Raw genomic sequence first — 54,904 nt, forward strand, 5'->3', positions numbered from 1 at the left:
GCACTGACCGTAGCGATCTCCATGCGGGTCGTCGGCGTGCTCCTGGTCTCAGCGCTCATGATCGTCCCGGTCGCCGTCGCCCAACTGCTCGCGGCATCCTTCCGGCGCACCATGGGTGTCGCGATGGGGCTCGGCGGCACCGTCTGCGTAGTCGGACTCTCCATCACCTACTTCCACCCCTTGTCTCCGGGCGCGACCATCACCATGCTCTCCATCGGCCTCTACGCCGTCCTCGCCGTCACCCGGCCACTCATCCGGCCGTCCACGAGGCACCGCAAGCCTCACCGAGGCGCGACTATCAGCCCTCGACCCGCGGAAAGGACGGTCGATCATGCGTACCACCCGGCGCCGCACAGCACTCATGGACCTCCTGACGAGCAGTGACCGCTTCCAATCCGCCCAGGAGCTACACACAGCCCTCGCCAGGCACGGCGAACCATTGGCCCTGTCCACCGTCTACCGGGCGCTGCAGCACTTCGTCGACAGCGGGGACGTTCACGTCTTCCACGCAGCAAACGGCGAAACGCTCTACCGCCGCTGCACTAGACCGGACCACCACGGCCACCTGATCTGCCGTCTCTGCGGGAAGACCGAAGAACTAAAAGCGGCTACCGTCGACATCTGGTCAGCCGATCTCGGCCGCACCCTGGGATTCGACGAGATCTCCCCCGTGACCGAGATAGTCGGCACGTGCCAGGACTGCGCTGTCTGAAGCAACGAGCCACCCCTGGCTCGTTTCTTCAAGAGCCATGGCCAACGAGCGACGTCGAACCTGTCGATGACCGCACGGCTCCCGCGGGCCCGAGGCCAGTCGACGTCCGCGGGGCAGAGGGGTCCGTGCCATTTCGGCCGGCAGGTACTGCTCGCCTCAGGCGCGCGTGTAGGTGAGGCAGTCGGCGGCGTCCGCGCCGGGGCCCACCCTGATGGCCGGCGCTCCGCACAGCAGGTCGTGGTTGTACCGGCACTCGGAGCGCTGGCAGGCGCCCACGTGCGCGATGATCTTCGGCAGCCCCCCGCTGACGGCGGTATCGATGAACGTCGCGCACGAGGCATGATCCTCGCTGCCGGATACGGTGATGGCGACGGCGTTGCAGCCGTTGTGATTGAACGAGCAGGCGCGGACGCTGCACTCGGTGACGCTGGGGCTGTCCGTGACGCTGATCATGTCGGTCATGAGTCCTCCTGGCTGATCCGAGGAGGCGGCCCTCGGGCCGCCGTCGTGGTGGATCCCACGAGGGTAACCCCGCGCCGGACCGACAATTTAGTCATGATTTCGGTGCGCAACGAGCAAAGGTAAGCCTCACCCACCGCCCGACGGCCGCTTCACGCGCCGATCCCGAAAAGCCGCCGCGTCGCCAACGACTCCCGGCCCGACGATCAGCACCTGCGCGAATCGTCGGGCCGGGCCACTGCGGCGTCGGGCCCTCGCGATCATCGCGTGGCTCCTCGTGCTTCGATCGTTGCGCCGCCGGCGTCCAGAACCTCGGGCGTCGACCCACCGCCGAAGCTGCTCGGCGATGTGCTGACCACGGGCCGGCATCCGTTCCCAGCGCACGTGCGGGGTGGACTCACAGACATGACCAGGTCCATTCGTACACCTGGAAGCGTGCGAGTGACCATGGTCGGCGCGGCCCTGATCGACGATCGGACCCTCCTCATCGCGACGAGCATCACCTGCCCGGCAGGACTGCTGAGGCCGCTGCTCCGACATCGAGCCGGCGACCCCGGCCGATCAGAGTCACCCGAAGCAGGCGAGGCGTGATCGCTCGAGAGTCGGGAGCCTAGGACGAAAGGCTCGACACGATCGGATGTCGGTATGATTCGTTTCTTGATCCACGTTGTGATCAATCTCGCGACGGCAGCAATCGGGTTGCTCCTGGCAGGCTGGATCGTGCCGGGTGTGGTGCTGCAGCCGAGTGGTTTCCTCGTCGCTGTGGTCGTCTTCGCGCTCGCCCAGGGGGTGCTCGGACCGTTCGTGTTCAACATGGCCCGTCAGTATGCGGCGCCCATCCTCGGCGGCATCGGCCTGGTCACCACGCTGATCGCCTTGACCATTGCCTCATGGTTCGACGGCGGGCTCACCATCAGTGGCTTCATGGCGTGGGTGGGTGCGACTCTCCTCGTCTGGATCGTGACTGCACTTGGCGGCTGGATTCTGGCGTGGCTGTTCATCACCCGCCGTAGCGAGAAGAAGAGCAAGACCGCCCAGTAATCTCCGTACCCGTACCGGGCCGTCAGCGCTTCCTGAAGGCGTCCTTCACCTTCTCAGCGGCCTGCCTCAGGTTCGCCTTGACCTGGTCGCTCCGTCCCTCGGCCTCGAGCTTGTCGTTTCCCGTCGCCTTGCCGGTGACTTCCTTGGCCCTGCCGACGAGCTTCTTCGCCGCATTCTTGATCGTGTCGCGCAGACTCATGATGCCCTCCTTGTGCGTGCCGGCCCGGCGGCTCGACGAAGGACCACGATGTCATGTGGTCGGCCTCGGGTGCAGGGGCGAGAGCCCTGTTTCGGTACCGGTGGCACGCGGCTGATCGTCCGCGCTGGGCGCCTGCGTCCTTGCTCGGTCAGGACGGCGACCCGTCCTCGCCGCGAGCCTCACGGAGGGCGCCGGGAGCAGACGGGGTGCCGTCGACAGCGCAGTAGGTGGGGTGGTCGCTGTCCGACAGGGTGGGGTTCCGGATGGTGACAGCGGCGAGAATGCCGCTGAGGACCAGCACGACCGCCCCGATGACGCAGGCGGTGTCGAATCCTGCCTCGAAGACCTCGGGGTTGCTTTAGGCGTCGCCGGTCAGTCCGACGGCGGCCGGCAGGACGGCGATTGCCATCAGACCCGCGGCCCGGGCCACAGCGTTGTTCACGCCGGAGGCCAGTCCGGCCTGGCCCTCCGGCACGGCGGACAGCGCCGTCGATGTAAGGGGAGCAACGAGCAGTGACAGGCCGAGGCCGAGCACGATCACCGACGGCAGCACGTCGACGAGGTAGGACGCGTCCGGCCCGATTCGGAGCATGAGAACGAGTGCCGCAGCACACAGCAGTGGTCCGACCGTCATCGGGAGCCTCGGCCCGATCCGGGAACTGAGCGCACCCGCGCGGGGGGACAGGACGAGCATCAGTGCCGTGATGGGCAGCATCGCAATCCCGGACGCCAGCGGACTGAATCCCGCCACGACCTGGAGGTGGACGACGAGCAGGAAGAAGATGCCGCCGAAGACACCGTAGATGAGGAAGGTGACGGCGTTCGCCGCGCTGAACTGCCGATTGTCGAAGATCCGCAAGGGAAGCATCGGGTGCTCGGCCCGCCATTCGACCACGAGGAAGGCCACGGCGGCGGCGAGGCCCACCGCTCCTGAGGCGAGGACGGCCGGGGACCCGACCCCCTCGGTGGGCGCCGCGATCAGGGCGTAGGTCGTGCCGGCGAGTGCCAGCGCCCCGAGGACGGCTCCGGCAAGATCGAGCCGGCCGGTCGCGTCGACGTCACGCGTTTCGGGGACGTGCCGTGCCGCGATCCAGATGACGGCGGCGGCGATGGGGATATTGATGAGGAAGATCCAGCGCCAGGAAGCGCTCTCCACGAGCCAGCCGCCGAGGAAGGGTCCGACGGCGGTCGCCACACCGCCGAGTCCTGACCAGGCACCGATGGCGCGTGCGCGGTCCTCGCCGGCAAAACTTGCCTGGATGATGGCGAGACTGCCGGGCGTGAGCAGGGCCCCTCCGACCCCCTGCAGAGCGCGTGCCGCGATGAGCAGGTCGGCATTAGCGGCCAGGCCACACAGCAGGGATGCCACCGCGAACCAGACGACGCCGACGACGAAAATACGTCGCCGCCCGAACCTGTCGCCCAGGGAACCGCCGAGGAGGATGAAGGCGGCAAGCGTCAGGGTGTAGCCGGTGACCATCCACTGGAGAGCTGCGAAGTCGGTGCCCAGGTCCGCGCCGATGGTCGGCAACGCGATGTTGACGACCGTCGCGTCGATCCCCGCCATGCCCGACCCGAGCACTGTTGCCAGCAGGATCCACCGTCCGGAGGCCGTCTTCACACGGATCTCGCTCATCACCCACCCTCCGTCCAGGTCCTACCGCCGCACCGGCACACGGAAAGCGTGGCACCGTTCTCGCGCCGACGCCATGACCGGTCCGGATCCACCGGCCTGGTCATGGCGTCGAGGGAAGCGGGGACCACCGTGGTGATCTTTCCGACCCCGAACCCGAGCGGTGTTTCCCCGCCGGGCGCGTCGTCGGCCGCCATCCATCTGCCGTGAGTGCCGGGGGTCAGGCCTGAAGCGGCGTATGGTGCGGCTCGCTGTCGCGACCGGGTGCCATGGTTGTCGGCGATGGAGCGCGACGAGGCCAGGTCCAGGCGGAGCGCAGGATGTAGGCCAGGAGCAGCACCTCGATGCCGATGGAGATGCCGTAGAAGGCGGCCCACTCCCAGGTGGCCCCTGCCGCGTTGAACATCGAGTAGGGGATCAGGAGCGACGCGACGACGAGGTTCGTGGCGCGGTTGACCCGGGCGGGCAGCGTCATGGAGAGCACCACCATCAAGGCCGGGATCGACACGGACACGAGGAAGACGGTCAACAGCGTCGCACTGATGTCGAACTCCCAGACGAGGCCGTTCAGGATGCCGTCGACGACTCCGGGCTTGTAGAAGTTGAAGACGTCGACGTAGAGGTAGAGGAACATGAAAGTGGTCCACGCTGCGGCGATCCTGGCCTGCACGGGCATGCGCCGGTCCTCCAGCGGGGAGCGGGACTGCGGGTCCTGCAGCCCGGGGTGGGATCGAGGTGTTCTCATGAGAAGCTCCGTTCGCCTTGGTTGGATAGGTGCTTCCACCTTCACGCGTGCCGGCGTCGGGCACATCGGCCCGGGGGCCTGATCCGACCTGCCCGTTGGCACAACCGAACTCCTGTACTTCCGGCTGATCCCCCGAACACGCGGGCTGCCTAGACTGACCAGATGGCCACCAACCCACTGCACGCGCTGTGGGCCGGACCTCGACCGACGCACCCCCGGGACCGGGGGCCGCGGGACTGGGTCCTGGTCGCAGTACTGATCTGCTGGTCCCTGGTGGAAGCAGCGCTGCGCCAGGACATGGCGCCGGGCCCGCTGCTGCTCATCGCTGCGCTCGCGGTCCTCGGCCCCCTGCTGTGGCGACGCACGCACCCGCTCGTCGCAGTCGAGGTCGCCTTCGGCACCCTGACGATCATCGACGTCGTCAGGATCCTCACCGGGGTGCAGGGTGCTCTGCCCTCGAGTGTCTCGGCGACCCTGATCCTGACCTACGCCCTGATCCGGTGGGGCTCCGCGCGGGAAGCCACTGGCGGCCTCGGGGTGATCCTGCTCTGGCTGCCCATCACCTACATCGCCGAGGATGCCGGCCTGTGGGAGGCTGTCGCAGGGTACGCGATCTTCCTGTTCGCAGCGACGCTCGGCGCCGCGATCCGCTATCGCGAGAAGATCCGCAGCCGCGACATCGACCAGGCCAAGGCCCGCGAGCGCGAACAGCTCGCGCGCGAGCTCCACGACACGGTGGCCCACCACGTCTCGGGCATCGCCATCCAGGCCCAGGCAGGACGCGCCGTCGCAGCCTCCCACCCCGAGCGCGCCGTCGAGGCTCTTGCCATCATCGAGGACGCAGCGACCCGGACCCTCACCGAGCTGCGCGCCATCGTCGGCGTGCTCCGCGCCTCCCAGGACTCCGAGTTCGCGCCGCAACCCGGCGTCGCCGAGGTCGAGCAGCTCGCCACCGATGGCCGGACGCGTCCCCACGTCACGGTGACCCTGTCCGGGGAGTTCGACGACCTCAGCCCGGCGGTCGGGGCCGCGATCTACCGCCTCGCCCAGGAGTCCGTCACCAATGCTCGACGGCACGCCCGCCACGCGACTGAGGTCATCGTCGCCGTCTCCGGCGACGCCGACCGGATACGGCTGACCATCGATGACGACGGTTCCTCCGTTGCCGGCGGTCGCGCCGCGACAGGCTTCGGCCTGGTGGGGATGCGGGAACGCGTCTCCCTGCTCGGGGGGACCTTCGACGCCGGTCCCGCCGCCGAGCGGGGCTGGCGGGTGGAGGCGGTCCTGCCCCGAACCGGGACGCCCCGATGAGCATCAGGGTCCTCATCGCCGACGACCAGCCCATCGTGCGCTCCGGCCTGACGATGCTGCTCGACGCCCAACCCGACATCGACGTCGTCGGCGCGGCCGCCGACGGGCGCGAGGCCGTCCGTCTGGCGCTCCAGCTGCGCCCCGACGTCGGCCTGTTCGACATCCGCATGCCGCTGATGGACGGCATCGAAGCCACCCGTCGTCTCGCCGGCCCCGATGTCACTGACCCCCTGCCGATCGTGGTCATCACCACCTTCGACCTCGACGAGTACGTCCACGGTGCACTCAAGGCCGGCGCCCGCGGGTTCCTGCTCAAGGACGCCGGGCCCACCCTGCTGACCCAGGCCATCCACGCGGCCGCGGAGGGAGACGCGCTGATCGCACCGAGCGTGACCGTCAGACTGCTCGCGGCATTCGCCCACGCGCGGACCTCACCAGCGAGGCAGCCGATCGAACCACTCACCGCCCGCGAGGAGGAAGTCCTCGTGCCTGTCGCCCGCGGGCGGACGAACAACGAGATCGCCGGCGAGCTGTACATCACCCCGAGCACCGTGAAGGCCCACGTCGCCAGCCTCATGCGGAAGCTCGGCGCCCGGAACCGCGTGGAGGTCGCCATGTGGGCCCACGAGACCGGCCGGATCTGACGCTGCAAAGCGACTCACCGCCGTCGTCCCCGACTGCCTGGGATGTGACGGCTGCCAGGTACGTTCCATGGCCATGAGCAGGGGCTCGCGGCACAGCCCACAGGATTGCGCCTGATCTCGCTCAGCGGCCCCAGGATCGAACGGACGAGGCCGGCGATTCCGAGGTACTCGCCTGGATTCATTCGGTCCTGCCGCGCGTTCGGTGCGAAGTGTTGGTGGTCCTGCGTCGCTGTTGCCCTTCTTCATGGGTCTGCTTCTCCACGAAGCCCGAGGGATGTGCCCGCACCCCATCGTCTGCTGAACGTGCCGGAGGGACTCGAGTCTGGTTCAGGCTACGAAGATGCAGAACGGATGACCGGCTGGGTCCGCGTAGACGTAGAGCGGCTCATCGGGGTCGTCCGTGTGGTCGAAGAGGAGCTCAGCTCCCAGGATCAATGCTCTGGAGTGGTGAACGGCGAGTGTTTCCCGGTCAGAAACGGTGAGGTCGAGGTGCATCTGCATCGGCACATCGGGTGCGGGCCATGTTGTCCGCTTGAGGTGATCGACGTGCTGGAACGCGAGTTTCCGTTTGCCGTCGGCGTCGGTCAGCACGAGCCAATCGGCGTCATCGGCCTGCCCCTCGGCGGGAGGTTCGTCTCCTGGTCGGTACCCGAGTCCGAGAAGCCGGCGGTAGAACTCCGCCAGTCCTCGTACATCGGTCGTGTCGAGGACCGTGTGGAGCAGCTGCGGATATCCGGTCATGGGGTGAGGCTAACCGTCAAGCACGGTTTCTCACCACAATCGCGCGTGTCAGGGGTCGAGGCTGTCACACGTTAATTGTGGAAGCGTGCATCACCGTCAGGCGGACAGGACCGATTGGAGGCGGCCCGCCGAGGCGTCACCGTACGAACAGGGGTGGGTGGCCCCGTGTTCTTCGTCCGGGCCGATGCCCGAACGGACTTCTTCTTCTGTACAGCACTGCTCGGGCAGCTTCTTCAAGGCTTCGATGTTCGATGAGCCACCGAATACCCAGATCACGTACGTTATGCGCCTCGGCCCCGGCGCGGTCGTAGGATGGGCTACTCCCCCGCCTCCCTTGCCGTCACCGTTCGGAGGGACGAACCCATGACCGACCTGCAGTGCCCGGCGACCGCGATCCTCCTCGCCGCCGGCGCCGAACCGCCATCGTGGCTCGAGCGCCGCAGGGTCGCCGCCCGCTTCGACCTGACGGACCCCTGTGACGTGTCCGCCGTCGTCGAGGAAACCGCGGACCGGTTCCGTGGAGAGACGTTCGTCGTGGCGGCTCCATCCGGAGCCATCGCCCTCGCCCTCCGCCGGTGGGGGTTGCCCGGTGGGCCGCCGCTGCTCGTGGACGTCGACTCGGACGGCTGGCGGCCTGCGCCCTGACCGTCGGCGCCGGGCGCTACGCCCGCGCGGATGTCCACCCGCGGGCATGGAGGCCCTCGATGCCGTCCAGCAGCAGGTCGAGGGCGAACTCGAACTCGAACTGGTCGTCGCACCCGCGCCCGACTACACCGTCGTCGTCGTGCGCGGACGCCATCGCGATCCGGAGGACGTTCGGGAACCGCCGGGCCATCTCCTCGAGCTGCCCCGCATCGGGCGGGGGTGAGGCCGACGACGACGGGCCCGCCGGCCCGCCCGTATCCGGGGCGTCGAAGAGCTCCTGGGTGAAGCCCCACATGCGGCTGCCCAGCGCGTGCATGACGTGGTGCGTCAGGTCCACGGAGAATCCGCGCTCGAGGAACATACCGATGAACGAGTCCGTGTAGGCGAGCACGGCCGGGGTCCTGGTGGTGCGGGTCTCGAGGACCTGGCGTGCCCAGCGGTGCCGCAGGAGCACGGTCCGGGCGGAGAGGATCCTGCTGCGGACGGTGGTCCTCCAGTCCTGCCCCTCGAGCGCCGGGTCGATCTCGGCCACGATCACATCCACCATGCCGTCGAGCAGGTCCTCCTTGCCGGAGACGTGCTTGTAGAGGGCCATGGGCACCACCCCGAGGGCCTCGGCGAGGGTCCGCATGCTCAGCCTCCCCACGCCCTGCTCGTCCGCGAGTGCGACGGCCGCACCGAGGACCGCCTCCCTGTTGAGGGGCGCCCGCGACGTCCTGCGTCCTGCCATGTGTCGACCATCTCCTCGTTCCCGACCCCGCCAGCCCTTGACGGGTGTACAACGTACACCTAGGCTGAAGCCCACGAAGTGTACACCGTACACTTTACGCCTGTCGGGGATCGGGCCGAGATCACCGGCACAGCACCGTCGGACAGCGGGGAAGGGCAGGACGGCCATGACGAGCACCGGACGACCAGCGGGGACCTCCGCCCCACCGCCCGTCCCACGGGCTCACCCACCGAGCCGACCCGCGTGGCTGATACCGGCGGGCCTGATCCTGCTGGGCCTCATCCCCGTGCTCGCCGGCGCCGTCCGCGTCACGGAGCTGGCCGGCGGACCCGAGATCACCGAACAGAATGCGCGCTTCGTCGAGTTCCCGATCCCGGTGGTCCTCCACATTCTCGGCGCCACGCTGTACACCCTGCTCGGGGCCTTCCAGTTCGTCCCGTCGCTGCGGCAGGGCCGGCGGACCTGGCACAGGAAGGCCGGGAGGATCCTCTTCCCCGCCGGGCTGGTGGCGGCCCTGACCGGCCTGTGGATGGCGTGCTTCTCCGCACTCCCGCCCAGTGACGGCCCGCTCCTCCTCGCCTTCCGACTCCTCTTCGGGACCGGGATGGCCCTCAGCCTCCTCCTGGGCGTCCGGGCCGTCATCCGCGGCGACATCCGGGCCCACGGCGCATGGATGACCCGTGCCTACGCGATCGGTCTCGGCGCGGGGACCCAGGCCCTGATCCTCATCCTGCCGGAGCTCCTCGGCAATCCGCCCGGCGTGACGCTGCGTGCCCTGCTCATGGGGGCCGGATGGCTGGTCAACCTCCTCGTGGCGGAGATCGCCATCCGCCGGCGCTACCGCACCCACACCCGCCACCCGCGTGTCGCCGACGCCCGGACCCGGTACAGCTAGAGCACGTCGAGGGCGTCGAGCCGGATGTGGACCGGCTCCCCCGTCCGCCGGGCGGACAGCGCCGCCCGGCGGGCCCGGAGCAGCTTCGTGACGCCGGCGGCCGCCCGATAGGAGAAGAACAGCAGCACGCGGTGGCTGCCCTGTCCCGCCAGCGCGTCGGCGGGGGGCGGGCTCCCGCGGTCGGGGCCGCGCTTCGGACCGGCCGCGGCGCGGGCCGCCAGCACGGCCTCCCGGCGGATATCCGGCGGGACCGCCGCGGGGCCGACGACGCGCACCGCACCCTCGGTGTCGAGGCCGTCGAGGAAGTGGGTGAGGGCTTCCCGGGTCCCCGTGAGCACCGCATACCGGACGGCCGGCGGGAGCCCGAGTTCGTGGCGCTCGGCCAGCTCGCGGGAGGCGGCACCGGCCGGATCCCAGCGGACGAGGTGACCCACCGCGACGTCGTCGTCGCCCGTGATCACCACGGTCCCGCCGGCGGTGGACGGGCGGGCGAGGATCGCCGCGGAGAACCAGCGGCGCAGGGCGTCCTCCCCGGCACGCAGTGATTCGCGGCTGAGGAGGGCGTTGCCGTCGAGGAGGATGACGGCGGCGTACCCGCCCGCGGCCACGGGTTCCGCCCCCGGGGTGGCGACGACGACGGCCGGCGCGTCCCGGACGTCGTCGACGATGTGCTCACCCGCGGAGGAGATGACGGGGACCCCGGGGAACGCGCGTCCCAGTTCCTCGGCGGTCCGGGTGGCTCCGGCCACGGTGGCCCGGATCCGGGTGCCGCCGCACTCCGGGCAGGTCCAATGGCTGTCGGGACGCCCGCACCAGCGGCAGGCCGGCGGGGCGTTCCGCCCGGGTTGCGCCAGCGGCCCGGCGCAGACCCCGCAGCGCGCGGCGTGGCGGCACCGGTCGCAGGCGAGGGCCGGGGAGAAGCCCGTGCGCGCGACCTGCAGGAGGACGGGGCCGTCCTTCAGCCCGGCCTGCGCCGCCGCCCACGCGGCGTGCGGGATGCGGGCCTGGGCGGCCAGCGGGTCCCGCTCCATCTGATAGGCGTCGGCGGCGTGGAGGACGCGGGGGGTCGATCGGCGGACCTCCGTGCGGTCGGCCTGGATGGCGTGCGCCCAGCCGATGTCGACGAGGCGCTGCGCCTCCGTGGTCCGGCCGAAGGAGGAGAGCAGCATCGCCGCTCCGGCCTGTTCGGCGCGCAGCAGGAGGACGTCGCGGATGTGCTGGTACGGCGCGCGCTGCTCGACGTGCTGGTCGTCGCCGTCGTCCCACAGGCAGACGAGCCCGAGGTTCCGCACCGGCGCGTAGGCGGCGGACCGGGTGCCGACCGCCACGGTGGCGGCCCCGTGGAGGATGCGCATGAAGTTGCGGTACCGGGGCGTCGCGCCGTCCTCGCCGGTCAGCCGGGCCACCCCCGACGCTCCGAGACGGGCCATGAGGGCTGCCTCCACGCGCGCGAGGTCCCGCTGGTCGGGGACGACGACGACGGCCCCCCGGCCCGCGGACGCGGCAGCCGCGACCGCGTCGGCGATCTCCTCGTGCCAGGCGGTGGCACCGTATCCGCCGAGGCTCGTCAGGACGGCGCGCGGCGATTCCCCGGCGCGGAGGTGCTGCAGGAAGGCACGGCCATTGGGATAGCGCCGGAAACCACCGGAGGCCGGCTGTCCGGCGGCGACGGGCAGCATGTCCGCTGGGGCCTCGGGATCGAAGGCCTCGGGATCAGTGTCCTCGGAGGGCGGCGCGGTCGGCTCGCCGGTAGCGCGAGGGGCGTCGAACTCGTCCTCGACGCGTGCCATGCGCGGGGGGACGGCCGAGCGCAGGACGTCGCTCACCGTGCCGACCGATCGCGCGGCGACCGCCGTCGCGAGGGCGAGGATCTCGGGGGTGAGGACCTGCTGGGGGGAGACGACCTTCGCGAGGGGCAGGAGCGTCGCCGTCGTGCTGGCCTCCTGGACCCGCTCCGCGAGGAACCCGGCATGCTCGCGCCCGGCGAACCGCACCTTCACCCGGACGCCGGGCTGCGCCTCGGCGTCCATGGCCGCGGGCACCGCGTAGTCGAAGTACCGGTCGAGGTGGGGCAGCTGCGCATCGAGGATCACCCGGGCGATGGGCAGCGACGACGCCCGCTCCGGGTCGGTCTGCGGAAGCCGGGCGGCGCCGAAGCCGTGGAGCAGCGACAGCTGGCCGTCCGTCGTGTCGGGCACGCGGGTGTGCGTCATGATGTTCCGGCCGCCCCCTCCCCTGTCAGGCGTTGAAGTAGCTCCTGAGCTTGTCCACGCGGTCGGTGCGCTCCCAGGTGAAGCCGTCCTTCTCGCGGCCGAAGTGGCCGTGCGCGGCGGTGCGCTGGTAGATGGGGCGCTTGAGGTCGAGGGCGTTGATGATGCCGAGCGGGCGGAGGTCGAAGACCTCGCGGATCGCGGTGCCGATCCTCAGGGGGTCCACGGTCTCCGTGCCGAAGGTCTCCACGTAGATGCCGACGGGCTGCGCCATGCCGATGGCGTAGGCGATCTGGATCTCGGCCCGGCGGGCGAGGCCGGCCGCCACCACGTTCTTCGCGACCCACCGCATGGCGTAGGCCGCCGAGCGGTCCACCTTGGACGGGTCCTTGCCGCTGAACGCGCCGCCACCGTGGCGGGCCGTGCCACCGTAGGTGTCGACGATGATCTTGCGGCCGGTCAGCCCGGCGTCGCCCACCGGTCCGCCGATCACGAAGGCGCCACCGGGGTTCAGGATGTGCCGGACCGAGGACGCGTCGAGGTCGGAGTCGGCCAGGACCGGGGTGACGACGTGCTCGACGAGACCGGCGCGCAGCTCCTCGAGGGAGACGTCGGCGGAGTGCTGGGAGGAGACGACCACGGAGTCGATCGAGACGGGGCGGTCGCCGTCGTAGCCGACCGTGACCTGGGTCTTGCCGTCCGGGCGGAGGTACGGGAGGGTGCCGTCCTTCCGGACGGCGGTGAGGCGCTCCGACAGCCGGTGCGCGAGCCAGATGGGGGCGGGCATGAGCACGGAGGTCTCGTCGCTCGCGTAGCCGAACATGATGCCCTGGTCCCCCGCGCCCTGGGCGTCGTAGGGGTCCACGCCGGTCCCCTCGCGGGTCTCGAGCGAGGTGAAGACGCCGGAGGCGATCTCCGCGCTCTGCTGCCCGATCGACACGGACACACCGCACCGGGCGCCGTCGAAGCCGTTGGCCGAGGAGTCGTAGCCGATCCCCAGGATGGTCTTGCGGACGATGTCCGGGATCTCGACGTACGCCTCGGTGGTGACCTCGCCCGCGACGTGCACGAGTCCGGTGGTGACGAGGGTCTCCACCGCGACGCGTGAATCCGGATCCTGTTCGAGCATCCCGTCGAGGATGGCGTCACTGATCTGGTCGCAGATCTTGTCGGGGTGCCCCTCGGTCACCGATTCCGATGTGAAGAGGCGCAGGGGGGAACCGGTACTGGGAGAATTCACGTGCTCACTCTACTGGGTCGGAGGGACAGTCCTGTAGGTGACGGGCGGGATCAGCGGGACAGCAGGCGCGCCGCATGGGCGAGCACGGCGTCGGCGACGACCCGCTTGGACCCGCGCACCGGGTCCGACTCGCTGCCGTCCGCGTCGAGGAGCGTGACCTCCGTGGAGTCCTGGCCGAAGACCCGGTCGGAGCCGACGACGTTGAGCACCAGGACGTCGCAGCCCTTCCGTGCGAGTTTCGTGCGCGCGTGGGCCAGGGGGTCGGCTGCGGCGTCACCCGTCTCGGCGGCGAAGCCGACGATGACCTGCCGCCGCGCGTCGGCGTCCCGGGCGAGGACGGCCTCCCGGAGCACGTCGGGGTTCCGGACGAGGGTGATGACCGGGTCCGTCCCGTCGTCGGTCTTCTTCATCTTGGCGGCGGCGACCTCGGCGGGCCTGAAGTCCGCGACGGCGGCGGCCATGACGAGCACGTCCGTGGCGGGCAGGGCCTCGAGGACGGCGTCGCGCAGCTGGAGGGCGGACTCGACGCGCACGACCTCGCACCCGGCGGGCGGCGGCACCTCGGCGTGGGCGAGGACGAGGGTCACGAGGGCGCCCTGGGCGAGGGCCGCCTCGGCGAGGGCCATGCCCTGCTTGCCCGAGGACCGGTTCCCGAGGAACCGCACCGGGTCGAGGGCTTCGCGCGTGCCACCCGCCGAGATGGTGACGCGCCGGCCCTGGAGACTGCCACGTGCGGAGGGGGGTCCGACGACGGGGGGTTCGACGGCGGCGTGGACGACGGCGAGGGCAGCCGCGAAGATGTCCGCCGGTTCGGGGAGCCTGCCGGGCCCGGAGTCCGCCCCGGTGAGGCGGCCGGTGGCAGGGTCGAGGACGGTGACGCCCCGCGAGCGGAGGGTCGCCACATTGGCGCGGGTCGCGGCGTGCTGCCACATCTCGGTGTGCATCGCCGGCGCCATGACCACGGGGCCGCGGGCCATGAGGAGTGTGCCCGTCAGGAGGTCGTTCGCGAGCCCGGCGGCGGCCCGCGCCAGGACGTCGGCCGTCGCGGGCGCGACGACGATGAGGTCGGCCTCGTGTCCGAGGCGCACGTGGTTCACCTTGTCGACGTCGTCCCAGACGCTGTTGCTCACGGGGTGTCCCGAGAGGGCTTCCCAGGTGGCGGTACCGACGAAGCGGGTGGCGGCGTCGGTGGGGATGACGGTGACGTCATGGCCCGACTCCGTGAAAAGACGGAGGAGGGATGCGGCCTTGTAGGCAGCGATCCCTCCTCCGACACCGAGGACTACGCGCATCGGCGGTCCGTGTTCGGGGCTGCCGGGACTATTCGGACTGTTCCATGGGCGCGGACACGAGCATGCCCTCGTTGATCTCGCGGAGGGCGATGGAGAGGGGCTTCTCGTTGAGGCGGGTGTCGACGAGCGGGCCGACGTACTCGAAGAGACCTTCGTGGAGCTGGGAGTAGTACGCGTTGATCTGGCGTGCGCGCTTGGCGCCGTAGATCACGAGGGCGTACTTCGAGTCCGAGGCCTCCAGCAGAGAATCGATCGGCGGGTTGATGATGCCTTCGGGCTGAGTTGACACAGAGTTCTCCAAAAAATAAGGCGGGACCGACCGGATCAGCGCGTTCAGCGCTCCAGCGGACGCAGTCCCATCAGTGATACGAGCTCGTCTGCCGCATGCTCCACGGTGTCGTTGACGACGGTGTGGTGGAATTCCGGCTCGGCGGCAAGTTCCAGTTTAGCGGTTTCCAGCCGTTGCTGCTGCTCTTCGGCCGTTTCGGTGCCACGGCCCCGGAGCCGGCGGACCATCTCGTCCCAGCTGGGGGGTGCCAGGAACACGAAGTTGGCCTCCGGCATGGTCTCCTTCACCTGGCGTGCTCCCTGCAGGTCGATCTCCAGGAGTACGGTCCGGCCCTCGTCCATCGCGGCCTGGACGGTGCGTCGCAGCGTGCCGTAGCGGTTGCGGCCGTGGACCACGGCCCACTCCAGCAGCTGCTCCTCGGCGACGAGGCGGTCGAACTCCTCCGCGGAGACGAAGAAGTAGTGCACACCGTCGATCTCGCCCGGGCGTGGCGGGCGGGTGGTCGCCGACACCGAGAGCCACACGGCGGGATAGTTGTCCCGGATGTAGGTGGAGACCGTTCCCTTGCCGACGGCCGTCGGGCCGGCCAGGACTGTCAACCGGGGCTGTGACACTGGTGCTTCCTTACTTTCTGGCCGAGCCAGACTGGTGGTGTTCGAGGTACGTGACGAGAGCCTTGCGCTGGTGGATGCCGAGCCCGCGCACGCGGCGGGTCCCCGCGATGCCCACCTCCGCCATGATGGCGGCCGCCCGTACGTCGCCGACGCCGGGCAGGGCCTTGAGGAGGTCGAGGACCTTCAGGCGGCCGACGGCGTCGTCGCCGTCGGGGTTCTCGATCACGTCCGCCACGGAAAGCTTACCGGTCCTCAGCCGGGACTTGATGTCGGCCCGTACCGCCCGCGCCGCCGTCGCCTTCTCGCGCGCCTGCGTCCGTTCGGCATCCGTCAATGGCTTCAGGCTCACTGCTGCTCCCTACGCTGGACGGCACCATGGATGGCGGCGAACGCTCGTGGTGTGGCTGGATCGGGTGGATGGTCGGACAGCGCCGGGGTGTTCCCGGGGTACACCCGGAACGGTGTCCGGGATCGGCGGCTTCCCGGCAGGCCCGGTGGAACGAACCTACCGGGCGCCCGCCCCGGAAATCAATGCGGGTCGGCGCTCAGGCGAGGCCGTCGCGCGTCCGCTCCGCTTCCGCCCGGAGCGCCGCGGTGTCGGGCCCCGCGGCGAGGACGGCCCGGCTGGAGGTCGGCAGGACGAACGGCAGGGCCGCGCCGAAGGCGGCCTCCAGCTCGCGGCGCCCGGCACCCTGGGCGCCCACCCCCGGGGCCAGGACGGGGCCGTTGAGGGAGGGCAGGTCCAGCCCCAGCCGCTGTGCCGCATCACCGACGGTCGCTCCGATCACCAGCCCCACCTGCCCGGGCCCGGGGCCGGCGTTCTCGGCGGCGGCCGCCCGCGCGATGGACCGCGCCACGGACGCGTCCCCGCCCACATGCTGCACCGACCGTCCCTCGGGATTGGAGGTCAGGGCGAGGACGAACACCCCGCGGCCTGTCGCGGCGGCGAGGTCGAGTGCGGGGCGGAGGGACTCGAACCCGAGGTACGGGTTCAGGGTGACGGCGTCGGCGGCCAGCGGGCGGCCCTCCCCCAGCCACGCCTCCGCGTAGGCCTGCATGGTCGAGCCGATGTCTCCGCGCTTGGCGTCCGCGATGGTGAGCACCCCGGCGTCGGCCGCGCGGGCCAGCAGCGTCTCGAGGACCGCGAGCCCGCGGGCGCCGTGCCGTTCGTAGAGCGCGACCTGCGGTTTGAGGGCCGCGGCGACCGGCCCGACGGCCTCGAGCACCGTGAGCGAGAACCGCTCGAGACCCGCCGGGGAGTCCTCCAGCCCCCAGGCGTCCAGGAGCCCGGGGTGCGGGTCGATGCCGACGCAGAGGCTCCCCCGGGTCGACCGTGCCGCCGCGAGCCGCTCCCCGAACGGGGCACGGATCGCGGCGGTGGCCTCAGGAGGCATCGCGTGCCGCGGTGGACGCCTGGAGGTTCGCCGCGTGCTCCTGCAGGCTCGTGACCGACCACTCGTAGGAGCGCATGGCCTCGATCGCCTGCACGGCCGCCCCGACCTCGGGGATCGTCGTGATGACCGGGAGCCCGTAGGAGGTCGCGGCCGCGCGGATCTCGTAGCCGTCACCGCGCGCCTGGCCACCGGAGGGCGTGTTGATGATCATGTCGATGCCGCCCTCGGTGATGAGGTCGACGACGGTGCCCTCGCCGTGGGCTCCCGTCCCCTCGGCGACCTTGCGGACCGTCGTGGCCTGGATGCCGTTGCGTCGCAGGACGTCCGCCGTACCGCCCGTGGACACGATCTCGAAGCCGAGGTCCACGAGCCGCTTGACCGGCATGACGATGGCGCGCTTGTCCCGGTTCGCGACGGAGACGAACACCTTGCCCTGCACCGGCAGGGCCGCATTGGCCGCGGCCTGGCTCTTCGCGAAGGCGGTGTCGAAGTACTTGTCGATCCCCATCACCTCGCCGGTGGAACGCATCTCGGGGCCGAGCAGGGAGTCCACCACCCTGCCCTCGGGCGTGCGGAAGCGGCTGAAGGGCAGCACGGCCTCCTTGACGGAGACCGGCGCGTCGAGCGGCAGGGAGCCGCCGTCGCCCCGGGCCGGCAGCATGCCGCGCTCGCGCAGCTCGGTGACCGTGACTCCGGTGCCGATGAGGGCGGCGCCCTTGGCGAGCTGCACGCCCGTGGCCTTCGAGACGAACGGCACGGTCCGCGAGGCGCGAGGGTTCGCCTCGAGGACGTACAGGACGTCGGAGGCCAGCGCGAACTGGATGTTGATGAGCCCGCGCACGCCGACGCCCTCGGCGATGGCGTGCGTGGCCTCCCGGACGCGCTGCAGGACGTCGGCGCCGAGGGTGATCGGGGGCAGCACGCACGCGGAGTCGCCGGAGTGGATGCCGGCCTCCTCGATGTGCTCCATGATCCCGCCGAGGTACATCTCCGTGCCGTCGTACAGGGCGTCGACGTCGATCTCGATGGCGTCCTCGAGGAAGCGGTCGATCAGGACCGGGTGGGCCTCCGTGATCTCCGTGGCGTTGGCGATGTAGCGGGAGAGGTTCGGCTCGTCGTAGACGATCTCCATGCCGCGGCCGCCGAGCACGTAGGACGGCCGGACCAGTACCGGGTAGCCGATGTCGTCGGCGATCCTCTTGGCGTCCTCGAAGGACACCGCGGTGCCGTTCTTGGGCGAGATCAGACCGCCGGCGTCGAGCACGCGGCTGAACGCCCCGCGGTGCTCGGCGAGGTCGATCGCCTCGGGGGACGTGCCGAGGATCGGGATCCCGGCGTCGGCGAGTTCCTGGGCGAGCTTCAGCGGTGTCTGCCCACCGAGCTGGACGAAGACACCGAGGACCCCGCCGGTGCGCCGCTCGGCCGCGATGACCTCGAGGACGTCCTCGAGGGTCAGCGGTTCGAAGTACAGGCGCGTGGAGATGTCGTAGTCCGTGGACACCGTCTCGGGGTTGCAGTTGACCATGACCGTCTCGTAGCCGGCCTCCCGCAGTGCCATCGTGGCGTGGACGCACGAGTAGTCGAACTCGATGCCCTGCCCGATCCGGTTGGGCCCGGAGCCGAGGATGATCACCGAGGGCTTCTCGTGCTGCGCCACCTCGTCCTCCTCGTCGTAGGACGAGTAGTGGTAGGGCGTGTAGGCGGCGAACTCCGCCGCGCAGGTGTCCACGGTCTTGAAGACCGGGCGGATCCCGAGGGCGTGCCGCACCCCGCGCACCACGGCCTCGGGCATGGAGGTGAGGGAGCCGATCTGCTCGTCGGAGAACCCGTGGCGCTTGGCGCGCCGCAGCACGTCCTCGGTCAGGTCCGGCGCGGAGCGGACCTCCTCAGCGATCTCGTTGAGGAGCTCCAGCTGGTCGAGGAACCACGGGTCGATCCCCGTGGCCTTGTACAGCCGGTCCACGCCGGCCCCGCCGAGCAGGGCGCGCTGCACCTGCGAGAGCCGTTCGGTGGTGGGGCGCCGGGCCGCCTCGACGAGGGCGTCGACGTCCCCGGCGGGGACCGGCGCGAAGGAGAACTGCGACCCCTTCTGCTCGAGGGAGCGCAGCGCCTTCTGCAGCGCCTCCGTGAAGTTGCGGCCCATGGCCATGGCCTCGCCCACGGACTTCATGGTGGTGGTGAGCGTGGGGTCCGCGGCCGGGAACTTCTCGAACGCGAACCGCGGGACCTTGACCACCACGTAGTCGAGGGTCGGCTCGAAGGACGCCGGGGTCTTCAGGGTGATGTCGTTGGGGATCTCGTCGAGCGTGTAGCCGAGGGAGAGTTTCGTGGCGATCTTGGCGATCGCGAACCCGGTGGCCTTCGACGCGAGGGCGGAGGACCGCGACACGCGCGGGTTCATCTCGATGACGACGACGCGCCCCGTGTCCGGTTCGATGGCGAACTGGATGTTGCAGCCACCGGTGTCGACGCCGACCTCCCGGATCACGGCGATCGAGATGTCCCGCAGGCGCTGGTACTCGCGGTCGGTCAGCGTCAGGGCCGGCGCGACCGTGATGGAGTCGCCGGTGTGCACACCCACGGGGTCCACGTTCTCGATGGAGCACACGACCACGACGTTGTCGTTGCGGTCGCGCATCATCTCGAGCTCGTACTCCTTCCACCCGAGGATGCTCTCCTCGAGGAGGACCTCGCTCGTGGGACTGTACTGCAGCCCCTGGCCGACGATCCGGCGGAGGTCCTGCTCGGTGTACGCGAGGCCGGAACCGAGGCCGCCCATCGTGAAGGACGGCCGGACCACCATCGGGTAGCCGAGCTCCTCCGCGGCCGCCAGGGCCTCGTCGATGGTGTGGATGATCGAGGATCGCGCCGATTCGGCGCCGCACCGCGCGACGACGCCCTTGAACTTCTCGCGGTCCTCACCGAGCTCGATCGCGGCGATGTTCGCGCCGATCAGCTCCACGCCGTACTTCTCGAGGACGCCGTTCTTGTCGAGGGCGATCGCCGTGTTCAGCGCCGTCTGCCCGCCCAGGGTGGGCAGCAGGGCGTCAGGGCGTTCCTTGGCGATGATCTTCTCGACGACGTCCGGCGTGATCGGCTCCACGTACGTGGCGTCCGCGAACTCGGGGTCGGTCATGATGGTGGCCGGGTTGGAGTTCACGAGGATGACGCGCAGGCCCTCCTCGCGCAGCACGCGGAGCGCCTGCGTGCCCGAGTAGTCGAATTCGGCGGCCTGTCCGATGACGATCGGCCCGGAGCCGATCACGAGGACGCTCTTGAGGTCGGTTCTGCGGGGCATCAGTTCTCTCCCTGGGTGGTGCTGTCGGAGCCGGGCCGGGAGCCCGGGCGGTCCTTCTCGGCCTGCATCAGGTCGATGAAGCGGTCGAAGAGGTAGGCGGAGTCGTGCGGGCCGGCTGCCGCCTCGGGGTGGTACTGGACGGAGAAGGCCGGGAGGTCCAGGCACGCCAGGCCCTCGACGACGTCGTCGTTCAGGCACACGTGGCTCACCTCGACGCGGCCGTACTTGCCGGCGGGCGCCTCCACGGGGCCGTCCAGCGGTGCGTCGACGGCGAAGCCGTGGTTCTGCGAGGTGATCTCCACCTTGCCGGTGCGGCGGTCCATGACCGGCTGGTTGATCCCCCGGTGGCCGTAACGGAGCTTGTAGGTGCCGAAGCCGAGCGCGCGGCCGAGGATCTGGTTGCCGAAGCAGATACCGAAGAACGGTACGCGCGCGTCGAGCACCTGCCGGAGGAGCTCAACTTGGGCGTCGGCCGTCGCGGGGTCGCCGGGCCCGTTGGACATGAAGACGCCGTCCGGGCGGGCGGCCAGGACGTCGTCGAACGACGCCCCGGCGGGCAGGACGACGGTGCGCACGCCGCGTTGGGCGAAGTGCCGGGGCGTCATCGCCTTGATGCCGAGATCGAGCGCGGCGACGGTGGCCACCGTCTCGCCGGTCCAGCCGTGGTCGGCGGGCTCGACGACGTACGCCTCATCGATGCTGACCTCCTCGGCGAGCCGCGCGCCGGCCATGGACGGCTGGGCGAGGACCCGCTCGAGGAGCCGGTCCGCGGGCAGCGCGGCGTCCGGGCCGGAGAAGATGCCGGCGCGCATGGCGCCGCGCTCCCGCAGGTGGCGGGTCACGGCGCGGGTGTCGACGCCCTCGATCCCCACGATCCCCTGCTCGCGCAGCTGGTCGTCGAGGCTCTGCTCGGAGCGCCAGTTGGACGGCCGGCGTGCCGCGTCGCGGATGACGTACCCGGCCACCCAGATGCGGCGCGATTCGGCGTCGTCGGCGTTCACCCCGGTGTTGCCGATGTGCGGCGCCGTCTGAACGACGAGCTGCCGGGCGTAGGACGGATCGGTGATGGTCTCCTGGTAGCCGGTCATGCCGGTGGCGAAGACCGCCTCGCCGAGCGTGGTGCCCTCGGCCCCGTAGGCGCGGCCGCGGAACGTACGGCCGTCCTCGAGGACGAGCACCGCGGGTGCCTGTCGGTGGACCGGTGCCGTTGTTGGAGCGTGGCTCACAGCTGTTCCCTGCCTTCGGGGGTCGGTGGAGTGCGGTCGGTGATGGGGTCGGTGGATCCGGTGGGGCCGGCGCCGTGGTGGGCGCGGCCGGTGCCCGGGTGTGCGGGACGGTCCGGGACGAGGGCTGCAATGGCGGCGACGAGCTGCGCCTTGTGCGCGGCGTGGCGCGTGCGGAACCCCGTGTCGACGCCGAGGTCGCCGAGGCGCCAGGTGAGGATCACGAGCCCCTCCTTCTCGACGAACTTGCCCGTCATGCCTCCGGCGAGCTGCACCGAGGTGAGATCGCCGCGGGGGACGAAGACGTCGGGGGCGCCCGTCCGGGAGAGCAGGACACCCTCCGGGTGGACGGAGGCGACGGCGTTGCCGCGCAGTCCCAGCCCGTGGACCGCGATGCGGTCGAGCCAGTCCCCCGCCGTCGTCGTCGCCACGTACTGCCCCTCGGCCTCGTACAGGACGGGCCCGAGGCCGGCGGGCGGTGCGGGCGGCGCGGGGACGTCCGCCTGCCGGCGCAGCCGGTTGCGCCACCCGAGGCCCATGAGCGCCACGATCACGGCGATGATGGCGACGGTCGCGACGACCCAGCCTACATATTCCATGCGGGTGCCTCGTCGGTGGTGGGGGCGGATGCGGGGCGGGGCGAGGCGAGGCGGCCGTCGAGGACGGTGGGGTGTCCGCCGTAGAAGGTGGCCCGGACCCTGCCGGGCAGCTCCAGGCCGCGGAAGGGGCTGTTGCGGCCCTTCGTGGCCATGGTGGACGGATCGACGGTCCAGCGCGCGGCGGGGTCGACGAGGATCAGGTGCGCGGGCTCGCCCGCGGCGATCGGCCGGCCCTGGTGACCGAGCCGGCCGATCGCGGCCGGGGCGACCGCGGTGACCCGGGCGAAGCCCTCCCAGTCCAGCAGGCCGGTCTCCACCATGGTGTACTGCACGACGGACAGGGCGGTCTCCAGGCCGGTCATGCCCATCGCGGCCTGCGCCCACTCGCACTCCTTGTGCTCGCTCGGATGCGGGGCGTGGTCCGTGCCGACGACGTCGATCGTGCCGTCGGCGAGGGCCGCCCGGAGCGCGTGGACGTCGTCGGCGGTGCGCAGCGGCGGGTTGACCTTGTACACCGGGTCGTAGCTGCGGACGAGCTCGTCGGTGAGGAGCAGGTGGTGCGGGGTGACCTCCGCGGTGACGTCGATGCCGCGGGCCTTCGCCCACCGGATGATCTCCACGGACCCGGCGGTGGAGACGTGGCAGACGTGCAGGCGCGATCCCACGTGCTGGGCGAGCAGGACGTCGCGGGCGATGATGCTCTCCTCGGCGACGGCCGGCCAGCCGGTCAGGCCGAGCACGGCCGAGACCTCGCCCTCGTTCATCTGGGCGCCCTCGGTGAGGCGCGGTTCCTGTGCGTGCTGGGCGATGACGCCGTCGAACGCCTTGACGTACTCGAGGGCGCGGCGCATGAGGACGGGGTCGGAGACGCAGATGCCGTCGTCGGAGAAGACCCGGACGGCGGCCCGGGATTCGGCCATGGCGCCCAGTTCCGCGAGGCGTTCGCCGCCCAGGCCGACGGTGACCGCCCCGACCGGGCGGACCTCGACCCATCCGGAGGCCAGTCCCAGGCTGTACACCTGCTCGACGACGCCGGCCGTGTCGGCGACGGGCGAGCTGTTGGCCATGGCGTGCACGGCGGTGAACCCGCCGAGCGCGGCGGCACGCGACCCGGTCTCGACGGTCTCGGCGTCCTCCCGGCCCGGCTCGCGGAGGTGGGTGTGGAGGTCCACCATGCCGGGCAGGGCGATCAGCCCGGCAGCGTCGATGATCGCGGCGTCCGCCGGTGCCTCGGCCGTCGCCGCGTGACCGACGGCCGCGATGACACCGTCACGGAGGAGGAGGTCCTGGACATCGAATCCGAGGATCGAGGCGCCCCGGATGAGGTACGCGGGCGGGGTCGTGCTGGTGGTTCCTGCGGTGCTGGGGGTCGTCACGAGGCACGGCCTTCCGGGATCAGGATGGGCGGGGAGTCGGTCCGGTCGTGGGCGTCGGGTTCGTCATCGTCCCGCGGGTCCCCCGAGAGCAGCAGGTACAGCGCGGCCATGCGTACGGAGACGCCGTTGCGGACCTGGGCGAGGACGGTGGAGCGGGGCGAGTCCGCGGCGGCGGCGGAGATCTCGAGGCCCCGGTTCATGGGCCCGGGGTGCATGATCACGGTGTCGTCCAGGCCCATGGTGTCCAGCAGCGCGAGCCGCCCGTCATCGAACCCCCAGCGCCGCGAGTACTCGCGCGTCGAGGGGAAGAACGCGGCGTTCATGCGCTCGGCCTGCAGGCGGAGCATCATGACGGCGTCGGGCCGCTGCGCGAGGGCGTCGTCGAGGTTGTAGAACACGGTGCAGGGCCAGGACCCGATACCTACCGGGAGCAGCGTGGGCGGGCCGGCGAGGAGGACTTCCGCGCCGAGCGTCGTCAGCAGCCACACGTTGGAGCGGGCCACCCGCGAATGGAGGACGTCCCCGACGATCAGGACCTTCAGGCCGGCGAGGGTGCTCCCCGCGCTGGGCAGGCCACCGAGCCGCGCCCGGTGCCGGCGCAGCGTGAAGGCGTCGAGCAGGGCCTGGGTGGGATGCTCGTGCGTGCCGTCCCCGGCGTTGACGACGGCGGCGTCGATCCATCCCGACGCCGCGAGCCGCGCCGGGGCACCGGAGGCTGGGTGGCGGATGACGACGGCGTCCGCGCTCATGGCCTCGAGGGTCTGCGCCGTGTCCTTCAGCGACTCCCCCTTGGACACCGAGGAGCCCTTGACCGCGAAGTTGATGACGTCGGCGGAGAGGCGCTTCGCCGCCGCCTCGAAGGAGATGCGCGTGCGGGTGGAATCCTCGTAGAAGAGATTCACCACCGTGCGGCCGCGCAGCGCCGGGAGCTTCTTGATCTCCCGCTCCCCCACCGCCGCCATCTCCTCGGCGACGTCCAGCAGCCGCAGCGCGTTCCTCGCAGAGAGGTCCTGCGTGCTGAGCAGGTGCTTCACGCGCGGTCCTCGATGACGACCTCGTTCACGGCGGACCCACCGATCAGGTCGATCTCCGCGAGATGCACGCGCACGCGCTCGCGGGACGACGTCGGGAGGTTCTTACCCACGTGGTCGGCGCGGATCGGGAGTTCGCGGTGCCCGCGGTCCACCAGGACAGCCAGGCGAACGGCGCGCGGGCGGCCGAGATCGGCGAGGGCGTCGAGGGCCGCCCGGATGGTGCGCCCCGAGTAGAGGACGTCGTCGACGAGGACCACGACCTTGTCGTCGATGCCCGACGGCGGAAGCTGGGTGGCGAGCGGGGAGCGCGTGGGGTGGCGGCGGAGGTCGTCACGGTACATGGTGACGTCGAGCTGGCCCGTGATGAGATCCGGGTCCACCGAGGTGTCGACGGAGGCGATCTTCTGGGCGAGGCGCTGGGCCAGCGGGAAACCCCTGCGGGGGATGCCGAGGAGGACGAGGTTACGCGAGCCCTTGTTCGCCTCGAGGATCTCGTGGGCGATGCGCGTGAGTGCGCGGTCGATGTCTGCTGCTGCGAGAACAACGCGCTTGGTGATGCCGGAATCCGAGGCAGGCATGGTCATGACACGCTTCCTCCTTCCCCGCCTCACAGGACGGAACTTAAAGGGTGGTTGCGCCTTCAAAACTACCACAGCGCCGCTTGCCCCTAGGGTTGGACCATGGCTTTGAACAACCACGGAACGAACGCCGGAGGCCCGCAGGGCTACGGACGACCGGCGGCACCCCGGCCCGGACGACAGGACCCGCAGGGGGGCCTGCACGGCGGGCAGGGGTGGTGGAGTGACACCACTGTGAGGCAGCCCCGGTCGGCCCCGACGCGTGGCCCGGCCGATCCCCTGCAGCCGGTGTGGGACCGTGCGCCCCGACGCGGCCGTGTGCTCGACGTCCTCCTCGTGCTCGTCGCCGCCTTGGTGGTGGGCGCCGTCCTCCTGGTCCTCTCCCTGTCCCTCGGGCCGTCCGCGTTCGTCCTCTGCGGCGTCCTGGCCCTGGTCCCGCTGGGCATCTGCCTGCTCGGGCTCCGCTGGATCGACCGGTGGGATCCCGAGCCGCGCGGGGCCCTGCTCTTCGCGTTCCTCTGGGGTGCGGGGGCGTCCGTCGCGGTGACCCTGCTGCTCGGCACGTACGTGGTGGAGGTGCTGGGGGATGCGCTCACCACGACGTCCCCCGACGTCATCGGCCCGGTGCTGCAGGCCCCGCTCGTGGAGGAGTTCGCCAAGGGCCTCGGCGTCCTGATCCTCGTGTACACGCGCCGCAGCCACTTCGACGGGCCCGTGGACGGCATCGTCTACGCCGGGACGGTCGCGGCGGGCTTCGCGTTCACCGAGAACATCCTCTACTTCGGCTCCGCCGTCATGGATCCCGGCACCACCGGCGGTCTCGTGGGCGTGTTCGTGCTCCGTGGCCTGTTCTCCCCGTTCGCGCACGTCATGTTCACCGCGCTGCTCGGGTTCTTCCTCGGCTACGCGCTCGCCCGGGGCGGCGGGAACGCGCGCATCCTGGGGGCGTTCGTCCTCGGGCTCCTGCCGGCGATCGCCGGGCACATGCTGTGGAACGGCGGGACGATCCTCCTGTTCGACAACTTCTTCCGCTTCTACTTCGTCGTCCAGGTGCCGCTGTTCGTCGCCGCCGTGATCGCCGTCGTCCTCCTCCGGCGTGCCGAGCGGCGCCTCATCGAGGCCCGACTGGGCGACTACGCGCGGGCCGGGTGGTTCACGTCCGAGGAGGTGCAGATGCTCGCGACCCGGCCCGGCAGGTCACGGGCCCTCGCCTGGGCCAGGTCCGTCGGGGCCGGGGAGGACATGCGCGCGTTCATCCGGACGGGGTCGCGCATCGCGTACACGCGCCAGCGCATTCTGGGCGGCCGGCGCGACGGCGACTACGTGACCGAGGAACGCGCCCTGCTGGCGGAGGCGTCGCACCGGCGGGCCCGGATCTTCCAGCTGGCTTCGGCCGTCCGGTGAACGCGGAAGCCCCCGGAGACCGTCACGGTCTCCGGGGGCTTCCGGGGTGGCTGCGGGCCCCGCTCAGGCGAGGAGGGTCGGCTTCAGCTGCTGCAGCCGGCCGAGGAGGCCGTTGACGAACTTCGGCGACTCGTCGGTGGAGAGCATCTTCGCGAGCTCGACGGCCTCGCTGACCGCGACGCCGTCGGGGACGTCGTCGTTGTAGAGCAGTTCCCAGCTGCCGATCCGCAGGATCATGAGGTCGACGGCGGGCATGCGGTCGAGGGTCCAGCCCTGCGAGTAGGTGCTCAGGAACTCGTCGATCTGCTCCTGGCGCTCCAGCACGCCCTCGACGACGTCGACCGTGTAGTCGGCGATGATCATGTCCGTCTTCTCGCGGCGTGCGCGCATGACCTCGAGGGCCGGCATGTCGCGCTGCTCCGACTCGAAGAGGATGTCCAGGGCCCGGCGTCGGGCCTTACTGCGTGCACTCACTCGTTGACGCGTCCCAGGTAGTCGCCCGTGCGGGTGTCGACCTTGACCTTGGTGCCCGTGCCGAGGAACAGCGGGACCTGGATCTCGTGGCCGGTCTCCACGGTCGCGGGCTTGGTGCCGCCCGTGGAGCGGTCGCCCTGGAGGCCCGGCTCCGTGTAGGTGATCTCCAGCGTCACGGACGCGGGGAGCTCGACGTACAGCGGGGAGCCCTCGTGCATGGCGATCGTGGCCATCTGGCTCTCGAGCATGAAGTTCGCGGCGTTGCCGACGGTCTTGCCCGGCACCGTGATCTGGTCGTAGTCCGTGGTGTCCATGAAGACGTAGTCCTCGCCGTCCTTGTACAGGTACTGGTAATCGCGGCGGTCCACGGTGGCCGTCTCGATCTTCAGGCCCGCATTGAAGGTCTTGTCGACCACCTTGCCGGAGAGGATGTTGCGGAGCTTGGTGCGGACGAAGGCGCCACCCTTGCCGGGCTTGACGTGCTGGAACTCGAGGACGTTCCAGAGGTTGCCTTCGAGCTTCAGAACAGTACCGTTCTTGATGTCGTTCGTGGTCGCCACAGAATCACTTTCGTCGGTTTCGTACGTGTACGGGAGCGGAGGGGCCGGCCGGGGCGCAGCGGGCGCGCTGAGGCACGCCGAAAGTCCACAGCCTAGTCTACCCCGGACGGCACGGGGGGCCGGCGGCAACGGTCGGGGACGGTCAGAAACAGTCAGGGACGGTCAGGACGCGATCTCCTGGTACGCCGCGAACAGGAGCGACGTGTCGGGGACCTCGAGCATCCCCGGCCGGCCGATGCCGTCCAGCACCACGAAGCGGAGCAGGTCGCCGCGGGACTTCTTGTCCCGGCGCATGCCGTCCAGCAGCGAGGCCCAGCGGTCCCGCCGGTAGGTGACCGGCAGGCCGAGGGACTCGAGGATGCTCCGGTGCCGGTCGGCGTCGGCGTCGCTGAGCCGACCGACCATCCGCGAGAGTTCCGCGGCGAATACGAGCCCCACCGACACGGCCGCGCCGTGGCGCCACGAGTACCGCTCGGCGAGTTCGATGGCGTGGGCCAGGGTGTGGCCGTAGTTCAGGTACTCGCGGCGTCCCGACTCCCGGAGGTCCTCGGAGACGATGTCCGCCTTCACCCGGATGGCCCGCTCCACGAGGTCCCGCAGCACGGGCGACGCCGCGTCCGTCGCCGCGGCCTGGTCCTGCTCGATGAGATCGAGGATCACCGGGTCCGCGATGAAGCCGCACTTGACCACTTCGGCGAGCCCCGTCACGAGCTCGTTCTTCGGCAGGGTCCCCAGTGCGTCGAGGTCCACCAGGACGGCGGCCGGCGGGTGGAAGGAGCCCACGAGGTTCTTGCCCTCCGCGGTGTTGATGCCGGTCTTCCCGCCGACGGCGGCGTCCACCATGCCGAGCAGGCTCGTGGGCAGGTGCACCACGCGGACGCCGCGCAGCCAGGTCGCGGCGACGAACCCGCCCAGGTCGGTGACCGCTCCCCCGCCGACGGTGACCACGGCGTCCGAGCGCGTGAAGTCGTTCTGGCCGAGGACCTGCCAGCAGAAGGCGGCCACCTGGATGTGCTTGCCCTCCTCGGCGTCGGGGATCTCCGCGGTCACGGCGGTGAAGCCGGCGTCGGCGAGCTCGTCGCGCACGGTGTCGCCGGTTGCGCGGAGGGCGCGCGGGTGGATCACCAGCACGCGCCGCACGCGCTCCCCGAGGACGGCGGGCAGCCGCCCGAGGAGCCCTCGCCCGACGACGACGTCGTACGAGTCTCCGGGGCCGCTCCCGGTGACGGGGATGATCGTGGGGGTCTCAGTGTCCATGGGGTCGTGTCCCGCTCTCGTGGTTCAGGTCAGGTGTCGAGTCGTAGGTCGAATCGTGTGTCGTGTCGTGCGTCGCCGTCGGGGCTTCGTCGCCGCCGCGCGGGCCGTCGCTGCGGTGCAGGGCCGGGAGGGCCCGGAGCACCGCCGCGGTGACCCCGCGGACGGACAGGCCGCGCGTGTCGACCACGGTCGTGGCCAGGGCGGCGTAGACGGGCCGCCGCGCGTCGTACAGTGCCTGCCAGCGTTCCGCGGGGCGCCCGGCCAGCAGCGGCCGGCCGGACTCCCCGCCGATGCGCGGCAGGACGGTCGCGAGGTCGGTGTCGAGGAAGATCACCGTGGCGTCCTGCAGCAGGTCGCGGGTCCGCGGGTGGAGGACGGCCCCGCCGCCCAGGGAGACGACGGCGTCCTCGGCGAGGGCGGCCCGGACGACGTCGGCCTCGATGGTGCGGAAGGCCTCCTCGCCCTGGCGGGCGAAGATCCCGGCGATACTGCCGTGCTGCTCCACGATCAGCCGGTCCGTGTCAATGAACCGCGCATCGATCCGCTCTGCCAGCATCCGGCCGACCGCCGACTTCCCGACCGCCATGGGACCCACGAGGACCACCGCACGGTTCCGCGCCATCAGGCTCCGGCGGAGTCCAGGAACTCCGGGATGTTCTCGAGGTAGCTGCGCAGGTTGCGGGCGGTCTCGGTCAGGGAGTCGCCGCCGAACTTCTCCGTGACGGCCTCCGCGAGCACGAGGGCCGTCATGGCCTCGGCGACGACGCCGGCGGCGGGGACGGCGCACACGTCCGAGCGCTGGTGGTGCGCACGGGCGGCGGCGCCGGTGCTGACATCGACGGTGCGGAGGGCGCGGGGCACGGTGGCGATGGGCTTCATCGCGGCGCGGATGCGGAGGGTGTCCCCGATGCTCATGCCGCCCTCGATCCCGCCGGCGCGGTTGCTGGCGCGGACGATCTTGCCCTCCTCGTTGCGCACGATCTCGTCGTGGGCCGCGGTGCCGCGCCGTGCGGCGGTGTCGAAGCCGTCGCCGACCTCCACGCCCTTGATGGCCTGGATACCCATGAGGGCCGCGGCGAGGCGGGCGTCGAGACGGCGGTCCCAGTGGACGTAGCTGCCGAGGCCCGGCGGGAGTCCGTACGCGACCACCTCGACGACACCGCCGAGGGTCTCGCCCTCCTTGTGGGCGGCGTCGACCTCCGCCACCATCGCGTCCGAGGTGTCCCGGTGGAAGCAGCGCAGCGGGTCGGCGTCGAGGGCGATCACGTCGCGCGGCGTCGGCAGGACGGCGTCCTCCGGCACGGAGACGTAGCCCACGGCGACGGTGTGGCTGACGAGGCGGATCCCGAGCCCTTCGAGGAACTTCGCGGCGACGGCGCCGAGCGCCACCCGGGTGGCCGTCTCGCGGGCGCTCGCACGTTCCAGGACGGGACGGGCCTCGTCGAAGCCGTACTTCTGCATGCCGGTGAAATCGGCGTGGCCGGGGCGCGGGCGGGTCAGGGGGGCGTTGCGCGCCGAGTCGGCGAGCTCCGCGGCGTCCTGCTCCCCTAGGGGGTCGGCGGACATGATCTTCTCCCACTTGGGCCACTCGGTGTTCGCCACCTCGATGACCACGGGGCCGCCCTGCGTCACCCCGTGGCGGACGCCGCCCATGATGCGCACCTGGTCCCGCTCGAACTTCATGCGGGCGCCGCGCCCGTAACCGAGCCGGCGGCGGGCCAGTGCGTCCTGGATATCGACGCTCGTGATCCCCACCCCCGCGGGCATGCCCTCGATGATTCCGACCACGGCGGGGCCGTGCGATTCTCCTGCCGTCAGCCAACGCAACATGGCTTCCATACTGCCATGCGACGCGTCCCACCTCAGTGCCGGACGGCCCCCGCTGCGTCACACATCACGCGCAGGACGGCGGCGCGGTCATGGCCGGCCTCGGGGAAGAACAGCGCCACCTGTTCGACGGCCTGGTGGATCAGCATGTCGAGGCCGGGCACGATGGTCCCACCGGCCTGCTCCCAGGCGGCGGCGAGCCGGCTCGGCCAGGGATCGTAAGCGACGTCGAGCAGTGTCCCCTCCGTGCGGAACCCCGTGTCTGCCGCCAGTTCCCGGGCGAGGGGGTCCGCGGCACGCGGCGGCAGGGTCGAGACGACGACGTCGGCCGTGCGCACCGCCTCGGCGGCCTCCGACCAGGGCGCGAGGACCACCTCCGCCCCGAGGGCCGTGCCGATGCGCCGGAGATCCGCCGCGGCGGCGGGACGGCGGACGAGGACGGACACCGCACCGGCTCCGAGCTGCGCCAGGCCGGCGACGGCGGCCGCGGCGGTGCCGCCACCGCCCAGGACGACGGCGCGTCGTGGTGTCTCCACCCCTGCCGCCGCGAGGGCGTGGGCCACCCCGGCCACGTCGGTGTTGTGGCCGGTGAGACCCGGGTGCGGGCCCTCGCCGACGACGACCGTGTTGACGACGCCGAGCACGGCTGCCGGCGCCGTCGTGCTGTCGACCAGACGCGCGACGGCGCCCTTGAGGGGCATCGTCACGGACAGCCCGCGCCACGCACCGTCGGCGCGCACGGCGTCGAGGAACGCGGCGATGCGCGTCTCATCGACGTCGATCGCGGAATAGGTGCAGTCGATGCCCAGCGCCCGGTACGCCGCCGCGTGGAGCAGGGGCGACTTCGAGTGCGCGATCGGCGAACCGATCACGCCGGCCCGGGGCCCGCGGGCCGCCGGGCTACCTGCCGGCAGCACCTACTCGCACCGTCCGGGGTTGTCGCCGCACCAGGCCTCGTACTCGGCGACGTACTTCAGGTGCTCCGCGTAGGTCTCCGAGAACTTGGTCTCCCCCGTGTCGAGGTCGACCGTCACCCAGAAGTAGAACGGCACGTCGGCCGGGTTGACGGTCGCGTCGATCGCCTCGTCGCTCGGCGAGCCGATCGGCCCCTTCGGGAGGCCCGGGTTGGCGTAGGTGTTGTAGGGGTTGGAGGTGTCCTTCTTCTCCTCGTCCGTCAACTGGTACGTCCGTGTCCCGAGTCCGTAGGTGACCGTCGCATCCGACTGGATCAGTCCGTTGGTCTCGGTGTTGCCCGGCTTGAGCCTGTTGTAGACGGAACCGGCAACCGTCGCGTAGTCGCCCTCCTGGGCCTCCGCCTGCACGATGCTCGCCACGGTCAGGATCTCGTACTGCTCGTCCGGGTCGGTCACGCCGTCCTGGGCGAGGCGGTCGGTCGTCGCCGTGATCATCTCGGTGAGGATGTCCGTGGCGGTGGCCTCCACGTCGAAGCGGTACTCGCCCGGGTGCAGGTACCCCTCGAGGGAGAGGGCCTGGTCGGGGAGCCCGAACTGCGCGGGGTCCTCGGCGAGGGCGTCGAACTCGGCGCGCGGGATGCCCGTGGAATCGGCCAGGATGTCGAAGACCTCGCCCTGCCGCAGGTCGCGGGCGACGGCGGCGTAGGACACCAGGGTCGGGTCCTCGCCGAGGAGCGCCTCGGCGGCGGCGGAGGAGGACATCTGCAGGCGCATCTCGTACTCGCCGGGCTGGACCTCACGACCGTCGGCGATGGCGCCGAGTGCCTCCACGAACGTCACGGAGTCCGCGACGATGTCCGCGGTCTCGAGTCCGGTGCCGATCGCCAGCGCACCGGCACCCTCGGAGACGGTGAACACCGTCTCCTCGCCGCCCGGTCCGGCGTAGTCCTTCACATCGTTGAGGCCGAGGACATCGCGCAGCATGAGGGCGGCCCCGTACACCGTGCCGGCGAACAGGGCGAGGACCACGAGCAGGACGACGGTGCGGCGGATGCGGCGGCGGCGCTTCGCCTCCGAGGGCGTACGCCTGCTGCCGCTGCCGGCCCGCTGCGGGACGTCCTGGGCCACGAAGAACTCCTCGACGGGCTCGGGATGGGTGTAGCCGCCTGCGTCGGGGTGGGTGTGGTCGTCGGTTCCGGGGTGCCCGTAGTCGTCGTCTGCAGCCTCGTCGTGCCGGCGTGGTCCGGTCTCGTCGACGACCTGGCCGTCGGGGCGATCCAGCGCGTCGTCGGCGGCACCGTGGTGTGCGGAATGGCGGTCGCTCACGACTCGGATTCCCTCCTGCTCGGCGTACTGTGTCCGATGTCTGGCTCCTCTGTAGGGGTCGGCAGCGTGCTCTGTGTACCCGCTGCGGCTCGCACAGGAACCGGATCCCCCACATCCCGTCTGCGTGAACGCTGCATGTCGATGGCGTGCTGGAGTATTTCGACGGCAGCCACCTGATCTACCACCTTACGATGATCACGGCTGCCGAGACCAGCGGCGTGCAGGGAACGGTGGGCTGAGACCGTGCTCAGCCGCTCGTCCACCAGGCGCACCGGGAGCGGCGCGGACTGCCGCTGCAGTTCCTCCACGACCAGTCCGGCGTAGTCCCGCGCCATCTCCGCCGAGGGGCCCTCGCGGCCGCTGAGGTTCTTCGGGAGTCCCACGATGATCTGCACGGCGCCGCGCTCCACGGCTTCCCGCACCAGGATCCGCACATCGTTGTTCTTCCGCGGGTCCCGCTTGAGCGTGCGGATGGGCGTGGCGATCAGGCCGTCGCGGTCGCACCCGGCAACGCCCACACGGACCAGCCCGACGTCGACCCCGAGTTTCGGCCCGAGGGGATAGGGGGTGTCCGGCAGGCCGGACACCGCGCCCCCGCCGTCGTCCGCCACGGAGCCGTCAGCGCTCCGCGACCGCTGTGCGGATCGCGGCCAGCGCGTCGGGGATGCGCGTGGCGTCGGCGCCGCCGCCCTGCGCGACGTCGTCCTTGCCGCCGCCGCCGCCGCCGAGGATCTTCGCGGCGGTCCGCACCAGCGCACCGGCCTTGACCCCGGCGGTGCGTGCCGCCTCGTTCGTCGCGACGAGCACGAGCGGACGGTTCTGCGCGACGCCCGTGGCGGCGACCACGGCGGCCTCGGAGCCGAGGCGGCCACGAAGGTCCAGCACGAGGGTCCGCAGCTCGTCCGCGCTGCCGATCTCACCGGCGTCGTGCGCGACCAGGCGCACGCCGTCGACGTCGACGGCGGTGTCTACGAGCGAGCCAGCGGCCAGGGCGAGCTGCTCCCTGCGGAGCCGCTCCAGTTCCTTCTCGGCGGCCTTGAGCTTGGTGAGGGTGGCGGACAGGCGTTCGGGCAGCTGCGCCGAGGGCACCTTCAGCATGTCGGACAGCTCGGTGACGAGCGCCCGCTCGGCGGCGAGGTGACGGAAGGCGTCCAGCCCCACGAGCGCCTCGATGCGCCGGTTGCCCGAGCCGACGGACTGCTCGCCGAGCAGCGTCAGGCTACCGATGAGCGACGTCGACGGCACGTGCGTGCCGCCGCACAGTTCGCGGGAGAACTCTGCGTTCATCTCGACGACGCGCACCGTGTCGCCGTACGCCTCGCCGAACAGCGCGGTGGCGCCGAGCGCCTTCGCGTCCGCGAGGGACATGATCTTCGTCTCGACCTCGTAGTTGTCGCGGATCGCGATGTTGGAGACCTCCTCGATCTCCGACCGGGCGCCGGCGCTGATGCCCTCGCCCCAGGAGAAGTCGAAGCGCAGGTAGCCGGCCTTGTTGAACGAGCCGCGCTGCAGCGCCTCGGGGCCGAGGATCTCGTGGAGGGCGGCATGGACGATGTGCGTGCCCGAGTGCGCCTGCTCCCCGGCGCGGCGGCGCGGGCGGTCGACGGCGGCCGTGACGACGGCACCGGGGAACACCTCGCCCTCGCGCACGACGCCGCGGTGGACGCTCAGGCCCTTGACGGGACGCTGGACGTCGAGGACCTCGACCACGAAACCGTTGCCGGTGATGAACCCGACGTCGGCGGCCTGGCCGCCGGCCTCGGCGTAGAACGGCGTCTGGTCGAGGACGAGTTCGATCTCGCTGCCCTGCAGGGCGCTCGGGACGGACTGGCCCTGATCCAGGACGGCGACGATCGTCGCCTCCGAGGTGAGCTCGTCGTAGCCCGTGAAGACGGTCTGACCGCGGCCGAGCAGGTCGGTGAACACGGAGAGGTCGGCGTGGCCGGCCTTCTTCCCGCGGGCGTCGGCCTGCGCGCGCTGGCGCTGCTCGAGCATGAGCGATCGGAAGCCCTCGGCGTCGACGGCGAGGCCGGCCTCCTCGGCCATCTCGAGCGTCAGGTCGATGGGGAAGCCGAACGTGTCGTGGAGCGTGAAGGCGTCCTGCCCCGACAGCGGGCGCTGCTCGGAGATGGATTCCCGGACGGCCTCCTCGAGGCGCGCGGTCCCCGAGGCGATGGTGCGCAGGAACGCCTTCTCCTCGGCGTAGGCGATCCGGCTGATGCGCTCGAAATCGGCCTCGACCTCCGGGTAGACGCCCTTCATGGCGTCCCGTGAGGCGGGCAGCAGCTCGGGCAGGCAGGCCTTCTCGACGCCGAGGAGGCGCATGGCGCGGACGGCGCGGCGGATGAGGCGGCGCAGCACGTAGCCCCGGCCCTCGTTCGAGGGGGTCACGCCGTCCGTGATGAGCATCAGCGAGGAGCGGATGTGGTCGGCGACCACGCGCAGGCGGACGTCGTCGGTGTGGTGCGGGTCCTGCGGGGACTCGGAGCTCGTGTACGTCTTCCCGCTGATCGCCGCGGCGCGGTCCAGCACGGGACGCACCTGGTCCGTCTCGTACATGTTCTCGACGCCCTGCAGGATCATCGCGAGTCGCTCGAGGCCGAGACCCGTGTCGATGTTCTTCTTGGGCAGCTCGCCCAGGATCTCGAAGTCATCCTTGCCGGTGCCCTCGCCCCGCTGGTACTGCATGAACACGAGGTTCCAGATCTCGACGTAGCGGTCGTCGTCCGCCTCGGGGCCGCCGTCGGCACCGTAGGCGGGCCCTCGGTCGTAGAAGATCTCCGAGCAGGGACCGGCGGGACCGGGCTGGCCGGTGGACCAGTAGTTGTCCTTCTTGCCCATCTTCTGGATGCGCCCGGCGGGGACCCCGACGACGTCGCGCCAGATCTCCAGCGCCTCGTCGTCCTCGTGGTACACCGTGATCCACAGCTTGTCCGCGGGCAGGCCGAACCCGCCGTCGGCGACGTCGCTGGTCAGCAGTTCCCACGCCATGCGGATGGCGTCGGCCTTGAAGTAGTCCCCGAAGGAGAAGTTGCCGCACATCTGGAAGAACGTCCCGTGCCGGGCCGTCTTGCCGACCTCCTCGATGTCCCCGGTGCGGATGCACTTCTGGACGCTCGTCGCGCGGCTGTAGGGGGCCGTCTCGCGGGCGGTCAGGTACGGGATGAACGGCACCATCCCGGCGACGGTGAACAGGAGGGACGGGTCGGAGGAGACCAGCGAGGCGGAGGGCACGACCGTGTGCCCGTTCTTCTCGAAGTAGCTCAGCCAGCGGCTGGCGATCTCGTGGGACTTCATGGGGGCAGATCCTTCGATGGCTTGTTCGGGCGCCGGGCGTCGGAATAGGAGGTGGGCCCGGCGGTGTCGCGCGGGTCGCGGTCGGGACCCGCGGCGGTGCTGCGTCCTAGCGGAGGGAGCGGCGCGTCGCGGGGGCCGCGTCCAGGGCAGGGTCCTTGGGTGCAGTGGTGGGTACCGGCACGCCGAGGGCGGAGCGGAGGTCGTCCTCCCGCTCGCTCATGGCGGAGCGAAGCGCGTCGGCGAAGTCACCGATGCTGTCACTGATCTGCCCGACGGCGCGGTTCAGGCCCTCGGGGCCGAGGTTCGCCTTGGCCTGGGTCACCTTGCGGACGGCGACCACGCCGATGGTGATGCCTGCTGCCAGCCAGAATGCTCGTCTGATCATCGTTGTCTCCGGTTCGTCGGTGGGTTAGCGGCTGCGGCGGCGGCGCGCGGGCGAGGTCCGGCCGGCGAAGGCCGAGCGGACGCCGTACGAGAACGCCGAGACCTTGATGAGCGGGGAGCCGACGGTCGCGGCGATGAGCGAGGACAGCGCCGAGATGTTCGCCGACGCGTCGGAGACGTTGGACGTGATGCCGTCCACGGTCTTCAGCTGCCGGTGGGTGGTGCTCACGGTGCTGGTGACCTCTTCGAGCAGCGGCGTCGTCTCGTCGGTGACGGTACGGATGGCCTTGCGGAGCTCGTCGAACACGCGACCGAGCTTCCAGATCGGAACGGCCAGCAGCAGGACGAGGACGGCGAACACGCCAGCAGCTATCAGGCCGGCAATATCTCCACCTGACATGGGCGGTCTCCTTTACGCAGGGGGGCACCGCCAGGAAGGGCGGGCAGGGAATTCGTGCTCTTAGTACCTTACAGAACGAAGAGCCCGCGGCGGGTGCCGCGGGCTCTTCGACGACGCTTGCCGTTCAGGGCCGCAGGGGGAACCCGCGGCCGTGGACGTCTAGCGTGCGTAGTACTCGACGACGAGCTGCTCTTCGCAGGTCACGGGGACCTCCGAGCGCTTCGGGCGGCGCACGAGGCGCGCCTGGAGCTTGTCGAGCTGGACGTCCAGGTAGCCGGGAACGGCGGGGAGGACGTCGCGGTGCGCACCGGCGGCGGCAACCTGCAGCGGGACCATGGTCTCGCTGCGGCTGTGCACGTGGATGAGCTGACCCTCGGACACCCGGTACGACGGACGATCGACGCGCGCGCCGTCGACCATGATGTGGCGGTGCACGATGAGCTGGCGGGCCTGGGCGCTGGTGCGGGCGAACCCGGCACGGAGCACGAGGGCGTCGAGACGCATCTCGAGCAGCTCGATCAGGTTCTCACCGGTCAGGCCCGAGGTGCGGCGTGCTTCTTCGAAGACACGGGCCATCTGCGCTTCGCGGATGTTGTACTGGGCGCGCAGGCGCTGCTTTTCGCGCAGGCGGACGGCGTAGTCGCTGTCCTGCTTGCGGCGCGCACGGCCGTGCTGGCCCGGCGCGTACGGCCGACGCTCGAGGTACTTCTCGGCCTTGGGAGTCAGGGCGATGCCGAGGGCACGCGAAATGCGGACCTTCCGGCGGGCACGTGTGTTGTTAGCCACGTCTACCTTTCGATGTTTTTGCGGCGAAGAAGCGGACCTGCGCCACGAGGGCGTCCGCACTTCCGGTGTCGCTGGCCTCCACTTGCGGAGAGCCGGGATTGGCCGCTTCCCGGTACTACAGTCCGCCGCGACCCTGGCCGCCCCTCCGCGCAGCACCAGGAATCTGCTGCAGGGCACGGGGGGAGGCTGGTACACGACGACTTGCCAGTCAGCGTTCAATGCTAGCAGCGCCGGGCCCGGTGGGCCGAATCCCCGCCGGGGTAGCTGCTACTTCCCGCGGAGGATGCGCCGGAGTCGCGCCAGGCGGGACCCGATGTCCCGTTCGACGCCCCGGTCCGTCGGCTCGTAGTAGTCCCGGCCCACGAGGTCGTCCGGCGCATACTGCTGCGCCGCGATACCGTGCGGCTCGTCGTGGGAGTAGATGTAGCCCTTGCCGTGGCCGAGCTGCGAGGCGCCCGGATAGTGCGCGTCGCGCAGGTGCGCCGGGATGCCCTGGCCGTGGCCCGCCCGGACATCCGCGATGGCGGCGTTGATGCCGTTGTAGGCAGCGTTGGATTTCGGCGCGGTCGCGATGTGCACCACGGCCTCGGCGAGGATGATCCTCGCTTCGGGCATGCCGACGAGCTGCACGGCCTGGGCCGCGGCGACCGCCGTCTGCAGCGCCGTCGGGTCCGCCATGCCCACGTCCTCCGACGCCGAGATCATCAGCCGCCGGGCGATGAACCGCGGGTCCTCACCGGCCTCGAGCATCTTCGCCACGTAGTGCAGGGCGGCGTCGACGTCCGACCCGCGCAGGGACTTGATGAACGCACTCGCGACGTCGTAGTGCTGGTCGCCGGCGCGGTCGTAGCGCAGCGCCGCGACGTCCACCGCCTTCTCGGCGTGCTGCAGCGTGACCAGCACGGGCAGGACCTCCTGCGCCTCCTCGTCGGCATCGGCCGTCGCACCGTCGGACGGACCGGCCGCCCCGTGATCGGCGGCCCCTTCGCGCCGCTCGGACTGCGCGACGCCGGCGGCCGCCTCCAGCGCGGTCAGGCCGCGCCGTGCGTCCCCCGCCGCCAGGCGGACCAGGTGCTCGAGGGCGTCCTCGGACAGTTCGACCGTCCCGGCGAGCCCGCGGTCGTCGTCGACGGCCCGCTGGAGCAGGCCGCGGATGTCCGCCTCGTCGAGCGGACGGAGCGTCTGCAGGAGCGAGCGGGAGAGCAGGGGCGACACGACCGAGAAGGACGGGTTCTCGGTGGTGGCGGCGATGAGCACCACCCAGCCGTTCTCCACCCCGGGCAGCAGGGCATCCTGCTGGGCCTTGTTGAAGCGGTGGATCTCGTCGAGGAACAGGACCGTGGTCTGCCGGTACAGGTCCCGTGAGGTCAGGGCGTCGTCCATGACGCGGCGCACGTCCTTGACACCGGCGGTGATGGCGGACAGTTCCACGAACTTCCGGCCCTGGCCGCGCGCGATCACGTGGGCGAGCGTCGTCTTGCCGGTGCCGGGCGGGCCCCACAGGATCACGGACGACGGCGCCGCGTGGGCGCCCGGATCGTGCTCCCCCGCGAGCGTGCGCAGGGGCGATCCCCGACCCAGCAGGTGCTGCTGGCCCACGACCTCGTCCACGCTGCGGGGCCGCATCCTCACGGCGAGCGGGCTGCGGGGCCGCAGGCCCGCCGAGCCGCGTGCGCCGCCCGGGGTGCCGCCGGGGGCGTCGTCCGACCCGTCGTCGTCGGCCGCGGCACTGAATAGATCATCCACGGCACCAACGTTACTGTGGGCCACGGACGCTGCGGCATCCGTCGGGGTTCCCCCGGCGACCCGACCGCGCATGCCGCCGAAAGGAACCCCATGTCCCCCAGCAGGTCCGTCCTCGTCGAGGCCGGGCGCCTCGAGGGGTGGCTCGCACGCTTCGAGGTCCGCAACGGCCCGTTCAGCGCGCAGCCGGTGGCGGGGCGCGCGGACGGCTCGATCGCCGTGGCCGCCGCGAACGGCTGCACCGCGGTCCTTACCCCGGCCCTGCCGCCGGGCGTCCTCCCGCCCCCGGCGGCGGGGCCCGGGACGGACGCCGGAACACCCTACGTGACGGACGAGGGGTCGGCGCAGGGCGTCCGGCTGGCCGGGGAGCTGCTCTCCGCCGTCGACCCTGCCGGCACCGTGGGGATCCTGCTCATCCGGCGGGGCGGCTACTCCGTCGGCGTCGCCCAGGACGGCCGGATCCTGGCCTCGAAGACCGGCACCCGGTACGTCCAGGGCCGGACGGCCGCGGGTGGCTGGTCGCAGCAGCGGTTCGCCCGGCGACGCGCCAACCAGGCGGACGCCCTCGTGGAGGAGACCGCGGTCCGCGCCGCCGCCCTCTTCGGGGCCCACCCGCCGGCGTGCCTGCAGCTCGGCGGCGACAGGTCGCTGGCGACGGGCACCCTCGGCGAACCCGCCCTCGCACCGTTCGCGCGCCTCCCTCAGGTCCCGTTCCTCACGGTGCCGGATCCCCGTTTCACCGTCCTCGAGGACGCGGCCCGCACGGCCCTCGCCGTCCGGATCACGGTGACGGACCCGCCCGGCGGGACCCGCTGACCCGATCACGAACGACGGCGCGGACGGCCTCTCGCGACGCCCGGCGCCTCAGGCCGTCCGGGCCGCTGCCGCCCGGAGTGCCGTGATCGCGGCGGCGGCGTCGTCCGCTCCGTACACCGAGGACCCGGCGACGAAGACCGTCGCTCCGGCGTCGGCGGCGCGCAGGATCGTCTCCTCCGTGATGCCGCCGTCCACCTGGATCACCAGGGGCAGGTCCGCGCCCCGGACGGCCTCGGCGGCGCGGCGGATCTTCGGCAGCGTCAGGTCCAGGAAGGACTGCCCGCCGAACCCCGGCTCCACCGTCATGACGAGCAGCAGGTCGAGCTCGCCCAGCATGTCCAGGTAGGGCTCCACGGGCGTGGCCGGCCGCAGCGCCATGCCCGCCTTCGCGCCGGCGTCCCGCAGCTCCCGGGCCAGCCGGACCGGTGCGGCCGCCGCTTCCGCGTGGAACGTCACCGACGCCGCGCCGGACTCCGCGTAGGCGGGGGCCCAACGGTCGGCGTCCTCGATCATGAGGTGCACGTCGAGCGGCAGCGGACTGACCTGCTGGATCCTGCGGACGATCGGCAGCCCGAGCGTGAGGTTCGGCACGAAGTGGTTGTCCATGACGTCCACGTGCACGGCGTCGGCCGACGCGATGCGCTGGAGTTCGGCCTCCAGGTTAACGAAGTCCGCCGAGAGGATGCTCGGGTTGAGGCGAAGGTGCGTCACTGCCGTTCCTTTCGTTGCCGCTTTCCTGAGATCCTCAGGGGGTCTTCCGGATCAGTGCGAGGTACATCGCGTCCGTGCCGTGCACGTGGGGCCAGAGCTGCGCGCTCGTCCCGTGCCCGGCGTCGAGCGCTCCCCCGATGCTCACGGCGTCGAGCGCCGCCCCGGCATCAAGCCGCTCGAAGCCGGGACGCTTGCGGAGGCAGTCGTCGACGACGGCGTCCGTCTCCGCGTGGTGCGGCGAGCAGGTCACGTACGCCACGACGCCGCCGGGGGCGACGGCGTCCAGCGCGGAGGCGAGGAGTTCGCGCTGCAGGGGTGCGAGGCCCACGAGGTCGGAGGGCTTCCGGCGCCAGCGTGACTCCGGGCGTCGGCGCAGGGCTCCGAGTCCCGTGCACGGTGCGTCGACGAGCACGCGGTCGTAGCTCTCCGGCTGCTCCCGCCCGACGTCGCGTCCGTCGCCGACGCGGACGGTCCAGGACTCCTCGGGCACCGGGCGCAGCGCCTGCCGCACCAGCTGGGCCCGGTGCGGGACCGGCTCGTTCGCCGTCAGGTGCACGCCGTCGTCCAGTCCGATCGCCGCCAGGAGGGCGGTCTTGCCGCCGGGCCCTGCGCACAGGTCCAGCCACTGCTCGGGCCCGTCCGTCCGGCGACCGGCGAGGTCCACGCCGGCCAGGGCCCGCGCCACGAGCTGCGAGCCGGTGTCCTGCACGCGGAGGGTGCCCGCGGCGATGCCGGGGAGCCGGCTGATGTCGCCGCCCGAGTAGGAGGCCGATCCCGGGGCCAGCCGGCCCGGCTCGGCCCCCTCCGCGAGGGCGTCGTCGAGCGTGCCGAGGCCCGGCAGGGCGACGAGGTGGACGACGGGCGCCGCGTTGTCGGCCGCCAGCAGGGCGTCGATCTCCGTGACGTCCCGGCCGTGGGCGACGAGCGCCTGGCGCATCGCGCGCACGATCCACTCGGGGTGGCTGTGCCGCAGGGCCGCGATCGCGGTCGGGTCCGTCAGGCCCTCGACGAGGACGGCGATCCAGCCGTCCAGGTCCCGTGCTGTGACCTTGCGGAGCACGGCGTTCACGAGCGAGGAGGGGCCCGCGCCGATGACGGCGCGCACGAGGCCCACGGTCTGGTCCAGCGCCGCGTGGGCGGGGACCCGCATCGCGAGGAGCTGGTGCACGCCGAGTCTCAGGGCGTCCAGGACGGCGGGGTCGAGCTGGTCCAGCGGACGGTCGACGCAGCGCGCCAGGACGGCGTCGTAGGTGCCCTGCCCACGCAGCGCCCCGTAGGTGAGTTCGGTGGCGAAGCCGGCGTCGCGGCGGTCGAGGCGGTGCCTCCGGATGCTGGTCGGCAGGACGAGGTTCGCATAGGCGTCCTCGGCGGCGACGGCGCGCAGTACCTCGAACGCGACGAGGCGCGCGGGATCGGCGCGGCGGGTACGCTGCGACGGCGCGGCCTGGGAGAACTGGCGGTCGCCGCCCCGGTTCCGTTCCCGGCCCTGCTCGTCGCGACGGCGGGTGCCGCCTCCCTGGCCGGCGCCCTTACCACCGCCTCCGGTCCTGCCGGCACCGCTGCCCGTGACGGCCGGCCGGCGCTCCCCGCGCCCGCCGGATCCCCTGTTCGTTCCTCCGGTCGTGCTCATTCGAACACCAGCTCTCCGCGCGTCGCCGCGCCCCGCGCCCAGTCGAGGGCCTTCATCATCTTCTTCCCGGCCGGCTGCAGGTCCCCGAGGGCCAGCGCCTCCGTGCCCGTCCCCACCAGGACCTGCCGTCCGACGACGTCGATCCGGCCGGGCGGGATGACCGGCCGTCCACCGTCGGTGCGTCCGTCCTCGCCGCCCTCCTCGCCGCCATCCTCAGCGGCCGGGGTGACCGGTCCGAGCTTCACCCGCTGCCCGTCGAGCATGCTCCAGGCCCCGGGTTCGGGGGTCACCGCGTTGATGCGCCGGCGCACGGCGACGGCCGGCTGCGACCAGTCGATCCGCGCGTCGTCGATGCCGAGCTTCGGGGCGAAGCTCACCTCGCCCGTCTGGGGCGTCGCGGCCACCCGGCCGGCGTCGAGTCCGGAGAGGGTCTGCACGAGCAGCACCGCGCCGCTGGAGGACAGGCGGTCGAGGACCTCGCCGCTCGTCGCGCCGGGCTCGAGCGTCTCCGTCATGACGCCGAAGACGGGCCCGGTGTCGAGCCCCTCCTCGAGGAGGAACGTGGTCGCGCCCGTGATGTCGTCCCCGGCGAGGACCGCGTGCTGTACGGGGGCTGCGCCCCGCCAGGCCGGGAGGACGGAGAAGTGCAGGTTGATCCAGCCGTGCCGGGGGACGGCGAGGCCAGCCGGCGGGACGATGCCGCCGTAGGCGACGATCGCCGCGGCGTCGAGGCCGAGGGTGCCCAGCTGGGCGAGCAGGTCGGGGGTGAAGCGGTTCGCCTTGAGGACGGGCAGCCCGAGCTCCTCGGCGGCGGCGGCGACCGGGCTCGGCGTCAGGACCTTCCGGCGGCCCACGGGCGCGTCGACCCGGGTGAGGACGGCGGCGACGTCGAAGCCTGCGTCCACCAGCGCCCGCAGCGAGGGGACGGCGACCGCGGGGGTCCCCGCGAAGAGGATCCTCATCGGCCGGTCCGGCCTGCCGCGCCGGCGCCGCCGGCCGGCGTCGCGGGGCGGGCGAAGCTCGATCCGAGCGACCGGGAGCGCTCCTCCGCGGTCCGGGAGGTCACGCGGTTGTAGTCGGCGCTCCGGATCGCCCGGAGCGCGTTCTTGCGGTCCTCGCCGGCGAGCCGGTCGATGTACAGCGTCCCCCGCAGATGGTCCGTCTCGTGCTGGAAGGCGCGCGCCAGCATGCCCGTGCCCTCCACGGCGATGTCCCGGCCGGCGATGTCCTGGCCGGTGACGCGGGCCCACTCGGACCGGCCCACGAAGCTCCCGAGGCCGGGGACAGACAGGCAGCCCTCGACGTCGGACTCCCCCTGGGAGGCGCCGCCCACCTCGAGCACCGGGTTCACGACGTGCCCCTGGACGCCGCCCACCCGATAGGTGAAGACCTGGAGCCCGATGCCGACCTGCGGTGCGGCGAGGCCCGCCCCCTGCACGTCGATCATCGTCTCGGTCATGTCCTCGACCAGCCGGGCGAGCTCGGGCCCGAACTCGGTGACCTCCGCGGCGGGGGTGCGGAGGATCGGGTCGCCGATCATGCGGATACTCAGGACGGCCATCGGTGCTCGGTTCCTCGCTTCGGTTACGTCGGCTGCGTCGGAGGACGGCGTGCAGCGCTGCGCCGGTCCGACGATGTCGTGGCACCTGCGCCCTGGTCCGGGCGCGAGGTTCCCGTCAATCCTAGTGCGCCGGCGCCGCGGGCAGTGCGGGCTCGGCGGGAACCTGGCGGCCGGGCGGCGGGCCGAGCGGCAGGAGCGCCCGGCCGGCGTCCTCGGCGTCGAGTCCCGCCTCCCAGGCACGCCGGAGCGCGCAGAACCGCAGCCAGTGGTTCTTCAGCACGGCGGGATTGGCCCTCATCGCCCGCACCTCGGTCTGGCCGACGGCCACCCCGAGCAGCAGCGGCTGGTCCCCGTGCGCCCACGCCTCCCACCCACCCGCCTGCGGGTCGACGAGGGACTCCTCCGCCTTCATCCCCGCGACGAGCTGCATGACCACCTTGTCGTCCAGCGCCTTCACGAACCCGTCGCGGTCGGTGTTCTTGGTCTTGTAGTCGATCAGGCACGTCCGTCCACCGATCGTGGCGACGAGGTCCAGGGTGCCGGCGTACCCGAGGGTGGTGTTCCAGACCGTCAGCTCGGGTTCCACGGGACGGACGTCGTAGAGGTCCCACCACTCGTCGAACCGCTGGGCGAAGCCGCCCTCCCCCTGCTCCTCGAGGGCGAGGCGTGCCGCGTCGAGCTCCTCGGGACGGCCCAGGGCGCGCAACGCCACCTGCTCGCAGTAGTGGTGCACCCTGGTCCCGCGCAGGGCTGCCTCGTCGCGGTAGCGTTCGGCGGCCGACGCGGCGTCCCGGACGGCGGTGCGCAGCTCCGCGGGGCTCCCGAGCGCCCCGGGCAGGCGCGGGTCGCGCGCGAGGGCGCTGGCCGCCATGTGGCCGTACCAGCCGCCGAGGGAGGTGGGCAGCTGCGAGATGACGGTGGTGATGGACGGGACGGCGGGCTGCTCCGACGTGGAGCGGGCGTACATCCGGCCGTGGGGTGTTGCGTGGGCGAGGAGTGGGGCGGTCATGATCCCAGTCTCTCAGGTGGCTCCGACAGCTCCGCGGGACGGCACTCCCCTGCCGATTGGACGAACCCCCGAACGTCCTATAGAGTTTTCTCTCGTTGGAAAACGAAGAAACACCGCGAAATGTACGGCATCGAGCGGAGGTTTCGGGTTTGTTCTTCTGTTGCGGACGTAGCTCAGCTGGCTAGAGCACCACCTTGCCAAGGTGGATGTCGCGGGTTCGAATCCCGTCGTCCGCTCGCAAGTCACTGTATGGCCGGATCCGTCCGGTGATCGGAGTGATCCGATCATGGTGGGGTGGCCGAGAGGCGAGGCAGCGGCCTGCAAAGCCGTATACGCGGGTTCGAATCCCGTCCCCACCTCGTTACAGAACGAGCACCCATGGAAATGGGCGATTGGCGCAGCGGTAGCGCGCTTCCCTGACACGGAAGAGGTCACTGGTTCGATCCCAGTATCGCCCACGACGGCGCCCCCTCGGGGGCGCTTTTTTGCGGACGTAGCTCAGCTGGCTAGAGCACCACCTTGCCAAGGTGGATGTCGCGGGTTCGAATCCCGTCGTCCGCTCTCAGGCCGGTTGCCGGCCATTGCCCGGTCCTCGCGAGGACCGGGCTTTTTCGTGCTCCGCCGTCGGCGAACCCCGCCCCGCCGCGAGAGCGCTCCTCCGGGTCCTCGATTATGCTGGAGGCAGCGGAGACGGACTGCCGTCTCCACGACCGAAAGGAGGTGTCCGTGGGTTTATTTGACGGGCTCAAGGGCAAGGCCGGCACCCTGGCGGGTAAGGCGACCGAACTCATTGGCGACAATTCCGACAAGGTGAAGAACGGCATCGGGAAGGCTGGCGACTTCGTCGACAGCAAGACCCAGGGCAAGTACTCGCACCACATCGACGGAGTGCAGACGAAGGCTTCGGAGATGGTCGACAAGGTCGACAAGAAGGACGGCAAGGGCGACGTCGGCCCTACCTCCCCGCCGGCCGTGTAGCACCCAGCCTGGCAATGAAGAAGCGCCGGTCCCGCCGTGAGGCGGCACCGGCGCTTCCTGCATGACAGGGCTCCCGACGTGTCAGGAGGCGACGTCGCTGCCCTGCCGGGCCAGGGCCGTCAAGCGGGAGACCGCCCGGTAGTACTTCTTCATGTAGCCGCCGTGCATCATCTCCTCGGTGAAGAGGTGATCGAAGGTGGTCCCGCTGGCCATGATGGGGACGTCGCGGTCGTACAGCCGGTCCGCGAGGACCACGAAGCGCAGCGCGACGGCCTGTTCGGTGATCGTCGCCACGTTGTGCCAGGCCACGGCATCGATGCCGTCCAGCATCTGGCGGTAGCGGCTCGGGTGGACGTCGGAGAGGTGCCGGAGGAGGTCCCCGAACTCGTCCTCGGCGAGGACGCCTCCTGCGTAGGACGCCACCCTCTCGCGCAGGCCGGCGTCGTCCATGGCGTCTGGGGCCTGCGGCAGGCCGCGGTGGCGGAAGTCCTCGCCGTCGATCCGCGCCACCTCGAACTGGTCGGCGAGCACCTGGATCTCCCGCTGGAAGTCCTGGGCGGCGAACCGCCCGTCCCCGAGGGATCCCGGCAGGGTGTTGGAGGTCGCGGCGAGCTTGACCCCTGCGTCCGCGAGCTCACGCATCAGGCGCGACATCAGCACGGTGTCGCCCGGATCGTCGAGCTCGAACTCGTCGATGCAGACCAGGCTGTAGCCGCTCAGCGCGTCGACGGTCTTGCGGAAGCTGAGCGCCCCCACCAGGTTCGTGTACTCGACGAACGTCCCGAAGGCCTTCGGCCCGGTGGACGCATGCCAGAGGGATGCCAGGAGGTGGGTCTTGCCCACCCCGAAGCCGCCGTCTAGGTAGATACCGGCCCGTGTCTCCGGTTTCCTCGCCCCGCCGAAGAACTTGCGGAGGCCCGAGGGCTTCGGCTCGTCCACGGAGGCGGCGAAGTCCCGGAGTTTCGAGACCGCGGCCGACTGCGAGGGCTGCTGCGGATCCGGGCGGTAGGTGTCGAAGGACACCTCACCGAAGCGGGGTGACGGGTAGAAGCCGCCCAGCAGTTCGTCGACGGAGAGCCTGGGGCTGCGCTCGGTCAGGTGTTCGATGACTGGCACGGATGTGAACCGCTTTCTCTTCTCCGGCGGGTGGTCGCGGCGGGCTGCCGGTCCGCACGCAAGACTACGGCACCCCCGCCCGCAGGCCCCGTCAAGGGCAGTCCCCCGCGCCGCCCTTGACGCACGGCGGGCCGGCCGGAAGCAATCGTCGGGTGGCCTCGCTAGGCTAGAAGGAACCACAGGCTCGAACGAACCGCGACCGCCCGTCCGCCGGACGAGCGCCGTCGTGTCCGGACAGCCGACAGCTACGCGAAAGGCCGCAATGACCCTGGCTCCAGATCCGCAGGACAAGTTCGCCGAATACGCCCATCCCGAGCGGCTCGTCTCGACCGAGTGGCTGGCGGCGAACCTCGGCGCCGAGGGCCTCGTCGTCGTCGAGTCCGACGAGGACGTCCTGCTCTACGAGACGGGCCACATCCCGGGGGCCGTGAAGATCGACTGGCACACCGAACTCAATGACGAGGTGACGCGGGACTACATCGACGGCGAGGGCTTCGCGCGCCTGATGGCGTCCAAGGGCATCACACGCGATTCCACCGTGGTCATCTACGGCGACAAGAGCAACTGGTGGGCCGCCTATGCGCTGTGGGTCTTCACCCTCTTCGGCCACGAGGACGTCCGCCTGCTCGACGGCGGACGGGACAAGTGGGTGGCCGAGGACCGGCCGCTGACCACGGACAAGCCCGGGATCGCCGCCGTCGACTACCCGGTGGTCGAGCGCGACGATGCCCCCATCCGCGCCTACCTCGGCGACGTCCTCGAGCACCTGGGCAATCCCCTGATCGACGTCCGCTCCGGCGACGAGTACACGGGAGCCCGCACCACCATGCCGGCCTACCCCGAGGAGGGCGCGCTCCGCGGAGGCCATATCCCCACCGCGCGCTCCGTGCCATGGGCGCGGGCCGCCGCCCCGGACGGGACCTTCCGGAGCCGCGCCGAACTGGACGCCATCTACCGGGACGAGGCGGGGCTGCAGGACGGCGACGACGTCGTCGCGTACTGCCGCATCGGGGAGCGCTCGAGCCACACCTGGTTCGTCCTCACGCACCTGCTCGGCTTCGAGAGGGTCCGCAACTACGACGGCTCGTGGACCGAGTGGGGCAATGCCGTCCGCGTGCCCATCGTCCGCGGCACCGAGCCCGGCGATCTGCCGGCGGCCGTGCAGAGGTCCGCACGATGACCACGGGAACCGTCCCGGCGAAGCTCGCCGAGATCATCGACGACTTCCAGTCCCTGACCGAGGCGGACCGCCTGCAGCTCCTCCTCGAGTTCTCCACCGGGCTCCCTGGGCTGCCCGAGCGGTACAGCGACCACCCCGAACTGCTCGAGCAGGTCGTGGAGTGCCAGAGCCCGCTCTTCCTCACCATGGAGATCGGGGACGCCCCCGACCGTCAGGTGCACCTCTTCTTCTCGGCGCCGCGCGAGGCCCCGACCACGCGGGGGTTCGCGGGCGTGCTCCTCGAGGGGCTCGACGGCCTGCCGGCTGCGGAGGTCCTCGCAGTGCCGGACGACGTCCCCGACCGCCTGGGCCTCACCCGCGCCATCACTCCCCTGCGGATGCGCGGCATGTCCGCGATGCTGGGGCGGATCAAACGGAAGATCAGGGAAGCTCCCTAGCCTCCGCGCCGGGCATCTTCCCCCCGGGGAGGGCCCGGCCGAAGAGGAGCCCGGCGAGCCACTTCTCGACGACGGACTCCCACCGGTCGGGATCGACGTTCCACTCCTTGGTGTGCCGGGCGTGGTGGAACCGCTCGAGCGTGACGAACGTCGGGTTCTTCGCGGCCAGTTCGGCCGACGCCCCGACGGGCACGAACTCGTCGTCCTCGCTGTGGATGATCAGGGTGGGCAGGGTCAGCTGTTCGGCGCGCGTGATCCAGTCCATGCTCTTGAGATCCAGCGGGGCTGCGAGGCCGGTGATCCTCCGCGCACGCTGGCTCGCCAGGAGATACTGGCCGAGCCGCCCCACGCGGGCGGGGATCCGGTTCAGCGCGGCATGGTGGGCGAGCACCTCCATCCAGTTGATCACCGGCCCGTCCAGGACGAGCGCGGTGATCCGGCTGCGGTGGCGTGAGAGGTCCGCGGTCTGCAGGACGATCGCCCCACCCATCGACCACCCGAACAGCACCACGTCGCGGGCGCCGTGCGTCATCGCGAAGTCGATGGCGGCCTCGACGTCGTGCCACTCCGTCATGCCGAGGCCGTAGCGTCCGTCCGGGGCCGCAGGCGCGTCGCCGTCGTTCCGGTACGAGATGACCAGGCTCGTCAGCCCCAGGCGCCGGGCCGGGGCGAGCGCGCGCAGTGCCTCGGCCCGCGTGGCGCCACGGCCGTGCACCATGATCGCCCACGTGGTGGACGGCCCCTCGGCACGGATCAGCCAGGCCGGGGCCGCTCCGCCCTCGACGGGGATGAGCACCTCCTCGTCGGCGAAGCCCACCGCGGACGGCGAGGTGTAGACGGCGCCGCTCCACCAGCCGCGCGTCGCCGCCGTCAGGTCGCCCGCGTCGACGGCGTCGACCCGGCGTTCCACGGTGCCCTCACGGGGGACGTAGGAGCGGATGGCGCCGATGCGGGCATGGCCGGCGCCCCGGTCGAAGTACAGGCCGTAGGTCCCCTCGACGGTCGTGTCCTCGGTGGCGGGCAGGATGACCGTCTGGTCGCCGCGGGATCCGACGACGGCGAGGATGTCGAGGTTCTCGTCGCGGGTGCGCGCCGGCGTCACGACCTGCCGCGCGAAATACACCGCGAGTCCCGACACGGCGCCGGCCGCGGAGGATGCCAGCGCGGCCCCCGCGCCGACGCCGAACGCCGTCCACTTGAGCCAGGGCGCGGTCCCTTGCTGCCCTGCGGCCGGGGGCGTGATCGAAGTCATGGTTCCATTTCTACCCTGCTCCGCCGAGAGCCGTCGATTCACGGACCACCGCGGTTCCGACCGGGGTGGCGTGCAGGACCGCGCAGTACAGTGGCGCCATGACGCAGACAATCCTCGTGCTGAGTGAAGAAGCCCTGACCGACCCGGATCTCCGGAACCTCCGGACACTGCAGGGAGAGGACGAGCCGACGGAGATCGTCGTCCTGATCCCCGAGGACTCCAACGAGCCCGTGCTGGGCGAGTTCTTCCGCCACCTGGGCCTGTTCGAGATCCGTGAGGCGTTCCGTTCGTTCTCCGCCGACGACCGCCGCCACGACGAGAACACGGCCCGCGAGGCCCTGGCGACCTCCCTGCGCCTGCTCGAGGACGAGGGCTTCACGGCGCGCGGGCGGACGACCAGCGGCGACCCCGTCGACGCCATGCTGCAGGAGGCGGAGGCCGGCGGAGCCACGCAGGCGGTGGTCATCACCCGCCCCCACGCGATGGCCGACACCCTGCACGCTGACTGGGCCAGCAAGGCCCAGTCCAAGCTCGGCATCGCCGTCCTGCACCTGTACTCGGGGTCGGGATTTATTGGGGACTCGTAGGCGTTGCAGACACCATGACCACTGAACGCGAGAGCTACCGGCCCGAGATCGAGAAGTCCGACGACGAATGGCGGCAGGAGCTGACGCCGGAGGAGTTCCAGGTCCTGCGGAAGGCCGGCACGGAACGCCCCTACACGGGCGAGTACTACGACGCCAAGACGGCGGGCACTTACGCGTGCCGGGCGTGCGGCGCCGACCTGTTCACGAGCAACGAGAAGTTCGACTCCCACTGCGGCTGGCCGTCCTTCTGGGCCCCGCTCGCGGAGGGCACGGTCCGGTATCTGCACGACCGCTCGCTCGGCATGGAGCGCATCGAGGTACGGTGCAGCCGCTGCGATTCCCACCTGGGCCACCTGTTCAAGGGCGAAGGCTTCGATACACCGACGGACCAGCGCTTCTGCATCAACTCCATCTCCATGACGCTCGTTCCCGCCGAGTAGTCGCGGACGACCCAGGAAGGCCGGCCCCTCGGCGCCGGCCTTCCGTGCGTCCGGGCCGCTGTGAAGGCAGGCTGGCCCTCCCGGCGCCAAAACAAAAGCGAAGAATAAGAATCCCTGATTCTTAGGGCGCCCGACTGCAAGGGTTCCTGTTCTCGTTGCTACGCTCACCGCAGAGCACCAGCATCCGTCCCGGCCAGAGAGAGCAGCAGCCATGACCGTCACCCCCCTCGCCCGAGCCGACAGCGCGCCGCAGCACACCGATGCCTGGGCATCGCTGAAGGCTGCCGCCCAGGAGCTGCGGCTCCTGCAGGTCAAGGACGGCTCCATCCCGGATGCCGAGCACCATGCCGCGGCCACGGACCATACCCTCCGGATCATCACGGCCATCGAGGACCTCGCACCGCTGTTCCCGCACGACGCCGACTACCTCGCCCGCACCGTGGCGGCCTTCGGGCAGTGGCGGGACAGCGGCTTCGCCGTCCCCGACTTCCTCGAGCCGCTGCTGGCCTTCCAGCCGCAGCTGAACCGCACGGACGGCCTGCAGCACCTCGTGGTCTTCCCCATGTACACCCAGAACGGCAGCACCAGCCGACTCGTCGAGGCCGTGCTCGTCGAGGTGCTGTGGCCGGAGTTCGTCGCCGAGCTGGAGGCCGGCAGCTACTCCAACGCCCTCTTCGTCCCGATCAGGTTCCTCGACTTCACCGACGGCTACAGCACGAACTCCGCGGTGCTCTTCCCCGAGACCGTCGCCGTGAGCCGGACGCCCACCTTCACCTGGGGCGCCATCTTCGCCGACCGGGAGGCCGCACGGTTCCGGCGGGTGGTCCGCGCCGCCGCCGACATCACCCGCCTCGACCTGCCCGGCGAGGCGCTCGAACTGCTGGAGGACCAGACGCTCGCCGAGGAGACCTTCGTGATGTGGGACCTCATCCACGACCGCACCCACATGCGCGGCGACCTGCCGTTCGATCCGTTCATGATCAAGCAGCGCATGCCCTTCTTCCTCTACTCGCTCGAGGAACTGCGCTGCGACCTGACGGCCTTCCGCGAGTCGGTGAAGATCGCCTCGGACGACGACGCGTCCCCCGAGGCGCGCCGGCACGCCCGGCTCGTGCAGTACGCCGTGATCTTCGACCGCATCTTCCGCTTCAGCATCACGGGCAGCCGGGTGCGCAACTACGACGGCCTCGGCGGGCAGCTGCTGTTCGCGTGGATGCACCAGCACCGCGTGCTCCACTGGACGGACACCAAGCTGACCATCGACTGGGACGAGGCCGCCGACGTCGTCGTGGCCCTCGGCGAGCAGATCGAGCAGCTGTACTGGCGCTCCATCGACCGCCCGAAGATCGCGCACTGGCTCGCCGCCTACGAGCTGGTCTCCGCCACGGTCACGCCGCACCCCGCGTCCGTGTGGGCGAAGGGGCCGGACGCGCTCGAACTCCTGAGCCCGCCGCGTGCCCTGACCGACGCCGTCCTGGACGACGAGTTCCCCCTGTCCATGTTCTTCGAGGCACTGGAGAAGAAGATGAAGCCCGTCATCGAGTCCACGGCCGGCATCACGGCGGACGCCGCGTGAGAGCGGGCCCCCGCGCCCGGCTCGCCGTCGTCGCCGGCGCCACCAGCGCGTCCGGCGTCGCACTGACCCGGCGGCTGGTGGCGGACGGACTGGACGTCGTCGCCGTCGGTTCCGACGCCGGCCGCCTCGATGCGGCCTTCGCGGACCTCGACGGCGTGGACCGGCAGGTGTGCGACCTCGCGGACGAGGCCGCGGTCCTCGCCCTCGCCGACCGTGTGCGCGCCGACCACGGCGGCGCCGACGCGCTCTTCCACCTCGTGGGCGGCTGGCGCGGCGGCAAGGGCATCACCACGCAGACCGCCGAGGACTACGGCTTCCTGCACCGCTCCGTCTTCGTGACCCTCTTCAACACGAGCCGGGCGTTCTACGACCAGCTCGCCGAGCGCGGCGGACGGCTCGCCGCGGTCTCCGCCACGGCCGTCGCCGCGCCCACCGCGGCGAACGCGTCCTACGCCGCGGTGAAGGCCTCCGTGGACGCATGGATACAGGCCGTCGCCGACGGCTTCGCCCGGGACGGCACGACGGCGGCCGCGACCGCCGTCGTCGTCAAGGCCCTCGTGGACGACGCGATGCGGGCGCAGCACCCGGAGCGCGCGTTCCCGGGCTACACGCACGTCGACGACCTGGCCGCCATCCTCGCGGGACTGGCCGGGGCGCCGGCCGCGGAGGTCAACGGGTCCCGCATCGACGCCGGTCGGGGATAATGGCACCGTGACCGACACCCTGACTCCCGCGGCCTCCCCCGCCGTCCTCCACGACCGCACCCAGCGCAGCTTCGCCTCCGACAACTACTCGGGCGTGCACCCCGAGGTCCTCGCGGCCGTCGCCGCAGCCAACGGGGGGCACCAGGTCGCCTACGGCGACGACCAGTACACGGCGCGACTGCTGGAGGTGATGGAGCACCACTTCGGCGAGGGGATCTCCATCTACCCGGTCTTCAACGGCACCGGTGCGAACGTCCTCTCCCTGCAGTCCATGCTGCCGCGGTGGGGCGCTGTGATCTGCCCGCAGACCGCCCACATCAACGTGGACGAGAACGCCGCGCCGGAGCGCGTGGGCGGCATCAAGCTCCTGACCGTGCCCACCCCGGACGGCAAGCTGACGCCCGAGCTGATCGACCGCGAGGCGTGGGGCTGGGGCGACCAGCACCGTGCGCAGCCCCTGGCCGTCTCCATCACGCAGACCACGGAGCTCGGCACGCTGTACACGGTCGCCGAGATCAAGGCCATCGCCGACCACTGCCACGCCCGTGGGATGCGCCTCCACATGGACGGCGCCCGGCTCGCCAACGCGGCGGCGGCGCTCGGCCAGCCCCTCCGGGCCTTCACGCGGGACGCCGGCGTGGACATCCTGTCCTTCGGCGGCACCAAGAACGGCCTGATGTTCGGCGAGTGCGTCGTCGTGCTGGACCAGGAGGCGTCCACGGGGCTGGAGTACCTCCGCAAGCTCAACATGCAGCTCGCGTCGAAGATGCGCTTCGTCTCCGCCCAGCTCATCGCCCTGCTCGACGGCGACCTCTGGCTGCGCTCGGCGACCCAGGCGAACGCCATGGCGGCCCGCCTGACGGAGGGAGTCCGGGGAATCCCGGGCGTCACGCTGACGCAGGAGACCACCGCCAACGCGGTCTTCGCGATCCTGCCCCCCGGGGCCGCGGACCGCATCCGGGAGAGCTTCCGGTTCTACGACTGGGACCAGGCCACGGGCGAGGTCCGCTGGATGTGCTCCTTCGACACCACCGAGGAGGACGTCGACGCCTTCGTCGACGCCATCCGCCGGGAAGCGTCCGCCTGATGGCCCCGGCGCGCCGCCGCGGCGCGCCGGTCCCCAGGGCATAACCTGCGGGAGTGAGTGCAATCGGCGGTGAGGCGCAGCTTCCAGCAGAGTTCCTCGACGCCCTCGCGGGTCTGCGGAAGGCGGCACGCCGCAGCGAGATCCGCCTCGAGGAGGTGCCCGCGCCCTCGCGTCTCGCCCCGTTCGCCGTCGCCCTCGGCGCCGAGGTCTTCGAGGCCACCCCCGCACCGCTGCTGCCCGTCCACGGCCCGGCACGGAACCTCGCGGTCGCCCCGGATCCCGAGGAACTGGCGACGGGCCGCTTCATCCTCCTCCACGACCCCGCAGGCTCCGACGTGTGGAACGGCCGGTTCCGCGTGGTGACGTACATCCGTGCGCAGCTCGAGGCGGACATGGGCAACGATGCCCTCCTCGGGTCGGTGGCCTGGACCTGGCTCGTGGAGGCCCTACGGAACCACGGAGCCCGCCACCACAGTGCCGGCGGCACCGCCACGCGGATCCTGTCCGAGAGCTACGGCACGCTCGAGGACCGCCCGGACACCATCG

59 protein-coding genes and 4 tRNA genes (2 of these 63 running past the window's edge) are annotated in these 54,904 nt (G+C 71.2%); 22 read left to right on the forward strand and 41 right to left on the reverse strand.

Going from position 1 to position 54,904, the window contains the following annotated elements:
• Both C4K88_RS00335 and C4K88_RS00340 read left to right on the forward strand, forming a co-directional pair.
• A protein-coding gene (locus C4K88_RS00335) for a metal ABC transporter permease (protein WP_104120264.1) crosses the window boundary here: on the forward strand, positions 1-384 show its final stretch. Its footprint begins 561 nt before the window's first position; 384 of the gene's 945 nt are visible here — the last part of the coding sequence; the start codon falls outside the window, past its left edge; the stop codon is at positions 382-384.
• On the forward strand, positions 362-712 hold the full coding sequence (locus tag C4K88_RS00340; RefSeq protein ID WP_241521635.1) for a Fur family transcriptional regulator: 351 nt from the start codon (positions 362-364) through the stop codon (positions 710-712). Before C4K88_RS00335 ends, C4K88_RS00340 begins: the two co-directional genes overlap by 23 nt.
• A gap of 156 nt (positions 713-868) precedes the next feature.
• Here the strand turns inward: C4K88_RS00340 and C4K88_RS00345 are convergent, their stop codons facing one another.
• Positions 869-1,174, reverse strand: coding sequence for a DUF1540 domain-containing protein (locus C4K88_RS00345; RefSeq protein WP_104119674.1), 306 nt, complete (start codon positions 1,172-1,174; stop codon positions 869-871).
• 654 nt (positions 1,175-1,828) lie between these two features.
• Here C4K88_RS00345 and C4K88_RS00350 point away from each other — a divergent pair.
• Complete coding sequence (locus tag C4K88_RS00350) at positions 1,829-2,212, forward strand: phage holin family protein (protein WP_241521636.1); 384 nt, start codon at positions 1,829-1,831, stop codon at positions 2,210-2,212.
• Between the two features lie 22 nt (positions 2,213-2,234).
• Here C4K88_RS00350 and C4K88_RS00355 read toward each other — a convergent pair whose 3' ends face one another.
• The 4 genes from C4K88_RS00355 to C4K88_RS00365 form a co-directional block, all read right to left on the reverse strand.
• Positions 2,235-2,411: a CsbD family protein gene (locus C4K88_RS00355; RefSeq protein WP_104119676.1), complete on the reverse strand. Its 177-nt coding sequence runs from the start codon at positions 2,409-2,411 to the stop codon at positions 2,235-2,237.
• Between the two features lie 148 nt (positions 2,412-2,559).
• Entirely contained in the window at positions 2,560-2,712 is a 153-nt protein-coding gene (locus C4K88_RS17670) for a hypothetical protein (protein WP_241521637.1), read from the reverse strand.
• Between the two features lie 57 nt (positions 2,713-2,769).
• A complete protein-coding gene (locus C4K88_RS00360; protein WP_241521638.1) occupies positions 2,770-4,047 on the reverse strand; it encodes an MFS transporter in 1,278 nt (425 codons plus the stop codon).
• A 217-nt stretch (positions 4,048-4,264) separates the two neighbouring features.
• Positions 4,265-4,789 carry a DUF6326 family protein gene (locus C4K88_RS00365; protein WP_104119677.1) on the reverse strand — a complete coding sequence of 175 codons (525 nt, stop codon included), beginning with the start codon at positions 4,787-4,789 and terminating at the stop codon, positions 4,265-4,267.
• Between the two features lie 162 nt (positions 4,790-4,951).
• Here C4K88_RS00365 and C4K88_RS00370 point away from each other — a divergent pair, with 162 nt between their 5' ends.
• Positions 4,952-6,100 (forward strand): sensor histidine kinase, encoded by a 1,149-nt coding sequence (locus tag C4K88_RS00370; protein WP_104119678.1) that lies wholly within the window; start codon positions 4,952-4,954, stop codon positions 6,098-6,100.
• Positions 6,097-6,744 carry a response regulator gene (locus C4K88_RS00375; protein WP_104119679.1) on the forward strand — a complete coding sequence of 216 codons (648 nt, stop codon included), beginning with the start codon at positions 6,097-6,099 and terminating at the stop codon, positions 6,742-6,744. Before C4K88_RS00370 ends, C4K88_RS00375 begins: the two co-directional genes overlap by 4 nt.
• 327 nt (positions 6,745-7,071) lie before the next feature.
• Here C4K88_RS00375 and C4K88_RS00380 read toward each other — a convergent pair whose 3' ends face one another.
• Both C4K88_RS00380 and C4K88_RS17025 read right to left on the reverse strand, forming a co-directional pair.
• Entirely contained in the window at positions 7,072-7,485 is a 414-nt protein-coding gene (locus C4K88_RS00380) for a VOC family protein (RefSeq protein WP_104119680.1), read from the reverse strand.
• 96 nt (positions 7,486-7,581) lie between these two features.
• Positions 7,582-7,761, reverse strand: coding sequence for a hypothetical protein (locus tag C4K88_RS17025; protein ID WP_146065570.1), 180 nt, complete (start codon positions 7,759-7,761; stop codon positions 7,582-7,584).
• A gap of 87 nt (positions 7,762-7,848) precedes the next feature.
• On the opposite strand from C4K88_RS17025, the gene C4K88_RS00385 reads away from it, so the two are divergent.
• Positions 7,849-8,130, forward strand: a complete 282-nt coding sequence (locus C4K88_RS00385) for a hypothetical protein (RefSeq protein ID WP_104119681.1) — start codon at positions 7,849-7,851, stop codon at positions 8,128-8,130.
• A 16-nt stretch (positions 8,131-8,146) separates the two neighbouring features.
• Here the strand turns inward: C4K88_RS00385 and C4K88_RS00390 are convergent, their stop codons facing one another.
• Positions 8,147-8,860 carry a TetR/AcrR family transcriptional regulator gene (locus C4K88_RS00390; RefSeq protein ID WP_104119682.1) on the reverse strand — a complete coding sequence of 238 codons (714 nt, stop codon included), beginning with the start codon at positions 8,858-8,860 and terminating at the stop codon, positions 8,147-8,149.
• 166 nt (positions 8,861-9,026) lie between these two features.
• On the opposite strand from C4K88_RS00390, the gene C4K88_RS00395 reads away from it, so the two are divergent.
• On the forward strand, positions 9,027-9,755 hold the full coding sequence (locus C4K88_RS00395) for a DUF2306 domain-containing protein (protein ID WP_104119683.1): 729 nt from the start codon (positions 9,027-9,029) through the stop codon (positions 9,753-9,755).
• Here C4K88_RS00395 and C4K88_RS00400 read toward each other — a convergent pair.
• The 13 genes from C4K88_RS00400 to pyrR all read right to left on the reverse strand — a co-directional run bounded on the left by C4K88_RS00400 (position 9,752) and on the right by pyrR (position 24,902).
• Positions 9,752-11,968: a primosomal protein N' gene (locus C4K88_RS00400; protein WP_104119684.1), complete on the reverse strand. Its 2,217-nt coding sequence runs from the start codon at positions 11,966-11,968 to the stop codon at positions 9,752-9,754. The two genes, C4K88_RS00395 and C4K88_RS00400, sit on opposite strands and share 4 nt — an antisense overlap.
• Positions 11,969-11,993: 25 nt before the next feature.
• Entirely contained in the window at positions 11,994-13,205 is a 1,212-nt protein-coding gene (gene metK, locus C4K88_RS00405; RefSeq protein WP_104119685.1) for a methionine adenosyltransferase, read from the reverse strand.
• 50 nt (positions 13,206-13,255) lie between these two features.
• On the reverse strand, positions 13,256-14,497 hold the full coding sequence (gene coaBC, locus C4K88_RS00410; RefSeq protein WP_104119686.1) for a bifunctional phosphopantothenoylcysteine decarboxylase/phosphopantothenate--cysteine ligase CoaBC: 1,242 nt from the start codon (positions 14,495-14,497) through the stop codon (positions 13,256-13,258).
• Between the two features lie 28 nt (positions 14,498-14,525).
• On the reverse strand, positions 14,526-14,786 hold the full coding sequence (gene rpoZ, locus C4K88_RS00415) for a DNA-directed RNA polymerase subunit omega (protein WP_104119687.1): 261 nt from the start codon (positions 14,784-14,786) through the stop codon (positions 14,526-14,528).
• 44 nt (positions 14,787-14,830) lie between these two features.
• Positions 14,831-15,400, reverse strand: coding sequence for a guanylate kinase (gene gmk, locus C4K88_RS00420; RefSeq protein WP_104119688.1), 570 nt, complete (start codon positions 15,398-15,400; stop codon positions 14,831-14,833).
• Between the two features lie 10 nt (positions 15,401-15,410).
• On the reverse strand, positions 15,411-15,749 hold the full coding sequence (gene mihF, locus C4K88_RS00425; RefSeq protein ID WP_104119689.1) for an integration host factor, actinobacterial type: 339 nt from the start codon (positions 15,747-15,749) through the stop codon (positions 15,411-15,413).
• A 196-nt stretch (positions 15,750-15,945) separates the two neighbouring features.
• On the reverse strand, positions 15,946-16,794 hold the full coding sequence (gene pyrF / locus C4K88_RS00430; protein ID WP_104119690.1) for an orotidine-5'-phosphate decarboxylase: 849 nt from the start codon (positions 16,792-16,794) through the stop codon (positions 15,946-15,948).
• Entirely contained in the window at positions 16,784-20,092 is a 3,309-nt protein-coding gene (carB, locus tag C4K88_RS00435) for a carbamoyl-phosphate synthase large subunit (protein WP_104119691.1), read from the reverse strand. The genes pyrF and carB overlap by 11 nt, the downstream gene beginning before the upstream one ends.
• Positions 20,092-21,318, reverse strand: a complete 1,227-nt coding sequence (carA, locus tag C4K88_RS00440) for a glutamine-hydrolyzing carbamoyl-phosphate synthase small subunit (protein WP_104119692.1) — start codon at positions 21,316-21,318, stop codon at positions 20,092-20,094. The genes carB and carA overlap by 1 nt, the downstream gene beginning before the upstream one ends.
• Positions 21,315-21,914 carry a PH-like domain-containing protein gene (locus C4K88_RS00445; protein WP_241521639.1) on the reverse strand — a complete coding sequence of 200 codons (600 nt, stop codon included), beginning with the start codon at positions 21,912-21,914 and terminating at the stop codon, positions 21,315-21,317. The genes carA and C4K88_RS00445 overlap by 4 nt, the downstream gene beginning before the upstream one ends.
• The gene (locus tag C4K88_RS00450) at positions 21,902-23,290 is read right to left on the reverse strand and encodes a dihydroorotase (RefSeq protein WP_104119693.1); all 1,389 of its coding nucleotides are present in this window, start codon (positions 23,288-23,290) and stop codon (positions 21,902-21,904) included. Before C4K88_RS00450 ends, C4K88_RS00445 begins: the two co-directional genes overlap by 13 nt.
• Positions 23,287-24,324: an aspartate carbamoyltransferase catalytic subunit gene (locus C4K88_RS00455; RefSeq protein ID WP_104119694.1), complete on the reverse strand. Its 1,038-nt coding sequence runs from the start codon at positions 24,322-24,324 to the stop codon at positions 23,287-23,289. Before C4K88_RS00455 ends, C4K88_RS00450 begins: the two co-directional genes overlap by 4 nt.
• A complete protein-coding gene (pyrR, locus tag C4K88_RS00460) occupies positions 24,321-24,902 on the reverse strand; it encodes a bifunctional pyr operon transcriptional regulator/uracil phosphoribosyltransferase PyrR (RefSeq protein WP_438502322.1) in 582 nt (193 codons plus the stop codon). Before pyrR ends, C4K88_RS00455 begins: the two co-directional genes overlap by 4 nt.
• Positions 24,903-25,004: 102 nt before the next feature.
• Between pyrR and C4K88_RS00465 the strand changes: the two genes are divergently transcribed.
• Positions 25,005-26,306: a PrsW family intramembrane metalloprotease gene (locus C4K88_RS00465; RefSeq protein ID WP_104119696.1), complete on the forward strand. Its 1,302-nt coding sequence runs from the start codon at positions 25,005-25,007 to the stop codon at positions 26,304-26,306.
• 63 nt (positions 26,307-26,369) lie between these two features.
• Here the strand turns inward: C4K88_RS00465 and nusB are convergent, their stop codons facing one another.
• The 13 genes from nusB to C4K88_RS00530 form a co-directional block, all read right to left on the reverse strand.
• Entirely contained in the window at positions 26,370-26,780 is a 411-nt protein-coding gene (nusB, locus tag C4K88_RS00470; protein ID WP_104119697.1) for a transcription antitermination factor NusB, read from the reverse strand.
• Positions 26,777-27,340: an elongation factor P gene (gene efp, locus C4K88_RS00475; protein ID WP_104119698.1), complete on the reverse strand. Its 564-nt coding sequence runs from the start codon at positions 27,338-27,340 to the stop codon at positions 26,777-26,779. The genes nusB and efp overlap by 4 nt, the downstream gene beginning before the upstream one ends.
• 162 nt (positions 27,341-27,502) lie before the next feature.
• On the reverse strand, positions 27,503-28,597 hold the full coding sequence (aroB, locus tag C4K88_RS00480) for a 3-dehydroquinate synthase (RefSeq protein WP_104119699.1): 1,095 nt from the start codon (positions 28,595-28,597) through the stop codon (positions 27,503-27,505).
• Entirely contained in the window at positions 28,587-29,219 is a 633-nt protein-coding gene (locus C4K88_RS00485) for a shikimate kinase (RefSeq protein WP_104119700.1), read from the reverse strand. The genes aroB and C4K88_RS00485 overlap by 11 nt, the downstream gene beginning before the upstream one ends.
• Positions 29,219-30,427, reverse strand: coding sequence for a chorismate synthase (aroC, locus tag C4K88_RS00490; RefSeq protein WP_104119701.1), 1,209 nt, complete (start codon positions 30,425-30,427; stop codon positions 29,219-29,221). Before aroC ends, C4K88_RS00485 begins: the two co-directional genes overlap by 1 nt.
• Before the next feature lie 32 nt (positions 30,428-30,459).
• On the reverse strand, positions 30,460-31,341 hold the full coding sequence (locus C4K88_RS00495; protein WP_241521640.1) for a shikimate dehydrogenase: 882 nt from the start codon (positions 31,339-31,341) through the stop codon (positions 30,460-30,462).
• Complete coding sequence (gene mltG, locus C4K88_RS00500) at positions 31,342-32,664, reverse strand: endolytic transglycosylase MltG (protein WP_241521641.1); 1,323 nt, start codon at positions 32,662-32,664, stop codon at positions 31,342-31,344.
• Positions 32,661-33,275, reverse strand: coding sequence for a Holliday junction resolvase RuvX (gene ruvX / locus C4K88_RS00505; RefSeq protein WP_241521642.1), 615 nt, complete (start codon positions 33,273-33,275; stop codon positions 32,661-32,663). The genes mltG and ruvX overlap by 4 nt, the downstream gene beginning before the upstream one ends.
• 7 nt (positions 33,276-33,282) lie before the next feature.
• Positions 33,283-35,961, reverse strand: coding sequence for an alanine--tRNA ligase (gene alaS, locus C4K88_RS00510; RefSeq protein WP_104119702.1), 2,679 nt, complete (start codon positions 35,959-35,961; stop codon positions 33,283-33,285).
• A 106-nt stretch (positions 35,962-36,067) separates the two neighbouring features.
• Positions 36,068-36,346 (reverse strand): hypothetical protein, encoded by a 279-nt coding sequence (locus C4K88_RS00515; RefSeq protein ID WP_241521643.1) that lies wholly within the window; start codon positions 36,344-36,346, stop codon positions 36,068-36,070.
• A 24-nt stretch (positions 36,347-36,370) separates the two neighbouring features.
• Positions 36,371-36,745, reverse strand: coding sequence for a DUF948 domain-containing protein (locus tag C4K88_RS00520; protein ID WP_104119703.1), 375 nt, complete (start codon positions 36,743-36,745; stop codon positions 36,371-36,373).
• Positions 36,746-36,904: 159 nt separating this feature from the next.
• Positions 36,905-37,531 (reverse strand): 30S ribosomal protein S4, encoded by a 627-nt coding sequence (rpsD, locus tag C4K88_RS00525; RefSeq protein ID WP_104119704.1) that lies wholly within the window; start codon positions 37,529-37,531, stop codon positions 36,905-36,907.
• Positions 37,532-37,798: 267 nt separating this feature from the next.
• Positions 37,799-39,277: a replication-associated recombination protein A gene (locus C4K88_RS00530; RefSeq protein ID WP_104119705.1), complete on the reverse strand. Its 1,479-nt coding sequence runs from the start codon at positions 39,275-39,277 to the stop codon at positions 37,799-37,801.
• Positions 39,278-39,367: 90 nt separating this feature from the next.
• Here C4K88_RS00530 and C4K88_RS00535 point away from each other — a divergent pair, with 90 nt between their 5' ends.
• Complete coding sequence (locus C4K88_RS00535; RefSeq protein ID WP_104119706.1) at positions 39,368-40,090, forward strand: acVLRF1 family peptidyl-tRNA hydrolase; 723 nt, start codon at positions 39,368-39,370, stop codon at positions 40,088-40,090.
• A 48-nt stretch (positions 40,091-40,138) separates the two neighbouring features.
• On the opposite strand, the gene rpe is transcribed toward C4K88_RS00535, so the two are convergent.
• From rpe to C4K88_RS00560, 5 genes are all read right to left on the reverse strand, one after another.
• Positions 40,139-40,801: a ribulose-phosphate 3-epimerase gene (gene rpe, locus C4K88_RS00540; protein ID WP_104119707.1), complete on the reverse strand. Its 663-nt coding sequence runs from the start codon at positions 40,799-40,801 to the stop codon at positions 40,139-40,141.
• 34 nt (positions 40,802-40,835) lie between these two features.
• Complete coding sequence (locus C4K88_RS00545; RefSeq protein ID WP_104119708.1) at positions 40,836-42,431, reverse strand: RsmB/NOP family class I SAM-dependent RNA methyltransferase; 1,596 nt, start codon at positions 42,429-42,431, stop codon at positions 40,836-40,838.
• Entirely contained in the window at positions 42,428-43,393 is a 966-nt protein-coding gene (locus C4K88_RS00550; RefSeq protein ID WP_104119709.1) for a methionyl-tRNA formyltransferase, read from the reverse strand. Before C4K88_RS00550 ends, C4K88_RS00545 begins: the two co-directional genes overlap by 4 nt.
• Complete coding sequence (def, locus tag C4K88_RS00555) at positions 43,390-43,992, reverse strand: peptide deformylase (RefSeq protein WP_104119710.1); 603 nt, start codon at positions 43,990-43,992, stop codon at positions 43,390-43,392. The genes C4K88_RS00550 and def overlap by 4 nt, the downstream gene beginning before the upstream one ends.
• Before the next feature lie 121 nt (positions 43,993-44,113).
• Positions 44,114-45,001, reverse strand: coding sequence for a cytochrome (locus C4K88_RS00560; protein WP_104119711.1), 888 nt, complete (start codon positions 44,999-45,001; stop codon positions 44,114-44,116).
• A gap of 162 nt (positions 45,002-45,163) precedes the next feature.
• On the opposite strand from C4K88_RS00560, the gene C4K88_RS00565 reads away from it, so the two are divergent.
• From C4K88_RS00565 to C4K88_RS00585, 5 genes are all read left to right on the forward strand, one after another.
• A tRNA-Gly gene (locus tag C4K88_RS00565) sits at positions 45,164-45,237 on the forward strand.
• 52 nt (positions 45,238-45,289) lie between these two features.
• Positions 45,290-45,360: transfer RNA gene (locus C4K88_RS00570), tRNA-Cys, on the forward strand.
• 27 nt (positions 45,361-45,387) lie between these two features.
• Positions 45,388-45,459: transfer RNA gene (locus tag C4K88_RS00575), tRNA-Val, on the forward strand.
• Positions 45,460-45,488: 29 nt separating this feature from the next.
• Positions 45,489-45,562 (forward strand) — tRNA-Gly (locus C4K88_RS00580).
• Positions 45,563-45,727: 165 nt separating this feature from the next.
• Positions 45,728-45,979: an antitoxin gene (locus C4K88_RS00585; RefSeq protein ID WP_241521644.1), complete on the forward strand. Its 252-nt coding sequence runs from the start codon at positions 45,728-45,730 to the stop codon at positions 45,977-45,979.
• Positions 45,980-46,060: 81 nt separating this feature from the next.
• Here C4K88_RS00585 and zapE read toward each other — a convergent pair whose 3' ends face one another.
• Positions 46,061-47,095, reverse strand: a complete 1,035-nt coding sequence (gene zapE, locus C4K88_RS00590) for a cell division protein ZapE (protein WP_104119713.1) — start codon at positions 47,093-47,095, stop codon at positions 46,061-46,063.
• A 262-nt stretch (positions 47,096-47,357) separates the two neighbouring features.
• Here zapE and C4K88_RS00595 point away from each other — a divergent pair, with 262 nt between their 5' ends.
• Complete coding sequence (locus C4K88_RS00595; protein ID WP_104119714.1) at positions 47,358-48,275, forward strand: sulfurtransferase; 918 nt, start codon at positions 47,358-47,360, stop codon at positions 48,273-48,275.
• Positions 48,272-48,712 carry a SufE family protein gene (locus tag C4K88_RS00600; protein ID WP_104119715.1) on the forward strand — a complete coding sequence of 147 codons (441 nt, stop codon included), beginning with the start codon at positions 48,272-48,274 and terminating at the stop codon, positions 48,710-48,712. Before C4K88_RS00595 ends, C4K88_RS00600 begins: the two co-directional genes overlap by 4 nt.
• Here C4K88_RS00600 and C4K88_RS00605 read toward each other — a convergent pair.
• Entirely contained in the window at positions 48,696-49,964 is a 1,269-nt protein-coding gene (locus C4K88_RS00605) for an alpha/beta hydrolase family protein (RefSeq protein WP_104119716.1), read from the reverse strand. The genes C4K88_RS00600 and C4K88_RS00605 overlap by 17 nt on opposite strands.
• Positions 49,965-50,062: 98 nt before the next feature.
• Between C4K88_RS00605 and C4K88_RS00610 the strand changes: the two genes are divergently transcribed.
• The 6 genes from C4K88_RS00610 to C4K88_RS00635 all read left to right on the forward strand — a co-directional run.
• Complete coding sequence (locus tag C4K88_RS00610; protein ID WP_104119717.1) at positions 50,063-50,551, forward strand: hypothetical protein; 489 nt, start codon at positions 50,063-50,065, stop codon at positions 50,549-50,551.
• A 14-nt stretch (positions 50,552-50,565) separates the two neighbouring features.
• Positions 50,566-50,991, forward strand: coding sequence for a peptide-methionine (R)-S-oxide reductase MsrB (msrB, locus tag C4K88_RS00615; RefSeq protein WP_104119718.1), 426 nt, complete (start codon positions 50,566-50,568; stop codon positions 50,989-50,991).
• A gap of 211 nt (positions 50,992-51,202) precedes the next feature.
• Complete coding sequence (locus C4K88_RS00620) at positions 51,203-52,567, forward strand: DUF6421 family protein (protein ID WP_104119719.1); 1,365 nt, start codon at positions 51,203-51,205, stop codon at positions 52,565-52,567.
• The gene (locus C4K88_RS00625) at positions 52,564-53,271 is read left to right on the forward strand and encodes an SDR family NAD(P)-dependent oxidoreductase (RefSeq protein ID WP_104119720.1); all 708 of its coding nucleotides are present in this window, start codon (positions 52,564-52,566) and stop codon (positions 53,269-53,271) included. Before C4K88_RS00620 ends, C4K88_RS00625 begins: the two co-directional genes overlap by 4 nt.
• Before the next feature lie 7 nt (positions 53,272-53,278).
• Positions 53,279-54,358, forward strand: a complete 1,080-nt coding sequence (locus tag C4K88_RS00630) for a threonine aldolase family protein (RefSeq protein ID WP_104119721.1) — start codon at positions 53,279-53,281, stop codon at positions 54,356-54,358.
• Positions 54,359-54,420: 62 nt separating this feature from the next.
• Positions 54,421-54,904, forward strand: the 5' portion of a protein-coding gene (locus C4K88_RS00635) for a DUF3000 domain-containing protein (protein WP_104120269.1). 143 nt of this gene lie beyond the right edge of the window; 484 of the gene's 627 nt are visible here — the first part of the coding sequence; the start codon lies at positions 54,421-54,423; the stop codon falls past the right edge of the window.

Source organism: Arthrobacter pityocampae, assembly GCF_002927275.1.
Taxonomy (GTDB): domain Bacteria; phylum Actinomycetota; class Actinomycetes; order Actinomycetales; family Micrococcaceae; genus Arthrobacter_D; species Arthrobacter_D pityocampae.

Excerpts from the sequence above, each read along its gene's own strand:
- pyrF (WP_104119690.1), bottom strand. The coding sequence starts at position 16,794 with ATGCCTCCTGAGGCCACCGCCGCGATCCGTGCCCCGTTCGGGGAGCGG.
- C4K88_RS00370 (WP_104119678.1), top strand. The coding sequence starts at position 4,952 with ATGGCCACCAACCCACTGCACGCGCTGTGGGCCGGACCTCGACCGACG.
- C4K88_RS00520 (WP_104119703.1), bottom strand. The coding sequence starts at position 36,745 with ATGTCAGGTGGAGATATTGCCGGCCTGATAGCTGCTGGCGTGTTCGCC.
- C4K88_RS00610 (WP_104119717.1), top strand. The coding sequence starts at position 50,063 with ATGACGCAGACAATCCTCGTGCTGAGTGAAGAAGCCCTGACCGACCCG.
- msrB (WP_104119718.1), top strand. The coding sequence starts at position 50,566 with ATGACCACTGAACGCGAGAGCTACCGGCCCGAGATCGAGAAGTCCGAC.
- C4K88_RS00560 (WP_104119711.1), bottom strand. The coding sequence starts at position 45,001 with ATGACCGCCCCACTCCTCGCCCACGCAACACCCCACGGCCGGATGTAC.
- C4K88_RS00515 (WP_241521643.1), bottom strand. The coding sequence starts at position 36,346 with ATGATCAGACGAGCATTCTGGCTGGCAGCAGGCATCACCATCGGCGTG.
- C4K88_RS00340 (WP_241521635.1), top strand. The coding sequence starts at position 362 with ATGGACCTCCTGACGAGCAGTGACCGCTTCCAATCCGCCCAGGAGCTA.
- aroB (WP_104119699.1), bottom strand. The coding sequence starts at position 28,597 with ATGGACACTGAGACCCCCACGATCATCCCCGTCACCGGGAGCGGCCCC.
- C4K88_RS00345 (WP_104119674.1), bottom strand. The coding sequence starts at position 1,174 with ATGACCGACATGATCAGCGTCACGGACAGCCCCAGCGTCACCGAGTGC.
- C4K88_RS00605 (WP_104119716.1), bottom strand. The coding sequence starts at position 49,964 with ATGACTTCGATCACGCCCCCGGCCGCAGGGCAGCAAGGGACCGCGCCC.
- C4K88_RS00375 (WP_104119679.1), top strand. The coding sequence starts at position 6,097 with ATGAGCATCAGGGTCCTCATCGCCGACGACCAGCCCATCGTGCGCTCC.
- coaBC (WP_104119686.1), bottom strand. The coding sequence starts at position 14,497 with ATGCGCGTAGTCCTCGGTGTCGGAGGAGGGATCGCTGCCTACAAGGCC.
- C4K88_RS00400 (WP_104119684.1), bottom strand. The coding sequence starts at position 11,968 with ATGACGCACACCCGCGTGCCCGACACGACGGACGGCCAGCTGTCGCTG.
- C4K88_RS00445 (WP_241521639.1), bottom strand. The coding sequence starts at position 21,914 with ATGGAATATGTAGGCTGGGTCGTCGCGACCGTCGCCATCATCGCCGTG.
- C4K88_RS00535 (WP_104119706.1), top strand. The coding sequence starts at position 39,368 with ATGTCCCCCAGCAGGTCCGTCCTCGTCGAGGCCGGGCGCCTCGAGGGG.
- C4K88_RS00385 (WP_104119681.1), top strand. The coding sequence starts at position 7,849 with ATGACCGACCTGCAGTGCCCGGCGACCGCGATCCTCCTCGCCGCCGGC.
- aroC (WP_104119701.1), bottom strand. The coding sequence starts at position 30,427 with ATGTTGCGTTGGCTGACGGCAGGAGAATCGCACGGCCCCGCCGTGGTC.
- C4K88_RS00620 (WP_104119719.1), top strand. The coding sequence starts at position 51,203 with ATGACCGTCACCCCCCTCGCCCGAGCCGACAGCGCGCCGCAGCACACC.
- C4K88_RS00465 (WP_104119696.1), top strand. The coding sequence starts at position 25,005 with ATGGCTTTGAACAACCACGGAACGAACGCCGGAGGCCCGCAGGGCTAC.
- C4K88_RS00550 (WP_104119709.1), bottom strand. The coding sequence starts at position 43,393 with ATGAGGATCCTCTTCGCGGGGACCCCCGCGGTCGCCGTCCCCTCGCTG.
- C4K88_RS00595 (WP_104119714.1), top strand. The coding sequence starts at position 47,358 with ATGACCCTGGCTCCAGATCCGCAGGACAAGTTCGCCGAATACGCCCAT.
- C4K88_RS00355 (WP_104119676.1), bottom strand. The coding sequence starts at position 2,411 with ATGAGTCTGCGCGACACGATCAAGAATGCGGCGAAGAAGCTCGTCGGC.
- C4K88_RS00485 (WP_104119700.1), bottom strand. The coding sequence starts at position 29,219 with ATGGCGCGGAACCGTGCGGTGGTCCTCGTGGGTCCCATGGCGGTCGGG.
- C4K88_RS00380 (WP_104119680.1), bottom strand. The coding sequence starts at position 7,485 with ATGACCGGATATCCGCAGCTGCTCCACACGGTCCTCGACACGACCGAT.
- carB (WP_104119691.1), bottom strand. The coding sequence starts at position 20,092 with ATGCCCCGCAGAACCGACCTCAAGAGCGTCCTCGTGATCGGCTCCGGG.
- alaS (WP_104119702.1), bottom strand. The coding sequence starts at position 35,961 with ATGAAGTCCCACGAGATCGCCAGCCGCTGGCTGAGCTACTTCGAGAAG.
- C4K88_RS00365 (WP_104119677.1), bottom strand. The coding sequence starts at position 4,789 with ATGAGAACACCTCGATCCCACCCCGGGCTGCAGGACCCGCAGTCCCGC.
- C4K88_RS00390 (WP_104119682.1), bottom strand. The coding sequence starts at position 8,860 with ATGGCAGGACGCAGGACGTCGCGGGCGCCCCTCAACAGGGAGGCGGTC.
- C4K88_RS00600 (WP_104119715.1), top strand. The coding sequence starts at position 48,272 with ATGACCACGGGAACCGTCCCGGCGAAGCTCGCCGAGATCATCGACGAC.
- C4K88_RS00395 (WP_104119683.1), top strand. The coding sequence starts at position 9,027 with ATGACGAGCACCGGACGACCAGCGGGGACCTCCGCCCCACCGCCCGTC.
- pyrR (WP_438502322.1), bottom strand. The coding sequence starts at position 24,902 with ATGCCTGCCTCGGATTCCGGCATCACCAAGCGCGTTGTTCTCGCAGCA.
- C4K88_RS00545 (WP_104119708.1), bottom strand. The coding sequence starts at position 42,431 with ATGAGCACGACCGGAGGAACGAACAGGGGATCCGGCGGGCGCGGGGAG.
- C4K88_RS00360 (WP_241521638.1), bottom strand. The coding sequence starts at position 4,047 with ATGAGCGAGATCCGTGTGAAGACGGCCTCCGGACGGTGGATCCTGCTG.
- def (WP_104119710.1), bottom strand. The coding sequence starts at position 43,992 with ATGGCCGTCCTGAGTATCCGCATGATCGGCGACCCGATCCTCCGCACC.